Consider the following 54,797-nt stretch of genomic DNA (forward strand, 5'->3'; position numbering starts at 1 on the left):
CGCTCGGGCGCGCCGATCGACCGGATCAACGCCGTCCGAAAGCACGTCTCGGCGATAAAGGGCGGTCAGCTCGCGCGCGGACTCGCACCGGCGACGACCGTCGGCCTCGTCTTCAGCGACGTCAGCTCGGGAGACGTCTCGGTCGTTGCGAGCGGGCCGCTCTCGCCGGACCCGACGACCTATGCGGACGCACTCGGCGTCCTCGAAGAGTACGAGGTCGACGCTCCGGAGCCGGTCGTTCGGCACGTAGAACGCGGTGCGGCGGGCGGGTTCGACGACACGCCCAACGAGGACGACTCGGCCTTCGCGACTGTCTCGACGCACGTCGTCGCCGACAACTTCACGGCGCTCGGGGCCGCGCGAGAGGTGTGCGCCGACGCCGGTTTCGAGCCGCTCGTCCTCTCGTCGTCGGTGCGCGGAGAGGCCCGTGAGGCCGCGCTGACGCACGTCGCGATCGCCGAGGAGAGCGGTCGGACCGGCAATCCGGTCTCACCGCCCGCGGCGATCCTCTCTGGCGGCGAGACGACGGTGACGATTCGAGGCGACGGAGAGGGCGGGCCGAATCAGGAATTCGCCCTCAGCGCGGCGATCGAGCTTCCCGAAGGGACTGTGCTCTGTGCGGTCGATACCGACGGAATCGACGGGCCGACCGACGCAGCCGGCGCGCTGGTCGACTCGACGACCGTCGACGACCTCCAACTGGCGCGTGCGCGGTTGAACGACAACGATGTCTACGACTATCTAGACGAGCGCGATGCGCTCGTGTTCACCGGACAGACCGGCACCAACGTCAACGACCTGCGAGTCCTGCTCGTCACCGAGTGAGTGCGCCCGCGACGGATTCCGATCTCTCTGCTCTCACCCCATCCCTGCATCCCGAAGCGCAGAGTGGGAGAGTGGCTCGCCGTCGATTCCCGCTTCGGTGCAGGCCGCCACCATCTCGGCCATCCGGTTTCGCGTCTCGGTGCTCGCGCTGCCGATGTGCGGCGTGACCACGAGTCGTTCGGGAGCGTGCCGAACGAGCGGATGATCAGCCGGGAGGGGCTCGGGGTCCGTGACGTCCAGCCCGGCGCGGGCGATCTCTCCCGTCGCCAGCGCCGCATCGAGCGCGTCGGTATCGACGACCTCCCCGCGGCTGGTGTTGATCAGGATTGCATTCTCGGACATCCGACGAAGGGCCGACTCGTCGATGAGCCTCTCCGTCGCCTCGGTCAGCGGCACGTGCAGTGAGACGAAGTCGCTCTCGGCGAGCAGTTCCTCGCGCTCGACGTAGATCGCTTCGACACCGAACTCGGCGAGTTCGTCTTCTCGACCGGGCTTCCGCGATCGGCCGCTGTAGAGCACGTCCATCTCGAATCCGGCGGCCCGTCTGGCAGTGGCGGTCCCGATCTTTCCGAGACCGACGATCCCGAGCGTCGCGCCGTGGATATCTGGACCGGTGAGGAGCCTCGGGCCCCACGTTTCCCATTCGTCGGCGGCGACGTAGGCGTGCCCCTCGACGGTCCGACGCGCGCAGGTCATCAACAGCGCCCAAGTCAGGTCCGCAGTGGTCTCGGTGAGCACGCCGGGCGTGTGGCCGACTGCGATGCCGCGATCGGCGGCCCCTGCAAGGTCGATGTGGTCGTAGCCGACGGAGAACGTACTTACGACCGACAGATCGGTCGAGGCGTCCAGCACCGCCGCGTCGATCTCGTCGGAGAGTAAGCAGACGAGTCCCTCGGCGTCGAGTTCGGCGAGCCGCGAGACGACGTGTTCTTTCGTCGGTGGCAACTTCTGATCCCAGACGACGACCTCGTATCGCTCTCTGAGCCGGTCGAGTCCGACATCGGGGATCGCTCGGGTCACATAGACGGTCGGCGTGTCTGTCATTACCAATCGCTGGGCGTCGTGGATGCATATTGTTTGGCATCGCGTGGCGATCGGTGGCAGCGTTTCGTTTTGCGTCGGGTGGCGACCAGTAGCTTAATATGTCCGATCAGTCACCACGGAGATATGCACACGATCGAGCACGACGTGGAGCGACCGGACCGCGAAACCGTCGAGGCGTTCGAGGAGATACCGAGCACGATCGTCTCCGACGTCACCGGTAACGTCGGAATCACGATGGACGCGGGCATCAGGCCTGCATACGACGGCATCGATATGGCCGGGACGGCGATCACGGTCAAGGCCGCCCCCGGTGACAACCTGATCATTCACAAGGCGATCACGATGGCCGATCCCGGCGATGTCCTCGTCATCGACTGCAACGGGTACACCGACACCGGGCACATCGGCGAGCTGATGTGCGAGTCGTGCGAGGCCAACGGGCTCGCGGGGCTCGTCATCGACGGCGCGTACCGCGACAGCCGCGAGATCGGCGAGATGCAGTTCCCCGTCTACGGTCGCGGCGTGAACCCGCAGGGCCCGCTCAAACAGGACCCCGGATCGGTGAACGTGACGGTCTCCTGCGGTGGCGTGAGCGTCGATCCCGGCGACATCGTCGTCGGCGACGACGACGGGCTCGCGGTGATCCCCGGAGACGGTGCAGAGCGGGTGCTCGAACTCGCCCGGGCGAAACTCGACGCCGAGGAAACTACCCGCGAGGAGATCCAAGACGGAACGTACCTCTTCGAGCGCAACGGCTACGACGAGCTGTTCGAGAATCTAGACGTTGTCGGCCCCGAGGATTCGATCCAGTAGCAGGCAGTCGCGCAGCGAACTGAGACGGACGCGGCACGCTGAGACGGACGCGACGGGCGCGGCGGGCGCGGCTAGGTATCGTCGCCGGTATTGAATAGACTGCGATGCGGGACCCACGTTGATTCAATATTATTGGAACTACTCGCAGGGCTTAAGACCCCGGGTGCTGACGAGTGAATATGGGAAATCCGGACGAATCGGACGCACGCGGGCTGAAGAGTGTCGAACGGTCATTCGCCATCGTTGGATATCTCAAAGAGGCGAACGGGGCGACGCTCTCGGAGGCGGCCGACGATCTCGGGCTGGCGGTGAGTACGGCGCATATCCACCTCACGACCCTCGTCGAGACCGGGTACGTGGTCAAAGACGACGATGTCTACCGGTGCAGCTTCGAGTTTCTCCAGACGGGCGGACAGCGTCGCGACGATATGGCGCTGTATCAGGCGGCGAAACCGGAACTCGACGAACTGCAGGCACAGACCGGCGAGCATACCAACGTGATGATGATGGAGCGCGGGTACGCCGTCCAGCTGTACAAATCTGAGAACCCCGAATCGATCGACGACGACGCCTCACTCGGTGATCATTTCTACCTCCACCTCACAGCGACAGGGAAGGCGATGCTCGCGGAGTACTCGGACGAGCGCGTCGCCGAGATCCTCGAAGAGCACGGGATGCCCGCGCTGACCGAGGACACGATAACCGACGAGGAAGTCCTCTACGAGGAGCTGGCCACGATACGCGAGCGCGGGTACTCGATTAACCGCGGGGAACACTTCCCCGGCGTCTGTGCCATCGGCACGGCAATCGCCTCGGGCCCCGACGACGCGCTCGGCGCGATCAGCATCAGCGGTCCCCGGAGCCGGATCACGCCGGACCGGATCGACGAGGAGCTCGCCCCGGCGCTGTTGAACAAGAAGAACATCATCGAACTGAAGATCAGACAGCACGGGTAGTCTGCGCCCGGCAGGGCCGAATGCGCCGTTAGCGTCCGAGGGGGTTCATTCCGGTGGGCTGTCCCACTCGGAGCCGTTGTCCTGCGGTTCGTAACCGAGCACAGCTTGGGCGTGTTCGATATCGAACCACCGCGCGTCGTTCGCGCTGACCGCGTAGAACGCGTCGTAAGTGACGTCCTCGTCCTCGAGACAGCACTCCAAGAGATGCGCGAAGTCGCGCTGGGACGTCCACGAGGCCTTCAGCCGCTTGACCATCTTCTCGTACTCCTCGCTACCGCGCTCCCACGACCCGGTCTGCGATTGGTCCCACACCTCGTCTTCGTCGACGACGTGTTCGTCGCCGCGGTCGACACCGCGTTCGGCGTCGCCGTACGGGTGGTCGTACTTCGCGGTCCGAACGCTCGAAATACGTAGGGAGTACACCTGACTCGGCGCGCCCTCGCGGCGGGCGTGGGTTCGACAGATGTGTTCGCCGAACATCTTCGATGCGCCGTAGTAGCCGTCCGGTTTGGGGAGCGTCCGGTGGGTGAGTCGAAGCGGATCGAACTCGCTGGGGTAGTCTTCTTCGTACAGTTTGGGAGCGTGATCCTCCTCGTAGAGTCCCATCACGCGCTGCGAAGACGCGTAGATCAACTTCTCGACCCCCGCATCCCTCATCGCTTTGAGGACGTTGTAGGTACCGACGATGTTCGGCTCGATGATGTCCGTGAATTCCGCGCCCGCGTCCGACTGCGCAGCGAGGTGAATCACAGCGTCCTGTCCGTCGAACGCCGGTCGGATCGCCTCGTAGTCGGCGACGTCGGCGACGAACGTCTCGTACTCCGGGTGATCGCTCCGGTTCAGATACGTGAACTCGTATCGGTCGTCGTCCGCGAGGTGGTTCAAGATCGCCTCGCCGGCCTCGCCGAACGGACCCGTCACAAGAACGTTTTGTGCTGCCATCGATAATCGGTATTCGGACATACTGCTATTTAAATTTTTATTGACTGGCTATTTTCAGTGCCTCCGACTGACGAGATATAGCCACCGGTAGTTCCAATATTGTTGAAATTGTAGGCATTCGAGCATCCCCATTCATCACAAATGTACGAGTGTTATCAACAGATGGCGGACACAACGGTAACCCGTTGGGGGCAGTTCAGGAGAATTTCAGCATTGTGGGATTCATATATCTTGAGACACACCATCAAGTAATATAAGTGGATATTCAATAATATTATGGGACTTTTTAATTATTTATAGACTGTCATATTGGACTCAGATAATACATCACACAGTTAATGACGTAAGTTCGGGATATTTAAAATGCATTTGAAAATAGATATTTTCAAATAGAATTGAATATATACAAACTGTACTATCTTATTCTTGATAGTGTTTCTGAAGTCGGCGCGTCCCATACCCGCCCAGATCGACTCCCACACCGATGTCAAAAAGCATTTATCCTGCTGTAATTAGATATAATTACACGATGTCAGCCGAGTTCCCCGACTACCTCGACGTCGACTACACCGACGGCGAAGGCGAGACGCCCGCCGACTACCCGACGATCCAAGACAAGCTCGAGAAGGCCATCGAGGTCACGAAGCGCGGCCTCGAACAGTACGAGAACCCCGCCGTGATGTGGACTGGCGGCAAGGACTCGACGCTCACGCTGTACTTCATCAAGGAAGTCGCCGAGAAATACGATCTGGAGACGCCGCCGGCGGTCTTCATCGACCACTTCCAGCACTTCGACGAGATCCACGACTTCGTCGACCACTGGGCCGAGAAGTGGGACCTCGAAGTCATCTACGCGCGCAACGAGGACGTCGGCGCGTACGTCGAAGAGCACGACCTCGAACCCGGTGACGACATCAGCATCTCGGAGCTCTCCGAGCACAACCAACACCACGTTCGCGACCTGCTCGAGTACGAGGAGGACACCTTCCCCTTCCTGCTCGACACCTACGTCGGCAACCACCTGCTGAAGACGGTCGCGCTCAACGACGCCCTCGAAACCCACGATGTCGACGGCGTCATCTCCGGCGTCCGCTGGGACGAACAGGAAGCCCGCGCCGACGAGACGTTCTTCTCACCGCGGCACGATCCCGAGATCTACCCGCCGCACGACCGCATCCAGCCCATCCTCCAGTTCGACGAGGCGTCCGTCTGGGAGGCCTTCTGGAACTTCGTCGTCCCCGACACCGTCGAGGGCTACCCCGAGGACGGCTACGTCCCGCAGAGCGCCGAGGACCTGCCGAACGGCCTCACGATGGCGGACATCCCGGTGTCGCCGAAGTACTTCGCCGGCTTCCGCTCGCTCGGTAGCGAGGTCTCCACCGACAAGACGACAGAAGAGCCCGCGTGGCTGCAGGATATGGCGAACACGACCGAGCGCGCTGGGCGCGCCCAGGACAAGGAGGACCTGATGGAGCGCCTGCGCGACCTCGGCTATATGTAACGCGCGGCGACACCGACTTTCTTTGTACGAGAACGGTTTCCCGCGAACGCATCCGTAGCCTGAGAGCGTGGTACTCAGAGCGACGGAAATTGCTGTATGCCTGCCTCCCCACAACACTAAGGTATTACGAGAGGTATTACTACCTATGAGCAAATCCACGCGGGTCACGGAGAAGGGGCAGGCCACGATCCCGAAAGAACTCCGCGAGAAGTACGGTCTGAAGCCCGGCGACCAAGTCGTTTGGATGGACACCGATGAGGGAATCGTCGTGAAAAAGCGCACGCGTACCGGTGGCCGCGGGATGCTGCTTCCCGAAGACACCCCCGAAGAGAAGCGACAGGAGATCGCCGAAGAACTGGGAAAGCGCGTCCGCGATCGTCGCGAGCGCAACTATGAGGAAGGCTGATATGGCGGTGTACACCGCCGATGCTGTCGCTTTGTTGGTCTATCTCGTCGACGCACTTCCGCGAGAGGCTGATCAAGTGTTTGCCGAAGCCGAGGCCGGAGAAACAGTCATTCAGGCACCGAGTACAGCGCTCGCAGAGGTGATGTACTCCGTTTCTCGCGACAAAGACGTTCGAGGTGTTAGTCTCTCGGGAACGCCGGAGGACGCCCGCCGAGCGCTGATTGGAAACGGACCAATCTCGGTCGCGCCCGTCGATGACGCGGAGTTGGTCGAGTACGCACAGGTGGTCACCGAGTGCAGTATCCACGACGCGCTGATCGTCGCTAGTCACCGCGCGCGAGATACAGATGCCATTATCACGACCGACGGCGTAATCGACGAAGCCGACTATGCGACCGTCTGGGAGTAGACTCCGTATATATCGCTGACTCTCCGAGGACGTCTCTTCGGAGATTGTGAGTAACCGCATTCAGAAAACCCCAATATCGCGAGCGCGAGTCCTGCTACTGTGCCGGCGTGTCGGCGTCGGATCCCACCTCGACGCGCTCGTGGATGGGGCCCTCCCGGTCCTTGAGATGCCGCGGCGTCCGACCGTTCGAGACCGCGAGCACCTCCGCGACGATGCTGTGGGCGATCTGGAACGGCGACCCGCCGCCGAGATCCAGCCCGATCGGCGTGTACACTGACGCGAGCGCCTCCTCGCCCCACTCGCTGCCGTCGTCGTCGAAGGCGTCGAGCATTCGCTCGAAGCGCTCTCTCGGACCCATAATCCCGACGTACGGCACGCCGGCGTCCAGACACGCCTCGACGGTCAACTGATCGTCGATGAAGTTGTGCGTCATCACGACCGCGTAGGTCCCCTCGCCGAGTTCGAGGTCGTCGCCGACGCTCCCCGGCGACGTCGTCACCGTTCGGTCGGCGTCCGGAAACCTCTCACCGAGATCGACGGCCCCGCGGAACCCGACGACTGTCACGCGGAAGTCGTTCTCCGCCGCGAACGCGGTCACCGGCCGGACGTCGTGGCCGGTCCCGAAGACGACCAGTTCCGGCGGGGCGTCGAGCCCGTCGACGAAGAATTCGACCTCGTCGCCGGCGCGGTCGACGCGGACGGTGCTCGCGGTGCCGCGCGTCGCGAGTTCCGTCGCCGGCTCGGCCAGCGCATCGATCGGCCACTCGGTCGCGTCCGACCCGTCGGGCAGGTGTAGCGAGCCCGTGTCCGGGTAGTAGTACGCGCGGTCGCCCTGTTCGAATCGACCGCTCCCGTCGTCGAGGACGGTGACGACGGCGACATCGCGACCCGAGAAGAACGCCTCGACCGCCGGGCGGTACGTCTCGGTCAGGGGTTCGACGAGTACCTCGATGACACCGTTGCAGCCGACACCGAGGCCCCAGACGTCCTCCTCGTCGTCTTCCATCAGGTCGTAGGTGATGCGCTTCGGCCGCCCTCGTTCGCGGACCGCGTCACCGACGCGGAGGAGTTCGTCCTCGAGACATCCCGCCGTGATGCTGCCGACGCCGGTGCCGCCCGCTTCGAGGAGCATCTTCGCTCCCGGCCGCCGGTAGGCGTTCCCCTCGACGTCGACGATCGTCGTGAGGACGTCGGTGGTTTCGCTATCGAGTCGCTCGCGGATCTGCTGTACGATCTCCGTTTCGGGAACGCTCCAGTGTTGCTGTGTCATCTCTGAGTAGTCGGTGAAAACTCGTCAGTCGTCGCTCCGTCGGCTCCGTCGGCTCCGTCGGCTCCTGCTGCTTCGTCGCTCGAATCGAGTCGACCGCCGGGCGGGCGCTCGCCGAGCAGCAGTCCGGACTGGCTCTCGCGGGCGACGTCGTTCTCGCGGGCGACGTACACCTTCGTCAGCCCCGCGTCGTGGAGGTCGGTTCCGCACGCGCCCTCCCTGAGTGCGGTCCGAACGCCCGCCACGTCGGTCACCCTCGCCCCGGCGACGACGTCGACGCCCGCCGCGAACAGCGGTTCGGGGAGGAACGACGCGGTCGCGCCGATCACGACGACCGTCGCCGAGGTCGGTGCCGCCTCCAAGTACGCCTCGATACCGCCGTAAATGAACGTCGACCCCGTCACGAAGACGACCTCCGCGCCCGTCATCGCCGAGGCTGTGTCCGCGGGCGTGAACGTCCGGACCCGCACGCCCGCCGGATCGGGAACGTCATCGACCCGCTCGCGCTCGATCACGCGGACCTCGATGTCGTCGAACTTCCGGAACGCGGGCGTAAACAGGCCAACCGTCGCAATCCGACCGACGTCGTCGGACAGGAGCGCCATCGGATCCCCCCGCCGCCAGTCGACGAGCGGCGCGGAGAGCGCGTTCATCGTCGCGGTCCCGAGCGCGCGTTCGCTCCGCGCCGCGGCGTTTCCGTCCGCGGGGGTGGTTCTCTCACCACCGACGTCTGCCGTCACTCCCGCCAGCAGCGACTCGACGGTCCGGTTCGCCGTGTTCGGCGGCTCGCCGGGCGGCAGGTGCGCCAGTCCGGCCAGCGTCGTCTCGTCCGTCCGGAGTTCGACGAGCACCGCGCGATCGCCGACGGTGATTCGATCGACGCTCGCGCCGGTTCTCGTCGCCTGCGGACGAAGCCGCTCTCGCACGGCCGCCAACAACTCGGTCACGTCGAATCACTCCCGCTTGCAACCTCGAACTGCCGCGCGTCGTGCTCGTACCCGATCGCACCGCCCAGCCCGCGCTGTTCGATCTGCCGCGCGGCCTCGCCGAGATCGGCAGGCTCCGCGAACCCGAACAGGGCGTCGAGGTAGGGCAGCGCCGTCTCCATCCCGCGCGAGGTCGGCGCGAACGCCGACGAGACGGCCAGCGGGTTGAGCCAGACGACCGCGCTCGCCCGATCGGCGAGCCACGTGACGCCCGCCGCCAGCGTCTCCGGATCGCCCACGTCGAGGCCGTCGCTGACGACGACGACCACCGTTCGCCGGTCGACGGCGTAGGGGTGGTCCCGTCGGAGCGTCGCGAACGCCTCGCCGATCTTCGTCCCGCCGCCCCACTCGATCTCGGCCTCGCGCAGCGCTCTCGTCGGGTCGCCGTCGCCGCGCTCGAACTGCCGTGTCACCTCCACGAGGTCGGTATCGAACAGGAATACGCCGGCGTCGCGAGCGCTCGCGTGGAGTCGGTCGGCGAACGCCAGCAGGACGCGCCGGTCAATCGTGTCGAGGACCGAGCCGCTCACGTCGATCAGCAGACAGCACCGGAGCTCGCTCGGGATCGGCTTCGAGGACGGGAGTTTGATCGGCGCGCCCCCGGTCGCGAGGCTCGCGCGGAGCGCCCGTCTGGCCTCGACGTGATCGCCGGTCGAGGCGTGGCGGCGACGTCGACCCGGGAGCGTCGAGAGGGCGTCGACGAATCGATCGATGGCCGTGACTTCCGCGCGCGATAATTGCGCCGGGTCGACGTCCACGCGCTCGCGCTCGCCGACCGCGCTGTACCGGCGCGCGTCGCGCTCGCCGGTCGATTCCGGCCTCTCGCCCGTCGCGTGCCGCCGCTCGGTCGGGATCCGAACGGCGACGGGGCCGTCGCTCTCCTCGGCGTCGGTGAATTCGGGAGCCTCGGCGTCCGCCAATACGCCCGCCTCGTCGGCGTCCGAATCGGCCGATGCGGACGCGTCGGTCCCGTCGCGATCCCCCTCGTCTATGGGCGTGTCGTGCTCTGTCGCGACCGCGCTCAGTCCCGATCGGAGCCGGTGCCAGAACGTCGGGAACAGCGATTCGAAGGCGTCGGCGTCGGCCGGCTCCGAGAGCAGCGTCGCCCGGAGCGCGTCCGCGACGCGACTCCGGTCGTCGAGGCCGACGACCGAGAGCGCGCGGGCGGCAGCGAGCGTGTCGCTCGGGGGGACGGTGACGCCCTCCGATCTGAGCTTCGCCGCCAGTCGGAGCAGTTCGATCAGCGCGTGCCGTCGCGCCGCGCGGAAGTCCGGAACGCCGTCGCGCGTCGAGAACCGGTCGAAGTCGCGATCGGCACCGTCGACGCCGCGCTCCCCGTCAGTTGCCAACGGCTCGAAATCGATCGCGTTCTCCGCCGGATCGCCGTTGTCGAAATTCATGTGGGATCAGGCTTCGATGCGGTCGTCGGCCGCGGCGGCGGCCTCCCGAAGCTGTTCGAGCAGCTCCGTGTCGACCCGTGCGAAGTCCTCGGCCTCCTTGAGCAGGCAGCCGAGCGTGCGTTCGATCTCGGCCGTCGAGAGCGGTTCGTCCGAATCGTCGTGCCGGAGTTGCGCCACCGCGCGCGCCCAATCGAGTGTCTCGGCGACGCCCGGCTGCTTGAGAAACGCCTCCTCGCGCAGGCGCGCGACGATCGCGCACACCTCCGCGGCGACGGTCGCATCGAGTTCGGGTACCTTCCGGCGGAGGATCTCGTACTCGTCCTCGAACGACGGCGGTTCGACGTGGAGGTACAGACACCGGCGCTTCAGCGCGTCCGACAGTCCCCGCGTCCGGTTCGACGTGAGAATGACGATCGGCGGTTGCTCGGCTTTCACGGTGCCGTACTCCGGGATCGACACCTGAAAGTCCGAGAGCAGTTCGAGCAGGAACGCCTCGAACTCCGCGTCGGCGCGGTCGATCTCGTCGACCAACAGGACCGGCGGCACGTCGCCACCCGCCCTGAGCGCGCGGAGCAGCGGACGTTCGAGGAGGTACTCCTCGTCGAAAACCGACCGCTCGCGACCCCCGTGGTCGTCGTCCGAGGAGGTCCGGTGGCTGTCGTCCGAGGTGGTCCGGTGGCTGTCATCCGAGGTGGTCCGGTGGCTGTCATCCGAGGTGGTCCGGTGGCTGCCGCCCGAGGAGATACCGCCGGCGTCGGTTCCGCCCGCCACCGTGCCCTCGTCGGCTTGGACGGCCAGGAGTTGCTTCGTGTAGTTCCACTCGTAGAGCGCGTTCTCGGCGGTGAGCCCCTCGTAACACTGCAGGCGGATGAGCTCGGTATCGAAGCCGCTCGCCAGCACCTTCCCGAGCTCGGTCTTCCCGCTCCCGGGCGGACCCTCGACGAGCAGCGGCCGCCCGAGCGTCAGCGCGAGGTGGACGGTCGTGACCGTTCGGTCGTCGGCGACGTACGATTCCGCCGCGAAGCGGTCTTCGAGGTCCGACGGCGACAGCGACGCGAACGCGTTCGCCGTCATACTGACTCCGCGGGGGCGTCGAGGTACGACTCCGGATCCGCGCTGAACGACTCCGCACAGCCCTCACAACAGAAGTAGTACGTCTCCCCGTCGTGCTCGACCGAGGGAGCCGTCTCCGGGTCGGCGGTCATCCCGCAGACCGGGTCGGTGGCGAGTTCGGCCGTCCCGTCGTCGCCGTCGTCCGCGGCCGTGTCGGCGTCGTCGCGTTCGCCGGATGCGCCGGGTTCGATCTCGGCCGCGTTCGAACCTCCGCGCGATCGCGCGTCGACGACCTCGGCGAGAATGCTCACGGCGATCTCGGCGGGCGTGTACGCGGCAATGTCGACGCCCGCAGGGTTCGTGACGGCGTCTGCGATCTCCCCGGGGTCGGCGTCGAGCAGCGTCGCCGCCCGCTCTTTCACCTCGTCGCTTCGGGTGTCGCTGGCGACGAGACCGATATACGGCGCGCCGGCTCTGACCCCCGCGGCGACGCCGCGAGCGTCGTATTTCCCCATCGAGGCGACGACGACGAGCGGCGCGGGGCCGACCGCCTCGACGATGGCGTCGGGATCGGCCGTCTCGACGACTCTGTCGGCAGCCCCGTCGCCGCCGTCGGGGTCGACGCTCACGACGTCGACGGCCAGTTCGCCCGCGAGCCGCGAGAGCGACCGCGCGACCGGCGAGTCGCCGACGATCACCAACTCGGGCCGCGGGTTCACCGGCTCGATGAACAGTTCGAGGACGCCCTCGCTGTGACAGTGCATCGGGAAGGCAGCCAGCCCGGGGCGTTCGATCTCCTCGGGATCGGGCGCGATGCCGACGAACCGCGGCTCGCCGTCCTCCAGCGCGGCCAGCGCCTCGCTCGTCGCAGTCGTCTGCGCGCAGGCCGCACCCCCGATCCACCCGTGGAGTTCGCCGTCGGCCGTGACGACCGCCCGGTCGCCGACGTTCGCGGACACCGGGGGCTCGCGGCGGACGATCGTCACGCGGGCGTACGCCTCGCCGTTCTCCTCCAATCCCGCCTCTAGGGCGGCGATGTCGCCGTCGTTGATCTTCTCCCGGTGTGGGGGGTCGTTGCCTCCCGTGTGTGAGTCGTTCCCTGTCATATCGTGTATTCAGGTCGCCAGCGCCAATGGGGCTGTCGCCGTTCGGATTCCGTCGGTCGCTCGATCGTCGAACGTCCGTTCGGCCGTCGCCGTCCGCTCGGTCATCCACCGCTTTCGCGGCGACGATCGCCGTCGAAAACGGCGGTCACCGAACGCGGCAATCCTCGCAGTCGGCGGCCGCCGGACGCGGCGACCGCCGGCCGCGTTCAGTCGTCCGCCGGTTCCTCGCTCGCGTCGCCCGCGAACTCGAAGCTGACGTTCTGTCGCGGATCGAGCGCGAGGCCCGCTTCGTCGAGCGCCTCCCAGACGCGGTCCGACGTCATCGGCATCTCGACGTGCGTGATTCCCGCGTGCGCCATCGCGTCGACGACGGCGTTGACGATCGCGGGCGGCGAGCCGACCGTCGGCGACTCGCCGACGCCCTTCGCGCCGATCGGGTGGTGCGGCGACGGCGTGACGGTGTAGCCCGTCTCGAAGTTGGGGATCTCGTTGGCCGTCGGCAGCAGGTAGTTCATGAAGTCCCCGCCGGTGCAGTTGCCGTTCTCGTCGTAGGTGACGTGCTCCATCATCGCCGTGCCGATTCCCTGAGCGAGTCCGCCGTGGATCTGCCCCTCGATGACCATCGGGTTGATGCGGTTGCCGCAGTCGTCGACGGCGACGAACTTCTCGAAGTCGACTTCGCCGGTCTCGCGGTCGATCTCGACGACGACGATGTAAGAGCCGAACGGGTACGTCATCTCCGGCGGGTCGTAGTAGTTGACGGCCTCTAATCCGGGCTCCTCGGAGCCGGGGTGGTTCATGTACGCGCTGGCGGCGATCTCGGTGATCGTGATCGAGCGGTCGGGCGCGCCTGCGACGTGGAACTCGCCGGACTCGCGGTTCCACTCGATGTCCTCCTCGGCGGCCTCGAGTTCGTTTGCCGCGATGGATTTGGCCTTGTCACGCACCTTCCGCGCGGCGACGGCCGTCGCCGCGCCGGCGACCGGCGTCGAGCGCGAGCCGTACGTCCCCAGTCCGTACGGGTCGGTGTCGGTGTCGCCGTGCTCGACGGAGATATTCTCGACGTCCATTCCCAGCTCTTCGGCGACGATCTGCGCGAACGTCGTCTCGTGGCCCTGTCCCTGCGTCTGCACGCCGACACGGAGGACGGCGTTACCCGTCGGGTTCACGCGGATGTCCGCGGAGTCGAACATCTCGATGCCCGCGATGTCGCAGGATTTCCCCGGGCCCGCGCCGACGACTTCCGTGAAGGAGGAGATACCGATGCCGATGAGTTTGTCGGCGTCCTCCTCGAGACGGCGCTGTTGCTCCTCGCGGTAGTGGTCGTAGTCGGCCATATCGAGGGCCAGATCCAGCGCCTTCTCGTAGTCGCCGGAGTCGTAGTTCCAGCCCGTCGGGCTCTCGTAGGGGAACTGCTCGGGCTGGATGAAGTTCTTCCGCCGGATCTCGGCGGGGTCCATATCCAGCTCTTGGGCGAGCACTTTCACCATCCGTTCGATGAGGTAGACCGCTTCTGTCACCCGGAACGAACACCGATACGCGACGCCGCCGGGGGCGGTGTTGGTGAACGCCGCCGTCAGCGACCCGTACGCCGCCTCGATGTCGTAGGAGCCGGTGAAGATGTTGAAGAAGCCCGCCGGGAACTTCGACGGTTGGGCGACGGCGTTGTACGCGCCGTGGTTCGCCAGCACGTCCGTCCGGACGCCTTTGATGACGCCGTCTTTCGTGGCGGCGAGTTCGCCGGTCATGTCGTAGTCGCGGGCGAACCCGGTGGTCTGGATGTTCTCCGAGCGCTCCTCCATCCACTTCACGGGCTGTTCGAGCACGACCGATGCGGCCGCGGCGACGACGTAGCCCGGGTAGATGGGAACCTTGTTGCCGAAGCCGCCCCCGATGTCGGGGCTGACGATTCGAACCTTGTGCTCGGGGATCCCCGACACCATCGAGAACAGCGTTCGGTGGGCGTGGGGCGCTTGAGAAGTCAGGTGGACTGTGATCTTCTCTTTGCCCGGGTCCCAGTCGGCGACGCACCCGCACGTCTCGATCGGCGCGGGATGGAGCCGCTGGTACTCCATCTGCTCTTCGACGGTGACGTCGGCCTCGTCGAACACCTTGTCGGTCGCCTCCTTGTCGCCGACGTCCCAATCGAAGATGTGGTTGTCCTCCTGGTCTTCGAGTTCGTCGCGGATGAGCGGCGCGTCGGCTTCGAGCGCGTCCCGAGCGGTGACGACGGGATCGAGCACGTCGTAGTCGACCTCGACTTTCTCCGCGCCGTCCTTCGCGATGTAGCGGTCCGTCGCGATCACCGCGGCGACCTCTTGGGACTGGAACTTGACTTTCTCGTTGACGAGGACGTCTTGGGTGTCGTCCATCAGCGTCGGCATCGTCGCCAGTTCGTGTGCCGCCAAGTCTTCGGCGGTCAACACGGCGACGACGCCTTCGACGTCCAGCGCACGCGATTTGTCGATGTCCTCGATCCGAGCGTGCGCGTGGGGGCTCCGGACGATCTCACAGTGGAGCATCCCCGGCTTCTTGATGTCGTCGACGTAGTTACCGCGGCCGGTGATGAAGCGCTTGTCCTCCTTGCGCTTGACCGCCTCGCCCATCCCACCGCGGCCGTGGCCGTGGTGTTTCTCGGGATCGGGACCGCCGTCCTCGTCGTGTTGATACTCCGTCTCTGCAACCGGTATGTCCTCTGTTTCGCTGCTCATACGTTGTCACCGCCGGTGTGCTCGGCGTCGGTCGCGGGGCCGCCGCAGCAGTTCTCCGCGCCGCAGGTGAACTCGCCGTCGACCTCGTACCCCTCGAAGGGTTCGGGGCCGTCAGCGGCCGATCCGGCCGCTGCTGGGCCGGCATCGCCGTCGATGGCAACGGTGCCGCCGTCGGCCGCCGGCTGTGCGGCGAGCTTGTCGGCGGCGTACTCGATCGATTTCACGATGTTCTGATAGCCGGTGCACCGACAGAGGTTGCCGCTGATCGCCTCGCGGATCTCCGCCTCGTCGGGGTCGGGGTTCTCATCGAGGAGCGCCTTCCCCGCCATCAACATTCCGGGCGTGCAGTAGCCGCACTGCAGGCCGTGTTCCTCGTGGAATCCTTCCTGAAGGGGGTGCAGGCCGTCGGACTCGGGGAGATCCTCCATCCCCTCGACGGTCATCACCTCGCTGCCGTCGGCCTGCGCGGCGAACATCAGACAGGACTTGATCGGCTCGCCGTCGACGAGGACCGTGCAGGCCCCGCAGTTGCCGGTGTCACAGCCGATGTGTGTGCCCGTCAAATCCAGATCCTCACGGATCGCGTGGACGAGCAGCCGTCGTGGTTCGACCTCGGTGGATCGCTCGGTGCCGTTGACCGTCAGCGTGATTTCGCGTGTGTTTGTCACGGTGATACCCTCCGTTTGATGACGCCAGCACGTTCGGCGGCGTCGCCGAGCGCCCGCTGGGTCAGGACCTCGACCATCCGCTCCTTGTAGGACGCGTCGCCGTGTTCGTCGGATTCGGGGTTCGACTGCTCGGCGGCGAGTTCGCCCGCCTCCGCGAACAGCTCGGGATCGGGGCGCTCCCCTCCGAGCCGTTCCTCGGCGTCGCTCGCGCGGACGTTGGTGATATCGACGGCGGTCATTCCGATTCCCGCGTCCTCGATCCGACCGTCGTCGTCGAAGATCAACCGCGCGGCGACGCCGGCCATCGCGTAGTCACCGGTCTTGCGCTTCAGTTTGTGGTAGGCGCTTCCCTCCCGTTCGACCGGGATCGGGACGCGCGCCTCGGTGATCAGTTCGTCCTCGTCGAGCGAGGTGTCGTAGGGGAGCAAAAACAGCTCGTCGATGGGGACGGTTCGCTCCCCGTCGGGCCCCGTCGCGACGACCTCGCCGTCGTGGGCGATCAGCACCGATCCCCAGTCCCCCTTCGGGTCCGCTTGGGCGACCGAACCGACGATCGTCCCGCGGTTGCGGATCTGCGGGTCCGCGACGAGGGGAACCGTGTCGGCGAAGCTCCCGTACCGCTCCTCGATGAGTTCGGAGTCCTCCACGTCGGCGTGCCGCGCGAGCGCGCCGATCTTGAGATAACCGCCCTCCTCGTGGAGATAGTCGAGTTCGTCGATGCCGTTGATGTCGACGACCGTGTCCGGACGCGCGAGTCGGAACCGGAGCATCGGCACCAGACTCTGCCCACCAGAGAGGATCGTCGGCTCCTCGAGGCTCTCTAACAGGCTCACCGCCTTGCTGACGGAGGTGGGCTCGTGGTGTTCGAAGTTTGCTGCTTTCATAGCATCTTCCGTAATCTGTCGGTGACGCCGCCGCTCGCCTCCTCGTCGACGTCACTCATCTGCTTCTCGATATTTCCGAAGAAGTTGTTCACGATCTTGTTGGCGACGGGTTTGATCACTCGCGAACCGAGCTGGGCGATCCGCCCCGAGATGTCGGCCTCGGTCCACCACTCGATCCGGGAGCTCTCGCCGTCCTCGGTCGGATGGATCTGCATCCCCGACTCCATACTGAAGCTGCTGCCGGAGGCGTCGCCGCCGCCGGAGGCGACCATCCTGAAGTTCTCGCTGTCGCGCTCGTCGATGGTCACCGTCGTCTCGAACCGGGGTTTCACGCTGCCGACGCCGACCTGCATCAGCGCCGCGTACGTCTGTCCCTCGACGAACGCGCGGTCGGCGACGACCTCCGGGTCTGCCTCCGGCAGCATCTCGACGTCCTCTTCGGCCTCGTAGTCGTCGAAATTGAAATCGTCGTCCATCGGGGTGATGTACCGACACCCCTTCAGCGCGTCCCGCACCGCCATCGGGTCCGACAGCACGATCCACGCTTTCTCGGGCGGTACGCCGTCTAACTCGAACTCTCCTTCAAATTCCATATGTTCACGCTCTCCGTCGCTCCGGGTGCTCGTCCGCCGCACGCCGCCATCTTTTAAGTACCTCTACTATGTGCACACTATTATCACGCTTTATGATATCAGACAGATCCCAAATAAAAGTTTGTGTCGTTCAACGACAGTTCCCGAGCGGTGACTTATGAAGGATGACGCAGAACACACGGGTATGGACGCAGCGGGTCACGGCCACGACGACCTGATCGCGTGGGACGACGGGGCGGAACGCGTTGTGGACCTCCGCGGCCGGTGGTTCTCCTCTCTCGAAACCGAGCGCGTCGAGATCGATCACATCGCCGGGCGGACGCTCGCGGAACCGATTGACTCGCCGGTCGACGTCCCCGCGCAGAGCCACGCGACGATGGACGGCTACGCCTTCGACGCGACCGAGGAGTACCCGCTGACGGTCGTCGACGCCGACGTGTTCCCGGAGGACGAACCGCCCGAGTTAGGTAGTGGAGAAGCGATCCGCATCGCGACCGGCGCGCCGGTTCCGAGAGCCGCGAACGCGGTGCTCAAACGCGAGGAGGCGACCGTCGAAGGAGGTCACCTCACCGGGACGGAACTCGACCCCGGCACGTACGTCTACGAGCGCGGCAGCAACGTCGCTGCGGGCGAGCGGCTGTTCGAGGCCGGCGAGCGCTTGGGGCCGAAGGACGCGATACTGCTCGGCGACCTCGGCGTCGACGGCGTCGAGGTCCGACGGCGGCTGTCGGTCGGCCTGCTCGCGACGGGGACGGAGATCCACGAGGGCCGCCACCGCGACCTCGACTCGCCGATGCTCGCGGGACTGGTCCGCTCGTGGGGCCACGACGCGACCTACGAGGGGAGCGTCCCCGACGCCTACGAGCGCGTCGAATCCCGCATCTCGGAGCTGGCGCGCGAGCACGACGTCGTCGTGACGACCGGCGGAACGAGCGTGGGGAAGAAGGACTACGTGATTCGCGCGCTCGACTCCTTGGGGGAAGTGCTCTTTCACCGCGTTCGGCTCCGACCCGGCAAGCCGATCGCGGTCGCCGAGCTGCCCGACCACGACGCGGTCGCGCTCGCGATCCCGGGGAAGCCCGTCGGCGCGCACGCGGTGACGACGCTCGTCGCGCGCCCCTTTTTCACCGGCGACGCGTCGCTGCCGACGGTGCCCGCGCGGATGGCCCGCGACGTCGACATCGCCACCCCGGGGTTCGCCTACGCGATTCCGGTGACGTTCGAGGAGGGCGACGCGGACCGTGCGGATCCGGACGGCGCGGACGCGGTGGACGGCGGGACCGATCCCCCGACGGCGATGCCGCTCGGACACGTCGACTCCGACCTCGCCGTCTACGAGTCAGCATTCGACCCGAGCGTCCTCTCGTCGAGCACGCGCGCGACCCGCGCGAACGGGTTCGTGCTCACGGGCGAGGGCGTCGAGCGCGGACAGGCGGTCGACGTCGTCCCGTATTCGGTCGTCGAGTGATGCCGGACGACGAGAGCGGGCTGCCGCTCGTCTCGCCGCCCTTCGGCGAGCGAACGCGCGAGCGCTCCCACCGAGATCACACGCGGGGCGATCACCAGCGGCCACGCGTCGCGGGCGTGTTGCTCGCGGCGGGAACGAGCAGCCGCTTCGGCGACCGGAACAAGCTGCTGGCGACGCACGAGGGCGAGCCGATCGTCCGGCGCGCGGCGCGGACGCTCCTCGACGCCGGGCTGGATCCCGTCGTCGCCGTGGTCGGTCACGAGGCAGAGCGCGTCACCGACGCCCTCGACGGTCTCGACGTCCGGCTCGTCACCAACGACACATACGAAACGGGGCAGGCGTCGTCGGTACGGGCTGGGATACGGACGCTTGCGGAGTCCGGAGACTCGATCGACGCTGCGGTGATCGCGCTCGGCGATATGCCCTTCGTCTCCCCCGAGACGGTCGAGACGCTCGTCGCGGCCTACGAGGCCGAGGTCGGCGACGCGCTCGCCGCCGCCTACGAAGGCGTGCGCGGTAACCCGGTGCTCTTCGACCGGCGGTTCTTCGCGGACCTCGTCGACGTCGCCGGCGACGTCGGGGGACGAGAGATCCTCCTCGAAAGCGGCGCGAGCGCCTGTGTGGCGGTTTCAGATCCCGGCGTCCGTCGCGACGTGGACGAACTGGCGGATCTCGGGTAACGAACGGATGACCCGCAGATCTCGGGTAACGAACGGACGAACCGGCGGATATCAGGTACCGAAAGATGCGCGTCAGCGCGTCAGTCTCGAGTCCGGCTCACTCGTCGCTATCGAACTTCTCGACGATGATCCGACCGTCTTCGACGTGCCACTCGACGCGGTCGCCAGCGCCGACGTCGAGGAAGTTACGAACCGGTTTGGGGACCGTCGTCAGGTTCTTCTCGGAGATCTTCGTGTTCGTCAGCGTGCCCATAGGCTACGTATCCTCGTGGTATTTACATAGCTTGCGCTATGGATTTCCGACCGTTTCCCTACGGCTCACCCCGAGGAGTTCCAGCGGTGTGCGCCGCCGTCGGAGGCCTTCGTGAAGTCGAGGTCGAACCGATCGGAGTTCAAGAGCACCTCGCCGGGGAGATACCGGTCCTCGCCGACGGCGTTCAACACCCCGCGGTCGGCCATCTTCGCGAGGATGCTTCGAACCGTTCGCTCTCGGCCCGGGATGAGGTTCGCCTCCTCGATCACCCCGTCGGTCGTCACTTCCCCTTCGAGTAGCGCCAGCCGGATCGCCGCCACCCACGCCGGCTCTCGCTTCAACTCCCGACACATACCCTTCGACGGCGGCTACCACGCCGACCGAATTAGCGTTTGCGGAGTGAGTCGGCCGAGTGGAAGACGGACGTCAGACGAACGGGAGGGAACGGAGGCGGTACCGAGGTCGTCTCAGGGCGGATCGGCCCACTGTCTCAGGGCGGATCGGCCCGTCAGATCGACCCGTCGTCTCAGGCCAGATCGAACAGCTCCGCGGCCTGCTCCATATCCTTGTCGCCGCGGCCGCTGAGGTTCACGAGGATGGAGTCGTGCTCGTCGGCGAGATCCCTCGCGAGCGCGATCGCGTGGCTGGATTCGAGCGCGGGGATGATCCCCTCCTCCTCGGAGAGTTCCCGGAACGCGGCCTTCGCGGCCTCGTCGTCGACGGCTCGGTAGTCACAGCGGCCGACCGCGCGGAACATCGCGTGCTCGGGGCCGACGCCCGGGTAGTCCAGCCCGGCGGAGACGGAGTGTACCTCGACGTCGTCGTCGATGACGCGCGTTTTCATCCCGTGGATCGTCCCGTCCGCGCCGTCCGCCAGCGGGGCGGCGTGACGCTTCGAGCCCGCGCCCTCGCCGCCGCCCTCTGCCCCGTAAAACGCCACGTCGTCGTCGCGGAAGGCGTGGAACAGCCCCATCGCGTTGCTGCCGCCGCCGACGCAGGCGACCGCCGCGTCGGGGAGGGTTCCGGTTCGCTCTCGGAACTGCTCGCGCGCCTCCTCGCCGATGACGGCTTGGAAGTCTCTGACCATCCGCGGGAAGGGGTCGGGACCGACGACGGAGCCGACGAGGTAATGCGTGTCGTCGATGTTCTCCGCGAAGTCTTCGAGCGCGGCGTCGACGGCGTCCGACAGCCCCGATCCGCCGCGGGTCACCTCGTTGACCGTCGCACCCATCAGGCGCATCCTGAAGACGTTCATCTTCTGGCGCTCGACGTCCTTTTTGCCCATGTAGATCTCCGTGTCGAGATCGAGGAGCGCGCCGACCATCGCGGTCGCCGTGCCGTGCTGGCCCGCGCCCGTCTCGGCGATGAGCCGCGATTTTCCGGCCTTCTTCGCCAACAGCGCCTGCCCGAGCGCGTTGTTGATCTTGTGCGCGCCGCCGTGCAGGAGGTCCTCGCGCTTGAGGTAGATGTCTGCGCCGTAGCGCTCGCTCAGGCCCTCGGCGTGGTACAGCGACGTCGGTCGTCCGGCGTAGTCTTCGAGTAACTGCTCCAGTTCGGTCCGGAACTCCTCGGTCGCCTTGATGTCGTCGTAGGCGGTCGCCAACTGTTCGAGCGGTCCGCTGAGCGGTTCGGGGACGTGCCGTCCGCCGTACCCCTCGAAGTCTCCTTCGGACATACGTTCCGCACAATTCGCTCCCCCGATATAAACGGTACTCTGCGCCGAGAGCGTCACTCCGTCCCGCGCAAGCGACACTCCGCTCCGCGCAAGCGACACTCCGCTCCGCGCAAGCGACACTCCGCTCCGCGCAAGCGACACTCCGCTCCGCGCAAGCGACACTCCGCTCCGCGCAAGCGACACTCCGCTCCGCGCAAGCGCCACGCCGCCTCGCTGGCCAGCGGCTCGCCCCCGACATCTCTTTGTGGCCGCCCCGACAGAAACGATCTATGTCACCGCCCGCGATCCGCACCACCCACGTCGGAAGCCTGCCCCGTTCGGATCGACTGCGTTCGCTCTTGACCGACTCGGACGCCCGCGGGGAGGCGTTCGAGGCCGCGGTCGAGGAGTCGATCCGGGAAGTCGTGCGCCGGCAGGCTGACGTCGGCATCGACGTCGCCAACGACGGCGAACAGAGCCGCATCGCCTACTCGGTCGACGTCACCAACCGCCTCGCGGGCTTCGGCGAGGGAACCGTCGAGCGCGAGTGGCCCTCGGACCTCGACGACGTCCCCGACTACGGCGAGGAACTGCTCGGCACGACCGAGAACATCGGCGGCCCGGTCGCACGGGGGCCGATCGAGTACGTCGGCGAGGAAGATCTCGAACGCGATCTGGCCCGGTTCGACGACGCGGTCGCCGCCGAGGGCGTCGAGTTCCCCGCGCGCTTTCACACCGCACCCTCGCCGGGGGCTGTCCTCCGCTTTACGGAGACTGCGTACCACGACTCCGACGAGGAGTACCTCTTCGACCTCGCGGCGGCGCTCGCGACGGAGTACGAACTGATCGCCGAGACGGGGGCGATCCTCCAGATCGACGCGCCGGACCTGCTGGCGGGCTTTACGCTCACGTACAAGGACGACTCCGTCGACGACTTCCGCGACCGGGTGCGCACGCATATCGAAGCCCTGAACGAGGCCGTTTCGGGGGTCCCCTCCGAACAGATCCGCCTGCACGGCTGTTGGGGCAACTACGAGGGACCCCATCACCACGACGTCGCGCTCGACGCGGTGATCGACGCGTTCTACGAGGCCGACGTCGGCGGGCTGGTCGTCGAGGGCGCGAACCCGCGGCACCAACACGAGTACCGGACGTTCGAGGAGCATCCCCTCCCCGATGACTGGCGGCTGATCCCGGGCGTCATCGACGTGAAGACGAACGTCGTCGAACACCCCGAGGTCGTCGCCGACCGCATCGAGCGATTCGCCGACGCGGTGGGAGACCCCGACCGGATCGTCGCCGGTGCCGACTGCGGCTTCGAGACGGTCGTCGAGGGCGCGAACGCGGTGCATCCGAGCGTCGCGTGGAAGAAACTGGCGGCGCTGCGAGCGGGCGCTGATCTCGCCGCCGAGCGGTTGTCCTGATACCGACGGGGCTCCTTACGTCGACGCGCCACCGACGAACGAGGGCTCCGCGGAGCGAAACATCTTCGTCCCCGCCTCTCGACACTCCGATCGATGGTCCACCGTCCCGACTCCCTCCCCGACTTTCTTTCGGACGCCCTCCTTGGTTCTGTGTCCGACTTCCTCCGTCGGCCGCGCATCGGACGCTCCTCCACATCCGTTCGCGCGGTGCTCTTGTTCGCGATCCTCTGGGGTGCCGCCTCATACGAGCGAAACTTCAACCCCGACGTCCTCGGCTTGGGTTGGAGCCCCGGCAGCAACCTCGGTGCGAACATCCGGACGTACCGGTACGCGGCGAAACTGGCCCGCGAGGGGCAGTCGTTCTACGCGGTCGCCCCGCCGGAGTTGGGCGAGTGGGCGGTCTATCTCTACCCGCCGATCACGGTCAGCGCCTACTACCCGTTCACGTTCCTCGAGTGGATGGACGGCTACTGGGCGATCGTCGCGCTGAACGCCCTCGCGGGGGTGGCCGTCGCCGCCGCCATCGTCCGCTTCGTCGATCGGGTCAGTCACCGTCTCGGCTGGCTCGACGCGGCCCTGATCGTCGGCGTCGTGCTCCTCTCGCCGTTCACCTTCGGGACGATGTATTACGGGAACATCAACCTGCTCGTCGCGCTCGCCTTCGTCGCGGGCTTTCTCGCGCTCGACGGCGACCGGCCCGGGTGGGGCGGCGCGGCGTTCGGGCTCGCGGCGCTGTTCAAGCTCTTTCCGGCGGTCGTGGGCGCGTGGCTCCTCAGAACTCGGTCGTGGCGCTCGATCGCGAGCGCGACCGCAGTCGGTCTCGGTGGGGTCGCGGCCGGGGCCCTCGCCTACGGCTGGGGGCCGACGGTCACGTTCTTCACCGAGGTCGTCCCGAACCGCTCGGAGACGGCGGATTTCGTCGGCGGGTATCCGATCGACAGCACCTACTACGTGACGGTTCAGCGGCCGCTGTCGCACGTGCTCTGGGGACTCTTCCCGGACGCCCCCGCCGAGGCGTTGTTACCGCTCACGCTTTTTGTCTGCGCCGGCGTGCTCGCCGTCTTCTACCGCCGCGTGGAGACGCTGCAGGCGCGCCTGATCGCGATCTTCGCGACGCTCGTCGTGACCGTCACGGTCTTTCCGGCGCTGCAGTGGTATCTGGTCTTTCTCTTCTTCCCGATGATCCCGCTGTGGTACGTCTGGGAGGGTCCCGGACGACTCCTCTTTCTCGCGGGCGGGGCGGTGATGTTCGCCAACAGCCCCCCGGGCGCGATCGTCGACGAGGTGGCCGCCCTCGGCGTGCCGGACGTCGTCGAGGTCGTCGCCACAGCGGTCTTCACGTTCGCGACGGTGCAACTGTACGGGATCGCGATTATGCTGCTCGCGTGCGCGGCGTGGACGTACGGGTGGCATCCTGCGAGGATCGTGAGTCGGGTTGTGAGTGTCGTCCGGCGCTGAACGGGTTGTGAGTGTCACTCGGCGCTACGTCGGCGTCGTGCGTCGATTCGTGATAGTGTCCAACTCGCGCGACCGCTCAGCGGCGACACCAACCGTTTTATCGGCATCCCTCGTGGGTCACGCTACCGTGGTTCAGTCACGTCAGTATCGTCGCGGCGGACCTTGAGGAGTCGACCGACTTCTACGAGTCGGTCTTCGGGATGGAGCGGATTCCGACGCCGGCGTTCGCGGAACCGGCCCAGTGGCTCAAGGCCGGCGAACTGCAGCTTCACCTCGTTGAGCGCGACGACATCGACCCGCCGGGACCGGGCGACGCGCCCGCGCCGATTTATATGGACGAGTGAGCGAGACGCCTCGATCGCACGAGAGCGTGCGATCGGATGAGCGGTCAGTTGCAAACGCGACTATATGCCCGGAGCCGCCGTACTCCTCGTTATGCGGACCTTCGAACTCCACGCCGACGACACCGGCACGATCGAACTCGTCTGTGAACGAACCGACGAGGAGGCTCCCGCTCCCCGCGTCCGCTCGTTCGCGGGGCGCGACGAGTTCGGACTGCTCGTCGACGATCTGACGCCCGGCGAGCGGGTCACGCTGTTCGTCGACGACGCCGTCGATTCGGCGTAGGTTCGAGATCGACCCGACGCGCCGGACGCCTTCGCAAGCGACTTCTACGCCGTCGCCGAAGCCCGGCGTATGACCGTGCTGCTCCACGAGGGACACGAGCACACCGAAACCGCGGCCGCGGCGATGTCGGGGGCGAACGCCGACCTGACCGTCGCGGCGGTCGTGGGTGCGCTGCTTCTCATCCCGCTTCTCGGCTACGCGATCACGCGATACCGAGACTGATCCGATCGGGGGTCACTCCATTCGCTCGATCACGAACGCGGTCGCCGGGGGGACGGCGCGAGCGTAGAGTTCGGCCCACGCGAGGTCACCCTGCGCGCGGGCCGCGTCGACGTAGCCGTCCTCGATGTATTCGGGGAGGTACTCGAACGTCTCGAGCGCGGGGCGGGCGAGTCGAGCCGCCAATCGCACGTCGTCGCTCTCGTCGATGGCGTCGATCGCGTCTCTGGCCCGGTCGGCGGTTTCCCGCACAGACTCGACCGACACCGGGTCCTGATAGCCGTCGCCGCGGATCCCTTCGATCGCCGCCCGGAGCGCCTCGACGGCGGCCAGCGCCTGTCCGGCCTCGATCACGGCGGTCGCGTAGTCGCCGTCGTCCCGGCGCTCTTCGTACTCGTCGGCCGAGGCGCTGACCTGCCCGCTGGCCCGCCGAAAGAGCGCTGTGGCCGGCGTTCCGTCGAGGTCGGCCTCGAACGGCGGCTCGTAGACGTCGAGGAAGTCGCGGACGGTCGAGCGGGCGCGGGAGACCGCCAGTCCGAGGCGGTCCGAGGCGTCGATCAGCGCCGTCCACCGCGAGGGCGGGTCGTCGCGCTCGGTCAGATAGACCGACCGTACGCGTGCGGCGTCCGCGAGCGTCGCGCGAGCGAGTTCGACGCGTCCGACGGCGTCACCGGCGCGGAAGGGATGGGCGACCGGGTCGTCAGGGTACGCCGGGTTCGGACGCGTTCGACCGCGGCAGTCCGCGAGCAGCGCCTCGATCGGTTCGTGCGCGAGCACCGCCTCCAGCGGCGACGACGCGCGGTACTCGTGGTCGGCCGCGAGCGACCCGAACGCGTCGCGTACGCTCCGGCGCTGTGTCTCGACCTCTTCCGCGTCGTCCTCGCCGGTCGCCGCGCGGTACGCGCCGAGGACGGTCGCGGCCTCGTGTCGCCGCCCCCGCCACGTTTCGAGTCTGTCGGTCGGCCACGGGTCGTCCGCCGCCTCGTCGAGTCGCTCGGCGGTACGTTCGCGGTCGGTTCGGAGCTCCTCGGCGATCGCGCCGTTGGGCACCGACGGGTCGGTCGGCACACTCGCGAGCAACGTCTCGGCGCGCTCGCGGTGAGAATCCGCGAGCGTCGGCGGGACCGCGACGGGGAACGGCGAATCGGGCCACTCGATCGATCCGGCGGCGTCGCGCGGGAGCTCCACGTACTCGCGCTCGTCGTCGCCCTCGACGAACGGCAGGCCCGAACAGCCGGCCAGTCCGGCGACGCCGACGCTCGCGAGCCCGGCGAGGAACCGGCGACGGGAGGTCACTCTCCGGCACCTCCCTCGGCGGGCGTCACCGTCGGATCGAAGGGGTCGCCGCGCCGCGTCGGCCCGCAGGAGCTCGACATCCCGCTCCCGCTTCCGGACGATTCCTCGGCCGCCACGGGGAGTCGGATCGCGAACCCGGCTGTGTGGGTCTCGTCGGCCCCGCACTCGACGTCGGCGGGGCGGGTGGTCCGACAGAAGTCCGCGTGCGGGTGGAGGTCGTCGGACTCCAACTCGTCCCACTCTACGCTCGCCGACCGGAGGCGGAGCTCGTAGCAGGCCTCCACGGGCATCGCGAAGAGGTAGATCGACGCCGACTCGAAGTCGGTCTCGGCGGCGAACCCGCGGAGGCGTTCGGCCTCGGGGACGTCGTTGAAGGTGAGCGCTTCGAGGTCCTCGTCGCTGACGACGACGCTGCGGGCGGACCGGGCGTACCGGCTCCGCTCGTCGTCGGTCACCGTCGGGAGCTCCTCGCGCCGGCTGAACAGCACGTCTCCGTTCTCGTTGCGCACGTGTCGCGCCTCGTAGTCGTCGAGCGTTTCGTCGTCTCTGGGAGGGTCGATGGTCGGGCGGTCGCTTTCGCCGGAACAGCCGGCCAGTGCGGCGACCCCCGACGCGGCCGCGAGGAGGGCTCGGCGGCGGGTCAGATCGGGCATCCTCTCGGCTTTCGTGGAGGGGTGAAAAACGTCTTGTGGAGCGATTGTCGGTGATGGGCGCGGCGTCGGGTCGCCGTCGAGGAGGCGGGCGGCTTCACGGGCTTACGCGAGACCGCGACGAAGACGAACTCGCTGGTGGATCGACTGAAGGCGATAACGCTGCCCGATCCCGACGACGTCGCCGACGATCTCGCGCGCTACGTGCAGGGATGAGGAAATCGATATCGTCGAGAACGCGGTGGGCGAGGAGTGAAGCGGGAGACGCCAGCACCTTGCGCCGGGGTGTCAGCGGCGACTGTAACCAAATATGGCTCGATATTTCCAAGTAATTAATAACTGTAGTTAAGACCCTGCCGCGCGTTCCAGTGTACACTATGTCTGATGGGTCAGATTGTGCTGAAGACGTCGATGTCGGTGCCGAACCGACGGACTACGCACGGGGGAGAGGACCCCCGCCGGAGCGGGTTTTCGGATTGGATCACGTGTACGAGGCGCTCGCGCACCCGCGGCGTCGCTACCTCTGCTATACGCTGTTGGAGGACACCGAGTGGTCGCTGACCGCGCTGGCGACGAAGGTCGCGGCGTGGGAGGCCGAGACCGCCGAGCGCGCGGTCGACGATCACGAGTGCGATCGGGTGTACGTCGCGCTGTATCACGCGCACGTCCCCAAGTTGGTCGACGAGGGGATCATCGCGTTCGACGAGGCGACCGGGACGATCACGGCCGCCGAGAACGCCGGGCAGGTCCTCGCGGCGCTCGAGGGAATGGGCGCGAGCCTCGACGCCGCCCAAGAGACGCACGCCCGGCGTGAGATGGACCGCGGCGAGACGACTGAACGGGAAGAAATCGATGACGAAACACACTGACAGCGGAGCCGAATCCACCGACGACACGAACGCCACGCCGACGATGCGCTGGCGGCAGATCACCCAGCGACACTACGACTCCGAACGAGACGGCGAGCTCACGACCGCGATCGTCTACGCGATCGCGGAGGCGATGGACGTCGAACCGAAGGCGGTGGAGTCGCCGACGCTGTACGAGACTATCGATGTCGCGGCGATCGAGCGCACCCTCTTCAACCCCGGGACGACCACCGGCTCCGAAGAGGGATCCGGCAGTGTCGAGTTCCGATACGACGAGTACCGCGTCACCGTCCGCAGCGACGGCTGGGTGCGAGTCGACGAGACGACCGAGGCGGGACTGTAACCGATCTCCCCTATGTGTCGACGTTTCCAGTTCAGAAATCCTCGCTATCCGAAGGAGCCTCCTGAGGTGAAATAACTGTCCGGCCTTGGACGCCACAACGGTCGCAGCCGTTACGCCGTCTGTGGACTGTTGATGAAGGAGATGCGATATGGACTCGACGGATTTGAACCCGGAACCAGACGGTCGCTCGCTCCGCTCGGCGCTGCGCTGGTAGGGCTTCAAACCCACGGCCTCACGGCGTTCGGCCTCGACTCGCTATTCACTCGCTTCGTAAAGCTCCGCTCGTTTATGCACTCGGTGGGAGTCCCGCGAGCGAGTGCAACGAGCGAGGGGGACTACGCCGAGGACACGAGCGACTGAGGGAGCGAAGTGACCGAAGAAAGCGAGTGGACTCGGCGGGATTTGAACCCGCGGCCTCTCCCATGCCAAGGGAGTGATCTACCCCTGATCTACGAGCCCTCGTTCGCAATCTGCAGTATTCCGCTTTCGGTCTTAAGGGCTTCGACTTGCCGAATGTCGCCTGCAGGTCGGAATCCTTTTGTCGACCACGCGGATGGGTACAGACGGGAACAGCACGGCCGCAAATCTGACTCGCCGCGCTCGCGCGGCTTGGGATTGCGGAAGTGCGATGTCGCCGACACGCTCGGCTGCATCACATCGCGTATTCTGCGGTCTGTGCCGTTCCAATCTGATACCAATGGCACGAATGCACACCCGCCGCCGCGGCTCGTCCGGTTCGGACAAGCCGGTGGCAGACGAACCCCCGGAGTGGAGTGACGTCGAAGCAGACGATATCGAAGCGCGCGTCGTCGAGCTCGCAGAGCAGGGCTACGACCCGAGCCAGATCGGCCTGAAGCTGCGCGACGAGGGCGTCAAGGGAGTTCCCGTCCCCGACGTCAAGCTCGCGACCGGCAAGAAGGTCACCGCGATCCTCGACGAGAACGACGCGGCCCCGGAGATCCCCGAAGACCTCCGGAACCTGATGGAGCGCGCCGTGCGCCTCCGCCGCCACGTCAACGAGAACGGGCAGGACATGCAGAACAAGCGCGCCCTGCAGAACACCGAGTCGAAGATCCGTCGCCTCGCGGACTACTACCGGGGCGACGAGCTCGACGAGGACTTCACGTACACCTTCGACGTCGCGGTCAAACTCCTCGAAGCGTAACTCCCACACGCACAGATGGCATCCCGATCCGACACCGCCGCGGACGCGAACGCCCCCACCGAGAGCGCAGCGGACGCGCTCGCGAGGGCCTCGTTCGTCCGCGTCGTCTCAGCGGCCGACGGCGATTCGCTTTCGGCCGCGGGGCTGCTCGCACGGGGGCTCCGGAGCGTCGACGTGCCGTTTCACGTGCGCGTCGCCTCGCTCGGGGCCGACGCGCCCGCTGCCGACGACGGCGTCTTGGCGGCGGTCGGATCGACGCTCCCGAACGCGGACGTGACAATCGCACCCGACGGCGAGCCCGCGAGTCTCCGCGCGTACGAAATCGCGCGGACGCTCGGTCGCGACGTCCCGAACGATATCGGTGATCCGAGCCCCGGTCTCGACGTCGACCCGACGCTCGCGCTCGCAGGCGTCGTCGCCGCGGGCGACCACCCGGCGTCGACTGCCGGCGCGCTCGTCGAGTCGGCAGTCGACTCGGGCGCGCTCGTTCGACGCTCCGGCGTCGCAGTTCCCGTCGACGACGTCGTCGACGGGCTAACGCACTCGACGCTCGTGCACGCGCCGTTCTCCGGCGACGGAGACGCCGTTGCGGCCGAACTAGCGGCGGTGTTTGACGGCGTCGACGACGAGAGCGCTCACGACGAGGAGACGCGGCGATCGATCGCCTCGCTCGTCGCGCTCGCTGTCGCCGGCGACGACGCCGCCACGCCGCGCGCCGCGACCGCGGTCGAACGGGTGCTGCGCCCGTACGCGACACCCGAGGCCCCGACGGCGACGCTCGGCGGCTTCGCCGACGTGCTGAACGCCGTTGCGGGGGAGCGCCCCGGCGTCGGCGTCGCGCTCGCGATCGGACACCGCGGCCGCGACGCCGCCGTCGACGCGTGGCGCACGCACGGGACGGCGGTCCACCGGGCGCTCCACGACGCGCACATCGCCCGCTACGACGGTGTCTTCGCCGTTCGGAGCGACGTCCGGGCCGAATCCGAGAGTGCGTCCGACAGCGCGGTCGCCGCCCGCCTGCAGACGGTCGCTCGGCTCGCTCGCGATTTCCGCTCGCCGGAGCCGCTCGTCGTCGCCCTCGGCGACGGCGTCGCGGCGGTCTCGGCGATCGACTCGGGCGCGGCCGCGGCCGCCAGCGCGCTCGCGTCCGAATTCGGAAGCGACGCCGCAGACTGGACGGGCAACGGGACGCGTGCGATCGCGCGCTTCGATCCCGCTGCGGAGGAGGCAGACGTCATCGCTGCGATCAGGGAGGCGGTTCGATGACCGACGGCACAGACACACAGACGACTGCGGACGCGACCCGCGAGTGCGGGTCGCGGACCGCCCGCCTGCGGACGACTCACGCCGACGCCGAGACGGTGGCGGCGGCGCTCCGTCCGGACAACACCGACTCGATGCGGATGCGCGTCGAGGGCGACACGCTCCTCACGCGCATCGAACGCGAGACGACCGGCGGGCTCCAGTCCACGGTGGACGACACCGTGGTCAACCTGACGGTGGCCGACGCCATCGTCGACACGACACACAAACTATGAGTGAACGATCAGTTTCGAAGCAGAAGCGCGGAAAGCGATGGTACACGCTCATCGCACCGGAACAGTTCGACCGAACCGAACTCGGCTCGACCTTCGCGGACGAGCCCGAGAAGGTCGACGGCCGTACCGTCGAGGTCACCCTCGGCGACATCACCGGCGACCAGGGCGAGAACAACACGAAGCTCACCTTCAAGGTGAACGAGGTCACCAGCGACGCGGCCTACACCGAGTTCGTCAAGCACGAGCTCGCGCGCGACTACGTGCGCAGCCTCGTCCGCCGCGGGGCCTCGAAAGTCGACGTCGCGATCACGGTGCTGACGACTGACGATTACCGCGTCCAGCTCCAGCCCGTCGCGTTCACGACTAAGAAGGCCGACCGCAGTCAGGAAAAGGCGATCCGACGCGTGATGATCGACCTCGTCGAGGAGGCCGCCGCCGAGCGGACCTTCGACGAGCTCGTCGACAGCGTCATCGAGGGACGGCTCTCCTCGGCGATCTACGGCGAAGCGAAGACGATCTACCCGCTCCGCCGCGTCGAGGTCCAGAAGCTCACCCTCGAAGCGCGACCCGAGGAGGTCGCCGCCGAGGAAGAAGCCGCCGTCGACGTCGACGAGGAAGACGTCGCGGTCGACGACGCCTGATTCGGTTCGCGAACGACCTGCAGACGCCCCGATTTTTCAGTCCTGTGACCGACGAGCCGCGGCTCGTCGACGTATCCGCCGTTCGGAAATCAGCCGCAGCTCCCATTCTCGACGACAATGCTCGCCTCTCCCTCGACGGCGATGGTGTCCGCCTACTCCTCGACGGCGATGGTGTCCGCCTACTCCTCGACGACGATCGTCCCGATCATTCCGCCCTGTTCGTGCGGGATGCAGAAGTACTCGTACTCGCCCGGAACCTCGAACGTGTGCGACCACGTCGCGCCGCTGTCGATCGAGCCGCCGAACTCCGATCGGAAGGCCTCTCTGGCCTCTTCGGTCGAGTTGTAGCCGCCCGTGGCGAAGAACTCGGCATCGTCCGGAATCCCGGAGTCGTAGGCCGTGACGGTGTGTCCGCGCGAACTCGTGTTCTGCCAGACGACCGTCTCGCCGACTTCGACCGTGAACTCCGACGGCGTGAACGCGGAGGCGGTCATCCCGATATCGTAGTCGTCGCTCTCGGCGCTCGAATCCGAACAACCCGCGAGTCCCGTCGTCGCCGCCGCGCCGAATCCACCGAGAAACCGGCGGCGTGAGACTCGTCCGTTCCCCGAGACTCGCTGCCCTGTCATACTCGGCGTTCGAAGGGCGAGGGCTAAATGTGACCCGGTCTACCGACCGCCGCGCTGAGTGTAGATTGACCCGCCCATCACCGACCCGGATGTAAAGAGGTAAACCCGTCCTCCGAGTGCGGCGTGATATGAAGCCGCGGTTCGTCGGTCGCGTCGGCCTCGCGGATGCGGTGACCGTCTCGAACGCCGCCCTCGGATTCGTCGCCGCCGTCGTCGCCACCGTCGATATCGAACTCGCCGCGCGAATTCTCCTCTTGGCCGCCATCGCGGACGCGCTCGACGGCGTCGTAGCGCGCAGGCGCGGCGGGACCGACGTCGGGCCGTACCTCGACTCCCTCGCCGACGTGGCCTCCTTCGGCGTCGCACCCGCGCTCTTGGTGGCGATGGCCGCCGCCGAGACGTGGGGGCTCACCGGAGCGTCGGGGGCCACCGCGATCGCGGGCGGGGCGCTCTTCGTCGCCGCCGCGGTGACCCGGCTCGGGCTCTATACCGCCTACGACAGCGACGCCGCCGAGACCGAGGGCGTCCAGACGACGCTCGCGGCGACGATCATCGGCGCGTCCGTGCTGGCGGGCTTCACGAGTCCGATCGTGTTGGTCCCGCTGGTGTATCTACTCACCGCACTGATGCTCGCCCCGATCACGTACCCCGATCTCCACGCCCAAGACGCGCTGGTGATGGGCGTCGTCCAAGCGGCGGCGATCCTCCTCGGCGGCCGGGTGGGCGAGCGACTCGTCGGGTCGATCGGCGAGGGCTTCGCCTTCGGGCTGCTGTTCCTATCGCTCGCGTACCTCGTTCTCGGACCGCGGTTCTACTGGCGGCGCGATTGAGCGACGTCCTCACAGGCGGGTTGGAACGCTGTCGCGGGCCGGCGGCGACGCTACTATACTGTAGTCCGCCCGGGACTACATCCCCATATCGGCGGCGACGTCCGGAATCGGCAGGTCGTGCGGGGAGACGCCGAGCAACTCCGCGGCGTGGTCGAGGGCCATATCGAATCCGTAGTAGCGTTCGAGTTCGTCGCCGTCGGCGCTCGGACGGACCTTCAGCATCGCGTAGCCGTCGACGTTCTGCGCGATCGCTGCCGTCTTGCCGTCGGTCTCGAACGTGAGCAGTCGCTCGGCGTCGGTCTCGCGGTACCGCGCGGTGATCCCGTTCGCGGTCGCCTCGTGGTCGGTCATACGCCGATTTCGAGATCAGGGAAGTCGAAGCTACCGATTCCGCGCTGCGGTTGGTGGGATATTCCACGTTGCGGTCGGCGGAACGAGCGATCGCGCGAGCGACGAAGCGAAAACGATGTCACAGCGCAGTCCAATCTTCGACCGATGTCGCAGTGGCTCCAGAGCGGTCGGCGACGGGACCTGTGCGCGCTGCTCTACGAGGCGGGGTCGCTCCGCGGGCAGAAGCTCAAGACGGCGCTCGAACGACACTACGGGGTGCGGATCGATCCGCAGTCGTTCTACGGGAGTCTCGATGCGCTCGTCGACCGCGGGCTCATTGCGTGTGAAACGGAGGGGATTCACGACGTCTACCGACTTACCGAGGTCGGCGTCGACGGCGTCGAATCGCACTACGCGTGGCTCACCGAGCGGTTGGACGGGCGCGAGCGGGACGACTGAGGGGACGGCACCCGACGATCGATGGTCACGAGGTCACCGATTGATGCGAGGCGTTGCCGACGGCGGGTGCGAGGCGTTGCCGACGATGATGGGCGAGAGTGTCGAGAGCGACGAGAGACGTTGCTGACGGGAGACAACCGTTTCGAGCAAGGGGGCGAACAGTCGGCACACGCGGGAGTGAGACGCCACTGCGCCGCGCTGAGCGGCAGACGACATCACTCGCTCACCCGCGTCGACGTGCCGAGCAACTGCAACCCGACGCGGGGTTCTCGTTACGTCACGGGGGCGCTGGCCGCGTCTTCGGTTATAAATTCACGCACGGAGGCGTGACAGTGTGTACTCCATCGTCACCCCACGAAGCTTTTAATCCCGCCCTCCGTAAGCCCTGACACTCCGAATGTCTCAGCAGGATGAACGCCCCCGAGTCGATAAAGCCGACCTGGAGTGGTGTCACAAGTCGGTGCAAGGGGTCTCTCGCACCTTCGCGCTCACGGTGGACGTGCTCGACGAACCGATGTCCTCGTACATCTGTCTCGGATACCTCGTCTGCCGGATCGCGGACACCGTCGAAGACGCCTCGCACATCCCTCCCGAAGAACAGGCCGACCTCCTCCGAACCTACGACACCGTCCTCGCACCCGACGACGAGACGGACGCCGCGGAGTTCGTTTCCTCGGTCGAACCGTACCTCCCCGACGAGGAGGCGATGACCGAAGACTGGGCGGTCGTTCGCGACTCCCCCAGAGTGCTCCGAACGTTCGGGAGTCTCCCCGAGGACGTCCAGCAAGCCATCGTTCCGCCGGCCAGAGAGCTCGTGCAGGGGATGGCCGAGTTCGTCGAGCGCTACGAGGACGACGGCGGCCTCCGGATCCAGACTCGAGGAGAGTTAGAAGAGTACTGCTACTACGCCGCCGGAACGGTCGGTAATCTCATCACGAACCTCGTGACGCGACACGATGTCGCCGCCGACCGCCGCCGTCGGCTGTACGACACCGCCGAGGAGTTCGGACTGCTCCTTCAGCTCGTCAACATCTCGAAGGACGTCTACGACGACTACACCGCCGAGGACAACGTCTATCTCCCAGCCGAGTGGCTGCGGGACGCGGGCGTCCCGCAGGACGCGGTCATCGACGAGGAGCACGAAGACGAGGCCGCTTCGGTCGTCCGCCGCACCGCCGAATTCGCCGGGTCGTTCCTCGACGACGCCCAGACGTACTTGGAGACGGTACCGCTTCGGGACGGCAACACGCTCGAAGCGTGGGCGATTCCGTTCCTGCTCGCGGTCGGGACGCTCCGGGAACTGCTTTCGCGGCCGGAGGACGCCCTTTCTTCGACCGGCGTGAAGATCTCCCGCCAAGAGGTGTTCGCGGTCGTCTCCGAGATGAGCGCCAGCGGCAACCGCGAGTCTCTCGACGAACTGCGGCGCGCCATCGCGACGGGGCCGTATCACGCGTCGCTGTCGAACGCCGACTGACGCCGTCTTTCGACAGTGGGTCGCCGACTGACGCCACCGTCTACGGGCGCGGTCGGTGCCGTCGCCGGTCGCCGGTCGGGCGATCTCTCGATCGCCGACCGCGCGCGTCGGCCGCGCCGTTTGGGAGGCTTTTTAGTCGTCGGATCGAAACCCACGTCTATGGGTACCGAAGAAGCACACGACGACCACGGACACCACCTCCCCGCCGTGGAGGACTGGCCCCGTGGGTTCGGTGAGGCGAGTTGGTGGCCGTTCGTCACCGCCGCCGGCGCTGCGGGCATCTACATCGCCGCCGCGCTGTACATTCTCGGCCGCGGCGACAGCGCGATCGTTAGCTCCGTCGCCGGACCGGCAGCGCTGGTCGCGACGGTCGGACTGTTCCTCGTCGGGCTGTACGGCTGGGTGTATCACGCCTTCGTGATCAAGTTCTGGGAGCGCGACGCCGACGCCAAGAGCGCGAACAAGCTCCGCTGGGGGATGCTCGCGTTCCTCGGCTCCGAACTCGCGACGTTCGGCGCGCTGTTCGGCTACTACTTCTACATCCGCGCTGGCGAATGGGGATCGATGTTGACCGGCGTGCCGGACCTGACGACGTCGCTCGTCATCGGCAACACGCTCATCCTGATCATCTCGTCGATCACGCTGCACTACGCGCACGTCGGCATCCGCAACGACGACCGCGGGAAGTTCCTCGGCGGCCTCGCCGTGACGCTGCTCTTGGGCGTCATCTTCATCGGCGGGCAGGTCTACGAGTACTACGAGTTCATCGTCCACTACGACTTTACGCTCACTTCGGGCTTCTTCGCCTCGGCGTTCTTCGGCCTCACGGGCCTGCACGGACTGCACGTCAGCCTCGGCGCGGTGCTTCTCGGCATCGTCTTCGTCCGGGCGCTCTTGGGGCAGTACTCCGCCGAACGGCACGTCTCGGTCAGCACCGCCTCGATGTACTGGCACTTCGTCGACGTCGTCTGGGTGTTCCTCGTCGTCGTGCTGTACGTCGGCGCGGAAGTCGGTGCGTAACCGAGGCGAACCGATTCCGTTTCTCGCAGTGATTCGATGACAGCCGGAGACATAACCTCGCCCGCCGCGCGTCTCGCCGGACCGGTCGGAGCGATTTTCACGAGTTCGGCTATTCTGGCGGCGACGCTTCTCTCGCCGACCTTCTCGTGGACCGAGAGCGCCCTCTCGAACCTCGGCGTCGCGGCCGAGCCTTTCGTCGCGCTGCTGTTCAACGGCGGCCTCGTGGCCGGTGCCGTGATCGGCCTCGCCTACGCGCTCGCGCTTCGCCCGTACTCGCGAACGCTCGCGGTCGGTTACGTGCTGTCGCTTCTCGCGATGGCGCTCGTCGGCGTCTTCCCCGCCGGAACCGATCCGCACATCCCCGTCGCGATGGCCTTCTTCCTGCTCGCGACGGCGACGGTGACGCTCGACGGCTGGCGACGACGAACGTCGACGACCGGACGCGCTGGCCTCGCGCTCGCGGTGGTTCACCTCGCGGGGTGGATTCTCTGGTCGGCGGGGATCCGACCAGGCTCCGGGCTCGCACTGCCCGAACTCGGCGGCGTCGTGATGTTCGGCGCGTGGTTGCTCGTGCTCGCGCCGCCCTCGCGGCAGTGGTGGCGTCGTCGCAGTCGTCGGTGACCGCTCGTACCGACGCCGCGGAAACCGGATCAGTTTTCACACCTGTCGCGTGAGTGTCGCGTATGCCCGAGGAAGAGACGGACGACGAACCCACGGTTCCGATCGTCTGTGAGGTCTGCGAGACGACCTCGCGAGTCCCGCTGTCCGAACTTCGCGATTCGATCGACCAGCACAACGACCACCGGCACGACGGCGAGGAGATCGCGCAGGTGGATCCGATACTCGCCGACGCGCTGGCCGACGCCGTCGCCGACGATCTCGGTCTGTTCGACGACGAACCGCCAGAGCAGTAACCGACCCTCCTGACCCGCTTTCACGCCGCTTATACGCGTCCGCGACCCACCACGGCTATGCTCACCTTCATCGGCCTCGGCCTCTACGACGAGCGCTCGATCACCGTCGAGGGGCGGGAGGCGCTCGCCGACGCCGACCGCGCGTTCGCGGAAGTGTACACCAGCCACCTCGTCGGTGCGACCGTCGACGAACTCTCCGCGGCCCACGACATCGACATCGAGGTCCGCGACCGCGCGGGCGTCGAACAGCATCCCGAGGACATCCTCGACGCCGCCGAAGAGGCACACGTCGCCTTCCTCACCGCGGGCGATACGATGATCTCGACGACTCACGTCGACCTCCGCTTGCGCGCCATCGAGCGCGGCATCGACACCCGAGTCGTTCACGGCGTCACCGCCCAGACGGCCGCTAGCGGTCTGACGGGGCTCCAGAACTACCGCTTCGGAAAGGCGGTCACGCTCCCGTTCCCGTACGCCCACGGGGCCGACGGTGTCCCGGCGAGCGTCGTCGACTCGATCGAGGCAAACCGCGAGCGCGGCCTCCACACCGCCGTCTATCTCGACATCAAGGCCGACCGCGACGAGTATATGACCGCCGACGTCGCAAGCGAGATGCTCGCGGCGGGCTGGGAAGACGTCCTCGCTGTCGCCGTCGCGCGCGCCGGGAGCCCGGATCCGCTCGTCGCCGCCGACCGCCTCTCCGCGCTGGCCGAACGGGACTTCGGCGACCCGCTGCACCTGCTGGTTATCCCCGGCGACCTCCACCACGTCGAACGCGACGCGCTCGCGACGCTCGGGGGCGCGCCCGAGGACGTGCTCGCAGAGAACGAAGTCTAACTCGAACCGCGACCGACTTCTTCCCCCGAAGACACTTATCGTGTACACCGGACCAACGGTGTATGAACCGGCGGTCCGTCCTCAAGGTCCTCGGCAGCGGTGGACTCGTTGGGCTCGCGGGGTGCTCCGAGAACGACGGCCCCGGCACAACGTCGGGAGCCCCGGCCACACACACCGCGACGGAAACGTCGGGGGCCGTACTGAACTGCGAGTTGCCGAAAGATGGTGGTACGGGGAAGACGAATCCGCAGTTTCAGGGCTCGGCCGAACACACGGGACATATCGAGACGACCGGGCCGACAGGGGACGTCACGACGTACTGGCGACGAACGCCGTCTCGGTACGAACACTCCCAGCCGGTCGTCGTCGCCGATCAGGTGTTCGTCTCCTTCGCGGGCGACCTCGTTCGGCTGGACCGGTCCACGGGTGACCGTCACTGGACTACCGACGTCGGCCACAGCGGAGCCTCGACCCCGGCGATCTACGACGGGACTGCGTACGTGACCGTCTGGAACGGGGGTGAGAACGTCGACCGCGGACTCACGGCCGTCGACGCCGACAGCGGTGAGATCGAGTGGCGCGGCGTAACCGACGCGGATGTGACTACCTCACCAGCTACGACGGAAGACGGCGTGTTCGTCGGCGGGGGGTACGAGACGACGACCGTCGCGGCGTTCGATCACGACGAAACCGAGCGGTGGCGTCACGACCTCGACGAGTACGCTTCGACCCCGGCCGTGGCCGAGAGAATGGCTGTCTACGGTTCGGGCGGCGATTCCGTCGTTGCCTACGACGCCGTTTCCGGCGAGCGACGCTGGACCGTCGATACCGACGGCAACACGACCGCCGCACCGACTGTCGCGGACGGGCGGGTACTGATCGGAACTCGCGCTGGAACCCTCTACGCGCTCGATATCGAGGACGGCTCCGAAGAGTGGACGTTCGATCTGCCCGGTCCGGTTCGTCGATCGGTGGCCGTCGCCGACGGCAGAGTGGTCGTTTCGACCGAGGAGGGGTTCGTGAGCGTCGACAGTACTGGTTCCCACCGATGGACGGAGGCCGGAATCTCGGACGCGACTGACCCGATTATCGCCGGAAACACCGTGTATTTCGGCGACGGCCGAACGGTGCGAGCGCTGTCGTTGGACGACGGAGCGGAGCTGTGGTCGTTCCGAACTCGCGAACGGACGTATACCGACGTCGTGCTCCAAGGAATTCGGGCGGCACCAACTGTGACAAACGGCGTTGTCGTCGTCGCCACGCAGGCGGGAGACGTGTACGCACTCGGCGCGGAATGACTCGTGGCGCGCGGGTATCGACTCACGCGCCTGATAGCCGATCTACGCCCGCGACTGATCGAGTCCGAGATCCGACGCGAGATCGTACTCGTCGCCGGTGACGAGGAAGAGCACGTCTTCGATGATCGTCAGCAGCTCGGGCAGCTCGCGGACGACGAGGTAGGTGATCCCGATGAGGACGACGACCGCGAGCAGCTGGCTGATGATCCGATCGGAGATGAAAAACGAGACCATGTACGGGTCGGACGAGCCGAACAACAGCAGGATTTCGTCGACGAACCACTGCATGTACTGTTTCCCGAAGGCGATCGTGATGAACGTCGTCCGGAGCAGATTCAGCCCGTAGATGACCGGCACGGCGATCGCCAGCGCGCGGAGCTTCCGGCGCAGCGGGGCCTCGACGGCGGCGATGAGGCCGGCGAAGATGGCGATACTTCCCAGACCGGTACACGCGAGGACGACTTCGACCGTCAGGCGGTGGTCGCCGTCCCAAAAGACGAACGTGTTGTAGAAGCCTTCCTCGCTGTGGATCATCTCGGGGTGGTAACCGAGCGCGTTCACGAGGAACTCCGTCTGGGCGGCGACGACTTCCATCAGCACGCCGCGCGGGGCGGGGAGCGACAGGCCGAAGAGCGCGAACGCCGGAATGGTTTCGAAGGGAAGGTAGATGATCCCCATCGCCGCGACCGCCCGCGAGAGCACGAACAGGGAGTCGCGCCCGCCCCAGAGCAGGTAGCCGGTGTACAGCGACGCGGGGACCGCGGCGATCGAGAGGATCCCCTCGACGTAGCTCTTGTGGACGAACGCGAAGTGCGGGACCAACTGGAGCCAGAAGACCGCGAAGCCGACCCACGCGGCGACCGTGACGTACCGCGCGAACCGATCGTTTCGCTTCGCAGAGAGCGCTCCGACGGCGAACGTCAGGATGACGACCCACGCGAGCGCGTCGGAGAGCAGGCCGGGCATAGGAGGGAGAACGGAGTTGACGGATAAATCCCTTGTCGTTCCGGTTGCTCGGAGACGCAGATCCGCCGCACCCAATACTTACTCCGATTCGGGTGTGATACGATCTATGCACACTGCGGAGGCTCTCGATCGGCCGGATATCCGGTATCGGTCGGATGGGAGACCGGTCTCGCGGGACGCGGTACTGCCGCCGATCGATGTCACGGATAGAGTCGGGATCGTAACGGAGACCGGGACCGGTGGATTGGGCGCGGGCGCGTTCCTCCTGTCCTGCGTCACGGCGTTTTACGACCGTCTTCGCGAGACGGCGGAGGGTTTCTTCGAGTATCCGAACTACTACACGTTCCAGACCACCGCGGAACCGGCCGATTACGGAATGCTCGACGTCTACCCGTCGCACAAGAACGTGTCCGTCGAGGCGGACGCCGAGCGGCTCCTCAGAGCCATTACCGACCGCGCGGTCTCGATTCTCGTCGTGCCGGACGGGGAACCGCGGACGCCACCGTCCGCGATCGACGACGTCACCCGGCGGAGCGCGGAGCGCCGGATCGAGCACTGCTACGCCTACGCGCCGGACGGTGACCTCGACGACGCCGAATTCTCCATCCGGCATCCCCGACAGCCCGCAGAGGAGTGGTACCGAGCGGTCTTCGAGTCCGCAGGAGGAGGTTCGGCCGCGTATCGGACGCCGTCAACGACGTCAGGGGGCGAGGAGATAACGCAGGGCTTTCGACGCATCTCCGTCGAGCGCGCGCTCACGAGCCTCCCGGGCTGATCCCGGTCCCCGATCCGCCGCCGTCGGCTCGGCCGTTCGATCAGTTCGACGGTTCGAGTATCTCGATCTCGTGGCCGTCCTGATCCGTCGTGAAGGCGTAGCGGTCGTCACAGGACTCGGGATCGCGGTAGTCCTCGGCCTCGCGTTCCATCAGCGTCTCCCAGTAGTCGTGGAGGTCGTCGGCGCGGACGCAGAGGTGGCCCCACGAGTCGCCCAGCGTGTACGAGCGGCCGTCGTAGTTGTAGGTGAGTTCGACGGTCATCGCGGCCTCGGAGGCCCCGGCGGGCTTCATGAAGTAGTTCGCGAAACTGTCGGACTCCCAGCGACGGACGTAGTCGTACTCGAACTTCCGCGTCCAGAACCCGATCGCCTCGTCGGCGTCCTCGACGCGGATCATCGTGTGATCGAGTCCCCACGTGGGGAGTTCCGGGTCGCGCTGGACGATCTCGACCTCGTGGCCGTCGGGGTCCTTCACGAAGGCGTAGCGGCCACCGCAGGACTCGGGGTCGCGGTAGTCTTCGACGCCCTCGTCCAGCAGCTGCTGGTAGTGTTCTTCGAGCTCGCCCTCGGGGACGCGCACCGCGATGTGGCCCCACGCGTCGCCCATCTCGTAGGTCCGGTCGTCGTGGTTGTACGTGAGTTCGAGCATCGCGCCCTCCTCGTGGAGGTCCTCGGGGCCGAGGTAGACGTTGGTGAAGGTGTCGGCCTCCCAGCGACCCTTCTCCTCGTAGTTCAGATGCGTCGTGTACCAATCGAGCGACGCCTCGAGGTCTTCGACGCGGACCATCGTGTGATCGAGTACTCCGGACATACGCGAGGGCACGGTCGCGGGCGGAAAAAGGATGCCGGACCGCGGTTACTCGCGAACGCGTCAGATGGCTCGGGTGCGACGCCCGACTCGACTCTCGGCCCCGTCGCGATCGACGATGGAATCACTTCCTCGCGACGACGCGCAGGATGTCTTCGTCCCGCAGCTCGTGATCGCGGCCGACCTGCTGTTCGTCGTGTTTGGCGCTCGGGCCGGTCACGCGGGCGAAGCGGAACCGCTCGTCGAGCGTGCCGCCGAGTTTCCTGAGGGCGTCGTCGACGGTGTTCTCGCCTTCCATCAACACCAGCGGCTCCTCGTAGTCGACGCCGCGACCGGGTTTGTCCATATACACGCGAATGAGCCCAAGCGTCTCCCAGAGCTTCTCTTTGAGGGCGTCTAAGCCCTTCTCCGCCTCGGCGCTGATGAAGACCGCCTCGTCGGGGTCGACGCCGACCTCGCGGAGGTTCTCCTCGACGGTCGGCAGGTAGTCGCGGTCGATCAGGTCGGCCTTGTTGACGGCGACCATCGAGGGCAGATAGACGCGGTTGTCCATGATGGCGTCGATGAGTTCGTCGATGGTGACGTCGCCGCGGACCGTCACGTCGGCGTTGACGTACCCGTGTTCGCGGAGCACGCTCGCGATGGTGTCGTCGTCGAGGTCGACGTCGTCGGCGGTCGTCACGTGGATCCCACCTTTGCCGCGCTTAGAGACGGTCACGCTGGGTGGCGACGTGTCGAGACGGATTTTGTTGTTGTACAACTCCTCCTGCAGCCGTTCGTAGCGCTCGATCTCGAACACCGAGAGCAGGTAGACGACCAGATCCGCGGTTCGAACGACCGAGAGGACTTCCTTGCCGCCCCCCCGGCCGCCCGCCGCACCTTCAATGAGTCCGGGGACGTCGAGAATCTGGATGTTCGCACCGTTGTACTGCAGCATTCCGGGGTTGACGTCGAGCGTCGTGAACTCGTATTCGCCGACCTCGCTGTCGGCGTTGGTGAGCGCGTTGATCAGCGTCGACTTGCCGACGCTGGGGAAGCCGACGAGCGCGACGGTCACGTCGCCGGTTTTCTCGACCGCGTAGCCGTGGCCACCGCCGCTGCCGGACTGGTTTTCGAGTTTCTCTTTCTTCTCCGCGAGTTTCGCCTTCAGCCGGCCGATGTGCGCCTCCGTCGACTTGTTGTACGGCGTCTCAGCGATCTCCTCGCGGATTTCCTCGATCTCTTCCTCCAGTCCCATCGTGTTACCGTTCGGCTATCTGCGTCGAAAAAGGTGTTCTTTCCGACCGCGCGGCGGCGCGACCACCGGGGGGGCGGTCCGGTACGTGAAACGCGGTCGCCGGCCACGCCCGGTCACCGGCCGAATCGAAGCCCTTTGTACCTCCGAGAACGTACCGCCGGTAATGGACGCAGAACCGGGACTCTCTGAACAGTATCGGATGGCGAGCCCGTGGCCGATTTTCATCGCGCTCGGAATTCCGATCGCGGAACTGGGGATCATCTTCGGGCTGCTCCCGCTTTCGGTCGGCGGCCTCCTCCTGTTCGGGGGCAGCGCCGCGGGGATGGCTTTCGAGTCCGGATACGCGAAGACGCCGTGGCGCGGGCTGTTCGGCGTCGCCCTCCCGCTCGCCGTCCTCGGCGTGGCGTTCGTGTACACGCGCATCAATCTCCCGAGTCGCGGCCTCTCCATCGTCGCCGCGGCCGTGATCCTCGCGGCTGCCGGTCTCGCCGGAACGGTGTTCACACCGGCGGAGGAGCCGGCGTACTGAACGCGGGTATCGTACCTGCCCTCCGACTTTCGCCACACTGCGTGTCGAGACTGGGTGTGAGAGACGAGACTCGCGACGACTCCCTGGCGCGAAACCAACAACCTATTTGATTCTCCACCGGAAGGGGCAGGTATGGCGAACAAGATCTTCGATCGGGACACCCTACTCGACCTCACAGTCAACGTCGTCCCGCTTTTCATCATCGCGTTCTTCGTCGTCGCCTTCGCGGTGGTCACGCCGTTCGGGATCGATCCGCTCGCGTCGGCGATCCAGTTCGGGCTGCTAGTCGTGCCGTTCGTGATGCTCGCGGTCTTGACGTACTTCTCGGGCAAGGCCATCGCCGGAGCCGAACTCCGGGACGAGGTCTACCTGCCCGGGCAGGCCGGCGTTCGGGGCGCAGAGCCGCTCGAAGAATCCGAAGGCGCGGCGACCGAACTCGACGACGAGTCACCGTCGGCCGTCGAGGGCGACGCTGAGAATGTCGAAGGCGACGCTGACGACGACGTTCAGACAGACGATGGCGACGCCGCGAGCGACGAGGTGTCCACGTCCGAAAGCGGTTCCACCGAAGACGAACGCGACGTCTGAAACCGGGCATCGCGCTCTCCCCGGCGCGCCCTCTGTGGGAGTCGACGCCGGTCTTTCGGTCGACGTTTTCCGATCGGCGATGAGTCTCTTGTATGCCGATTCCCGCCGCGCTGAGTCCGTCTACCGGATCCTCCGTGGCAGCGCCGTCCCGAACCTTTCATTACCTTTCGTTCCTCAGACTTTCCTATGGAGGTCAACGGACAGTTAGCACTGACGGTCCTTATGGGACTTTTCCTCGTGGCCGTCGCCGCGTGGCTCGCGCGGGTCGAAAACTGGCGCTCATACACCCCGGTCGCGGGCGGGGGCGCTTACGGGCAGAAGGAAAGCTACGGTTCCGAAGAGAAACCGTCCGGCGTCATTCGCTGGCTGACGACGGTCGACCACAAGGACATCGGCATTCTCTACGGCACCTACGGACTCATCGCGTTCGCCGTGGGCGGATTGATGGTCGTCGTGATGCGGATCGAGCTCATCGATCCCGCGGCGTCGATCATCTCGAACACGTTCTATAACTCGCTGATGACGAGTCACGGCATCACGATGCTGTTCCTCTTCGGGACGCCGATCATCGCGGCGTTCTCGAACTATCTGGTGCCGCTTCTCATCGGCGCGGACGATATGGCGTTCCCGCGGATCAACGCCATCGCGTTCTGGCTCCTTCCGCCCGCCGCGTTACTCATCTGGGCGGGCTTCTTCCCGCTACCGGAGATCATTCCGGCCCAGACCGCGTGGACGATGTACACCCCGCTCTCGGCGGGCGCGGGTGCCGGTAATCAGGCCAACGCCGGCGTCGACCTGATGCTTCTGGGACTGCACCTCTCGGGCGTGTCGGCGACGATGGGCGCGATCAACTTCATCGCGACCATCTTCACAGAGCGCGGCGACGACGTCTCGTGGGCGAACCTCGACATCTTCTCGTGGACGATCCTCACTCAGTCGGGGCTCATCCTGTTCGCGTTCCCGCTTCTGGGCAGCGCGATCGTGATGCTGCTCTTCGACCGCAACTTCGGCACGACGTTCTTCGCGGGGGAGGGCGGCGCGATCCTCTGGCAACACCTGTTTTGGTTCTTCGGCCACCCCGAGGTGTACATCCTCGTGTTGCCGCCGATGGGCATCGTCAGTTACGTCCTTCCGCGCTTCGCGGGCCGGCGGCTCTTCGGGTTCAAGTTCGTCGTCTACTCCACGCTCGCGATCGGCGTCCTCTCCTTCGGCGTCTGGGCGCACCACATGTTCGCGACGGGGATGGACCCGCGGCTTCGCGCGTCGTTCATGGCGGTCTCGCTCGCGATCGCGATTCCGAGCGCCGTGAAGACGTTCAACTGGATCACGACGATGTGGAACGGTCGGGTCCGGCTCACGACGCCGATGCTGTTCTGCGTCGGCTTCGTCTCGAACTTCGTCATCGGGGGCGTGACGGGCGTCTTCCTCGCGTCCATCCCGATCGACCTCGTGCTCCACGACACCTACTACGTCGTGGGTCACTTCCACTACATCGTGATGGGCGCGATCGCCTTCGCCGGCTTCGCGGGTCTGTACTACTGGTTCCCGCTGTACTCCGGTCGGATGTACCAGAAGACCCTCGGCAAAGCGCACTTCTGGCTGTCGATGGTCGGCACGAACGTCACGTTCTTCGCGATGATCCTGCTCGGCTACGGCGGGATGCCGCGCCGCTACGCGACGTACCTCCCGCAGTTCGCGACGCTGCACCAGCTCGCGACGGTCGGGGCGTTCCTGCTTCTCGTCGGCCAGATCATCTTCGTCTGGAACTTCGTCCAGTCGTGGCTCGAAGGCCCCGAGATCGAGGACGGCGACCCGTGGAACCTCCGCAATTCCGGGCTGTACACCGCCGAGTGGGACTGGTACGACAAGAAGCTGGAGACGGCGATCGCCGACGGCGGCGAGGCCGACGACACGGACGATCCGATGCTGCCCGACGGCGGCGAAACCGACGCCGACGCAGCGTCAGAAACGTAACGGTACTGTTTTCGCGGTCTCTTCCGGAAGAACCCCGATCGCGACGCGTTCGATTCTCGGGAGCGAAAGCGACGCTCGACTCAGACGAGTTCGCGCCGCGGTTTCGGCGCTGCCGGAACACCGATCTGCGATCCGAGACGGCGGAGTCGCGGCTGGACGGACGGCCCCGATCAGGTCGCGAGAAACAGGCCGGTCGCGAACATCAGAACCGCGATCGCCGCGAGGATGAGTGCGAGGAGGTCCGTATCGCGCATAGTCGACGTTGAGCGCACGCGGCCAAAGGTGCGTCGGTTCCGCGTCCGGACGCGGTGCGGACCTCCGACGTGTCGCGAACGGGTGGCTTTTCAGCCTCCGCACCACAGTCTCGACCGTGAACGACGACGAGGGCGCACTCGATGCCGACCCCCACAGTCACGGAGTCGACGGCGTCGGAAGCGGCGGAGATGTCGCCCGCCCGCCCGCCCGAGGGCACGACGGCCCGAGGCTCGTCGCGGGGCTCTACGCGGCTCTGGTTTGCGTCGCCACGGCCGCCGGGTTCCTGACGGGGGCGTTCGTCGACGGCCTCGACGCTCCGCGCTTTCTCTTCGTGATTCCGTTTCCCGCCTCACCGCTCGGATTCGCCGCCTACGGCGGCCTGACCATCGCACTGGTCCTCGGCGTGCCGCTGGCGCTGGTGATCTACGTGTCACAGCGGATCGACGATGAGGCGTCGTAACCGAGCGAAATCCACCATAGTCGATCGAATGTGTTGTAGCCGGCCGAACAGGGCCGACACCAGCGACCCTTTTTATCCCATGCGGCTCTACTACCGCTGAAGATGGACGTAGACGAACACGCCGAGGAGCTCGCCTCCGCCCTCGGAGTAGACAAAGCGGAGGTCAAATCCGACTTGGAGAACCTGCTGTCGTACAGCGTGCCGATCGACGAGGCAAAACAGAGCGTCCGCCGCAAACACGGCGGCGACGGCGGCGGCGGTGACGCGACGCCGACGACGAAAGATATCGGTGACATCACGCCCGAGGACGGCAACGTCACCGTCACCGTTCGCGTGCTCTCGGTGGGCCGCCGGTCGATCCGCTACCAGGGCGACGAACAAGTGATCCGCGAGGGCGAGTTCGCCGACGCGACTGGCAAAATCTCCTACACCGCGTGGGAGGACTTCGGCTTCGAGCCCGGCGACTCGATCACCGTCGGCAACGCGGGCGTTCGCGAGTGGGACGGTCGCCCCGAACTGAACATCGGCCAGTCCTCGACGGTCGCCGTCGAGACGACGCCAGTCGAGGTCCCGTACGAGGTCGGCGGCGACACCGAGCTCGTCGACCTCCGCTCGGGGGACCGCGGCCGGAACGTCGAGGTGCGCGTCCTCGAATCCGAAGAGCGCGTCATCGACGGTCGCAACGGCGAGACGACGATCCGATCGGGCGTCGTCGCCGACGAGTCCGGGCGGCTTCCGTTCACCGACTGGAAGGCCCGCTCGGAGCTCCGTGAGGGCCACGACTTCCGCTTCGAGGACGTGTACGTCCGCGAGTTCCGCGGCGTCCCGCAGGTGAACCTCTCGGAGTTCACGACGGTCACGCCGCTGGCCCGCGAGGTCGAGGTCGACGACGAGGCCCCTCGGATGAAGCTCGTCGAGGCGGTCGCCTCCGGCGGCCTCTTCGACGTCGAACTCGTCGGTAACGTCCTCGAAGTCCGCGACGGCTCGGGGCTCATCGAGCGCTGCCCGGAGTGCGGGCGCGTGCTCCAGAACGGACAGTGCCGCAGTCACGGCGAGGTCGAGGGCGAGGACGATATGCGCGTGAAGGCGATCGTCGACGACGGCACCGGAACCGTGACCGCCGTTCTCGACCGCGAACTCACCGAGGAGCTCTACGGCGGCACGATGGAGGAGGCGATGACGGCCGCCCGCGAGGCGATGGACAAGGAGGTCGTCGCCGATACGATCCGCGAGCGGGTCGTCGGCCGCGAGTACCGCGTCCGGGGCAACCTCTCGGTCGACGACTACGGCGCGAACCTCGAAGCCGGCGAGTTCGAGCGCGCGGAGGACGATCCGGGGGCGCGTGCGAGCGCCCTCCTGACGGAGGTACGATCGTGAGCGACGCCGTCCAAGGCCGGGAGGTCGCTCGGCGGCTCTTCGCCGCGGAGTTCGACGACGCGACGCTGTCGTACTCTGAGGGCGACGACGAGCGCGCGCCGAACTACGTGGTGACGCCCACCGGCGCGCGCGTCAACCGGCTCTTCGCCGTCGGCGCGCTCACCGAGGTCGAACAGGTGAACGAGGAGATCGTCCGCGGTCGGGTCGCCGACCCGACGGGCGCGTTCGTCACCTACGCGGGCCAGTATCAACCTGACGCGATGGGCTTTCTCGACCGCGCGACCCCGCCGTGTATGGTCTCGCTGACGGGCAAAGCGCGCACCTACCAGCCCGACGACTCCGAGCGGATCTTCACCTCCGTCCGCCCGGAGAGCCTCAACGAGGTCGACGCCGACACCCGCGACCGCTGGGTCATCGCCGCCGCCGAGGCGACGCTCGACCGCGTCGCGACGATGGCCGCCGCCGTGAAATTGGACGTCCGCGGCGACGATCTCACCGCGGCGCTGGAAGCCCGCGGCGTCGAATCGGCGTTGGCGCAGGGCGTCGCGCTGGCGGTAGACCACTACGAGCCGACGGAACACTACCTCGAAGGGATCCGCCAAACGGCGGTGCAGGCGCTCGAACTCGTCGCGGGCGAGCGCGAGGCCGTCGACGCGCCGACCGCCGCCCCCGACGAGGAGGGACCGCGGACGCTCGGGTCGCTTCCGGACGTGGCCGCCGCGGCGGCCGCGCCGGACAACGCCGCGGCGGTTCCGACCGAGCCGTCCGGAGACTCCGACTCCGAGGTAGGGTCTGGAGACGACAGCGAGTCGGGATCGTCCGCTGAACCCGAGACTGACCCGACTGCTGAACCCGAGGCTGAACCGACCACTGCGTCCGAGGACGCTGCTCCCGTGACGGATGATGCGGAGGAATCCGGAACGCTCGGCGATTTCTCCCCAGAGAACGGCGACGAGATCGATGGGGGCGACGAGGCTGACACCGAGGCCGATGCCGAGGAGGACCTCGAAGCGGACGTCGACAGCGACGAGATGTACGAACTCGACGAGGAAGAGCGCGCCGAGATCGAGGCCGAGTACGGAACCGAGTTCTCGACCGGCAACGAGGTCGACGACCCGGGCGAGGCCGACATCGACGTGCCAGACGTCGACGAACTGGAGGACAAAGTCGACGAGGAAGCCGGTTCGGGGTCGAGCGAGGAAGCGTCGTCCGCGGATGCGGACGAACCGTCAGACTCCGACGAGGGCGAGACCGACGAAGCCCCGGCCGACGTCGACCTCGAAGACGCCGCGGTCTCGGTGATGGCCGACCTCGACGATGGCGACGGGGCCGACCGTGAAGCCGTCGTGGCGGCCGTCGTCGAAGAGTACGGCGCGGACCCCGACGACGTCGACGAGGCCATCCGAGAGGCGCTGATGGGCGGGAAGTGCTACGAGCCCGCGGAGGGGACGCTGAAGTCGATCTGAGCGTGGACCCGATCGATTTCGACGAGGGCACGGACGGTGCCGCCCGAGACGACTCGCGCGACCGCTCGGGAGCGTCGCTCGTCGAGCCGGTCCCGGGCGAACCGGCGGCGGTCGCGCGGGTCGGCGGCGAACGAGCGCTCGTCGTCGCCGACTACCACGCCGGTATCGAGCGCGGCCTCCGCTACGAGCGCGGGGTCGAACTCGAGAGCAACGCGGCCGTTCGCCGGGTTCGACTTCTCGGCCTGCTCGACCGCGTCGACCCCGACCGCCTCGTCGCGCTCGGCGATCTCGGCCACCGGATCGGCGGGGCCGACGGCGCGGAGGGCGACGAACTCGACGAACTGCTGGAGGCGGTTCTCGAACGCGTGCCCGTGACGCTCGTCGCGGGCAACCACGACGGCGGGATCGCCGAGCGGTTCGAGCCCGAATACCCGGATCGGTTCGTCGTCACCGGCCGGGACGGCGTCCGTCTGGGACGGATCGGGTTCGTCCACGGCCACACGTGGCCCGCGCGCGAGGTCGTCGAGAGCGACGTCGTCTGCGTCGGCCACGAGCATCCCGCCGTCCGGCTGGAAGACAGCGTCGGCGGCGGCCGCAAGGAGCGCGCGTGGCTCCGGGGGCCGCTGCGTCCGGAGCCGTTCGCCGAGCAGTTGGGAGTCGACGTCGCGGACCTCGACTGGCGCGATCCCGAAGTGGTGGTCTTCCCGGCGTTCAACGATCGCTCGGGCGGCACGTGGGTCAACGTCGAGGGACAGGGGTTTCTCGCGCCGTTCCTGCCGCAGGCGCTCGTCGAGGAGCGGGCCGACGCGTACCTGCTCGACGGCACCCGATTGGGACCGTATCGGTCGGTCTGAGCGCCTCCCTTTTCGGTCTCCAGCGAGAAACGTGTAGCATGCGGACCTCGAATCTGGTGATCCTGCTCGGCGTCCTGTTGTTCGTGCTCCCGATACCGGGAACCTTCATCGGCGGCGGACTCGTCATCGCTATCGGCGTCGCGATCCGGCTGCTTGTGGAGTAACCGAACGCGGAACCGCCGACTCCGAGCGCCACTCGAACGCTGTGCTTATTCCGCTCGCGCCGCTACTGCTGTCGATGCCACCCGGCGCGTCGCAGGGGATGGACGCGTTCACGGCGCTCGGGAGCGACGTGCGGTCGGCACTCTCCGATCGCGGCTTCGAGACGCCGACTGAGCCGCAGCGCCGCGCTATCCCGCCGCTTTCGACCGGGAAGAACGCCCTCGTCATCGCGCCGACCGGGACCGGGAAGACCGAGACGGCGATGCTGCCCGTCTTCGACGCGATCGTCCGCGCCGACGACGAAGAGCGCGAGGGGCTCTCGGCGCTCTACATCACGCCGCTGCGCGCGCTCAACCGCGATATGCGCGAGCGACTGGAGTGGTGGGGCGAGACCTTAGACGTCGATATCGACGTCCGCCACGGCGACACGACGCAGTACCAGCGGGGCAAGCAGGCAGACGACCCGCCGGACGTGTTGGTGACGACGCCAGAGACGCTGCAGGCGATGCTCACGGGCAAGAAGCTCCGGCGCGCGCTCTCGGACGTCCGGCACGTCGTCGTCGACGAGGTCCACGAGCTCGCCTCCGCGAAGCGCGGCGCGCAGTTGACGGTCGCCCTAGAGCGACTGCGGGCGCTCTCGGGGCCGTTCCAGCGGATCGGGCTCTCGGCGACGGTCGGCTCGCCCGCCGAAGTCGGGAAGTTCCTCACCGGCGACAGGGAATTCGAGATCGTCGAGGTCGACGTCGGCAGCGACGTCTCCTTCACCGTCACCCGCCCGGAGATCACGCGAGAGGACGAGCTGCTGGCCGGGAAGCTCGCCACCGACGACGAGATCGCGAGTCACGTCCGGGCGATCCGCGACATCGTCCACGAGCACGAGTCGACGCTCGTGTTCGTCAACACCCGGCAGACCGCGGAGGCGCTCGGTTCGCGGTTCAAAGCGCTCGATGAACCGATCGAGGTCCACCACGGCTCGCTCTCGAAGGACGTCCGCATCGACGTCGAGGATCGGTTCAAGGCGGGCGAACTCGACGCCTTGGTCTGCACGTCGTCGATGGAACTCGGCATCGACGTCGGCCGCGTCGATCACGTCGTGCAGTACGGCAGTCCCAGAGAGGTCGCGCGGCTCCTCCAGCGGGTCGGTCGCGCCGGACACCGCCGCGACGAAGTTTCGCGCGGGACGCTCGTCACCTCCTCGACCGACGACACGCTCGAAGCGCTCGCGATCGCCCGGCGCGCGGAGGCGGGCGAGGTCGAACCGGCGCGGATCCACCACGCCAGCCTCGACACCGTTGCCAACCAGATCGTCGGCGTCGTGATGGACGAAGGCGACGTGTCCGCTCGGCGCGCGTACGACCTCGTGAGCGCGGCGTATCCGTTCTCGGAGTTGGAGGAAGAGGCCTTCCGCGAGGTCGTCCGCGAGCTCTCGAAGAACCGCCTGCTCTGGCTCGAGGAGGACGCCGACCGCTTGGAGAAATCGGGCGGCACGTGGCAGTATTTTTATGCTAACCTCTCGATGATCCCCGACGAGGAGACCTACGAGGTCCACGACATCTCCTCGCGCGGGCGGATCGGCACCCTCGACGAGCGCTTCGTCGTCAACTTCGCCGAACCCGGCGCGGCGTTCGTCCAGCGCGGCGAGATGTGGCGCATCAACGACATCGACGACGAGGAGTCGCGGGTGAACGTCACGCCGATCGAGGATCCGAGCGGCGAGGTCCCCTCGTGGACCGGCTCGGAGATTCCGGTGCCGGCCGCGGTCGCACGCGAGGCCGGTGAAATCCGCGAGGTCGCCGCCGAGCAGTTCGAGGCGGGCGCGACGCGCGAGGCCGTCGCCCGCGACCTCCGGAGCCGGTATCCGACCGACGCCGCGACGCTCGAAGCCGCGCTCGATCCGATCGAACGGCAGGTCGAGACGGGACACCCGATCCCGACGGCCGACCGACTGGTCGTCGAGGGGCAAGCCCGTAAGGTCGTCCTGAACAGCTGTCACGGCCACCGCGTCAACGAGACGCTCGGACGGCTGCTCGCCGCGCTCGTCGGCCAGCGCACCGGGACCTCCGTGGGAATGGAGATCAGCCCCTACCGGATCGAACTGGAGGTCGCCGCGGCCTCGTCGGTCCGCGACGTGATCGAGGTGCTGGAGACGACCGACCCCGCCCACGTCGAGGCGGTACTCGAACTGGCGCTCAAAAACTCGGACGCGCTGAAATTCACGCTCGCGCAGGTCGCCGCGAAGTTCGGCGCGCTCAAGCGGTATCAGGGCCGCGAGCGCTTCGGCGCGGACCGGTTGCTCGCGGCGCTCGAAGACACGCCCGTCTACGACGAGGCCGTCCGCGAGGTGTTCCACGTCGACCTCGCCGTCGAGGCGACCGCGGAGCTGCTCGGCCGGCTGCGGGACGACGACTCGTCCGTCTCGCTCGAAACCGCGCGGGAACGCACCCCGATCGGCGTCGACGGTCGCTCCAGCCGTCGCGAACTGCTCGTGCCCGAGAACGCCGACGCGAGCGTCATCGAGGCGATTCGAGAGCGGATCCGAAACGACCGCGTCCGACTGCTCTGTCTGCACTGCTCGGACTGGGAACACACGACGAAGGTTCGTCGCGTCCGCGAACAGCCTGAGTGCCCGCACTGCGGCGCGACTCGGATCGCCTGTCTGAACCCGTGGGACGAGGAGACGCCCGCTGCCGTTCGCGCCGATCCTGACGAACGCGACGACGAGGAGGAGCGCCGCGTCGAGCGCGGCTACCGCTCGGCCAGCTTGGTCCAGAGCCACGGCAAACAGGCGGTCATCGCGCTCGCCGGGCGCGGGGTCGGTCCGCAGACGGCCGTGCGCATCATCGGGAAACTCCGCGAGGACGAGGCCGACTTCTACCGCGACATCCTCGAACAGGAGCGGCAGTACGCGCGGACGCAGTCCTTTTGGGACTGAGTCGCGACGTTCGGTTCACCGTCCCGCTTCCGACGGCCCGACCGCCTCCAGCGCCGCCTCGAAGTCTGCCGCCGAGACGAGCACCTCGTCGGCGTGCTCGTTGGCGGCCTCGCCCTCGTACGCGCTCGCGACCCGCTCGATCGCGCGCACCGAGGCGTCGCGGACGACCGCGGCGAGATCGGCTCCCGAATAGCCCTGCGTCGCCGCCGCGAGTTCCTCGCGGTCGACGTCGTCGGCCAGCGGCTTCTCGTCGAGGTGGACGTCGAGAATCTCTCGGCGGGCGGCCTCGTCGGGAGCGGGCACTTCGACGTGCGACTCCAAGCGTCCGGGCCGCAGGAGCGCCGGATCGAGCGCCCCCCGTCGATTGGTCGCCGCGAGGACGACGAGGTTCGGATGGTCCGCCAGCCGATCGAGTTCCGTGAGGAGCTGGGAGACGACGCGCTCGCCGACCCCGGAATCGCCGCCCGCCGCGTCGCGGTCGGTCGCGACGGCGTCGATCTCGTCAAAGAAGACGATCGCCGGGGCGGCCTGTCGGGCGCGCTCGAACACCTCTCTCACTGCCTTCTCGGACTCGCCGACGTAGCGGTCCAAGAGTTCCGGTCCGGCCACCTGCACGAAGTTGACGCCGCTCTCGCCGGCGATCGCGCGAGCGAGGAGCGTCTTCCCCGTTCCGGGCGGGCCGTAGAGGAGGACGCCGGTCGGCGGCTCCGTCCTCGCGGCGTCGAACAGCGGCCCGTACGTCAGCGGCCACGTCACCGCGCGTTCGAGCGTCCG

58 protein-coding genes, 1 tRNA gene and 3 pseudogenes (2 of these 62 cut by a window edge) are annotated in these 54,797 nt (G+C 67.0%); 39 read left to right on the forward strand and 23 right to left on the reverse strand.

The annotated features are described in order from the left end of the window. A protein-coding gene (locus tag U5919_RS03970) for a glycerate kinase type-2 family protein (protein WP_336022293.1) crosses the window boundary here: on the forward strand, positions 1 to 825 show its 3' portion. 498 nt of this gene lie to the left of the window's left edge; only the last 825 of its 1,323 coding nucleotides appear in the window; its start codon lies beyond the left edge, outside the window; it ends in the stop codon at positions 823 to 825. A 33-nt stretch (positions 826 to 858) separates the two neighbouring features. Here the strand turns inward: U5919_RS03970 and U5919_RS03975 are convergent, their stop codons facing one another. After that, a complete protein-coding gene (locus U5919_RS03975) occupies positions 859 to 1,869 on the reverse strand; it encodes a 2-hydroxyacid dehydrogenase (RefSeq protein ID WP_336022296.1) in 1,011 nt (336 codons plus the stop codon). Positions 1,870 to 1,992: 123 nt separating this feature from the next. Here U5919_RS03975 and U5919_RS03980 point away from each other — a divergent pair, with 123 nt between their 5' ends. Together U5919_RS03980 and U5919_RS03985 are read left to right on the forward strand one after the other, a co-directional pair. Next, positions 1,993 to 2,682 carry a 4-carboxy-4-hydroxy-2-oxoadipate aldolase/oxaloacetate decarboxylase gene (locus tag U5919_RS03980; protein ID WP_336022298.1) on the forward strand — a complete coding sequence of 230 codons (690 nt, stop codon included), beginning with the start codon at positions 1,993 to 1,995 and terminating at the stop codon, positions 2,680 to 2,682. A 179-nt stretch (positions 2,683 to 2,861) separates the two neighbouring features. Next, entirely contained in the window at positions 2,862 to 3,638 is a 777-nt protein-coding gene (locus U5919_RS03985) for an IclR family transcriptional regulator (protein ID WP_336022300.1), read from the forward strand. 45 nt (positions 3,639 to 3,683) lie between these two features. Here U5919_RS03985 and U5919_RS03990 read toward each other — a convergent pair whose 3' ends face one another. After that, entirely contained in the window at positions 3,684 to 4,580 is an 897-nt protein-coding gene (locus U5919_RS03990) for an NAD-dependent epimerase/dehydratase family protein (protein WP_336022302.1), read from the reverse strand. 529 nt (positions 4,581 to 5,109) lie between these two features. Here U5919_RS03990 and U5919_RS03995 point away from each other — a divergent pair. The 3 genes from U5919_RS03995 (at position 5,110) to U5919_RS04005 (ending at position 6,896) form a co-directional block, all read left to right on the forward strand. Continuing rightward, positions 5,110 to 6,081: a phosphoadenosine phosphosulfate reductase family protein gene (locus tag U5919_RS03995; RefSeq protein WP_336022304.1), complete on the forward strand. Its 972-nt coding sequence runs from the start codon at positions 5,110 to 5,112 to the stop codon at positions 6,079 to 6,081. Between the two features lie 145 nt (positions 6,082 to 6,226). Next, on the forward strand, positions 6,227 to 6,487 hold the full coding sequence (locus U5919_RS04000) for an AbrB/MazE/SpoVT family DNA-binding domain-containing protein (RefSeq protein WP_336022307.1): 261 nt from the start codon (positions 6,227 to 6,229) through the stop codon (positions 6,485 to 6,487). Between the two features lies 1 nt (position 6,488). After that, positions 6,489 to 6,896 (forward strand): hypothetical protein, encoded by a 408-nt coding sequence (locus tag U5919_RS04005; protein ID WP_336022308.1) that lies wholly within the window; start codon positions 6,489 to 6,491, stop codon positions 6,894 to 6,896. A gap of 94 nt (positions 6,897 to 6,990) precedes the next feature. Here the strand turns inward: U5919_RS04005 and U5919_RS04010 are convergent, their stop codons facing one another. The 9 genes from U5919_RS04010 to U5919_RS04055 all read right to left on the reverse strand — a co-directional run bounded on the left by U5919_RS04010 (position 6,991) and on the right by U5919_RS04055 (position 17,564). After that, a complete protein-coding gene (locus U5919_RS04010; RefSeq protein ID WP_336022309.1) occupies positions 6,991 to 8,166 on the reverse strand; it encodes an XdhC family protein in 1,176 nt (391 codons plus the stop codon). Then, positions 8,163 to 9,110, reverse strand: coding sequence for a Rossmann-like domain-containing protein (locus U5919_RS04015; RefSeq protein ID WP_336022311.1), 948 nt, complete (start codon positions 9,108 to 9,110; stop codon positions 8,163 to 8,165). Before U5919_RS04015 ends, U5919_RS04010 begins: the two co-directional genes overlap by 4 nt. Continuing rightward, on the reverse strand, positions 9,107 to 10,549 hold the full coding sequence (locus U5919_RS04020) for a VWA domain-containing protein (protein ID WP_336022312.1): 1,443 nt from the start codon (positions 10,547 to 10,549) through the stop codon (positions 9,107 to 9,109). Before U5919_RS04020 ends, U5919_RS04015 begins: the two co-directional genes overlap by 4 nt. Before the next feature lie 6 nt (positions 10,550 to 10,555). Next, positions 10,556 to 11,623: an AAA family ATPase gene (locus U5919_RS04025; RefSeq protein ID WP_336022313.1), complete on the reverse strand. Its 1,068-nt coding sequence runs from the start codon at positions 11,621 to 11,623 to the stop codon at positions 10,556 to 10,558. Further along, a complete protein-coding gene (locus U5919_RS04035; RefSeq protein WP_345786325.1) occupies positions 11,620 to 12,708 on the reverse strand; it encodes an XdhC family protein in 1,089 nt (362 codons plus the stop codon). Before U5919_RS04035 ends, U5919_RS04025 begins: the two co-directional genes overlap by 4 nt. A 206-nt stretch (positions 12,709 to 12,914) precedes the next feature. Continuing rightward, positions 12,915 to 15,419, reverse strand: coding sequence for an aerobic carbon-monoxide dehydrogenase large subunit (locus U5919_RS04040; RefSeq protein WP_336022315.1), 2,505 nt, complete (start codon positions 15,417 to 15,419; stop codon positions 12,915 to 12,917). Next, a complete protein-coding gene (locus U5919_RS04045) occupies positions 15,416 to 16,087 on the reverse strand; it encodes a (2Fe-2S)-binding protein (RefSeq protein WP_336022317.1) in 672 nt (223 codons plus the stop codon). Before U5919_RS04045 ends, U5919_RS04040 begins: the two co-directional genes overlap by 4 nt. Next, positions 16,084 to 16,971, reverse strand: coding sequence for an FAD binding domain-containing protein (locus tag U5919_RS04050; protein ID WP_336022318.1), 888 nt, complete (start codon positions 16,969 to 16,971; stop codon positions 16,084 to 16,086). The genes U5919_RS04045 and U5919_RS04050 overlap by 4 nt, the downstream gene beginning before the upstream one ends. Then, positions 16,968 to 17,564: an SRPBCC family protein gene (locus tag U5919_RS04055; RefSeq protein ID WP_336022319.1), complete on the reverse strand. Its 597-nt coding sequence runs from the start codon at positions 17,562 to 17,564 to the stop codon at positions 16,968 to 16,970. Before U5919_RS04055 ends, U5919_RS04050 begins: the two co-directional genes overlap by 4 nt. A gap of 184 nt (positions 17,565 to 17,748) precedes the next feature. Here U5919_RS04055 and U5919_RS04060 point away from each other — a divergent pair, with 184 nt between their 5' ends. Beyond that, on the forward strand, positions 17,749 to 19,032 hold the full coding sequence (locus U5919_RS04060) for a molybdopterin molybdotransferase MoeA (protein ID WP_336022320.1): 1,284 nt from the start codon (positions 17,749 to 17,751) through the stop codon (positions 19,030 to 19,032). After that, positions 19,032 to 19,712: a nucleotidyltransferase family protein gene (locus U5919_RS04065; RefSeq protein WP_336022321.1), complete on the forward strand. Its 681-nt coding sequence runs from the start codon at positions 19,032 to 19,034 to the stop codon at positions 19,710 to 19,712. Before U5919_RS04060 ends, U5919_RS04065 begins: the two co-directional genes overlap by 1 nt. Positions 19,713 to 19,809: 97 nt before the next feature. Here the strand turns inward: U5919_RS04065 and U5919_RS04070 are convergent, their stop codons facing one another. The 3 genes from U5919_RS04070 to trpB all read right to left on the reverse strand — a co-directional run bounded on the left by U5919_RS04070 (position 19,810) and on the right by trpB (position 21,640). Then, entirely contained in the window at positions 19,810 to 19,965 is a 156-nt protein-coding gene (locus tag U5919_RS04070; RefSeq protein WP_336022322.1) for an AbrB/MazE/SpoVT family DNA-binding domain-containing protein, read from the reverse strand. A 65-nt stretch (positions 19,966 to 20,030) separates the two neighbouring features. Beyond that, positions 20,031 to 20,318, reverse strand: coding sequence for a hypothetical protein (locus U5919_RS04075; protein ID WP_336022323.1), 288 nt, complete (start codon positions 20,316 to 20,318; stop codon positions 20,031 to 20,033). A 173-nt stretch (positions 20,319 to 20,491) separates the two neighbouring features. After that, on the reverse strand, positions 20,492 to 21,640 hold the full coding sequence (trpB, locus tag U5919_RS04080; protein ID WP_336022324.1) for a tryptophan synthase subunit beta: 1,149 nt from the start codon (positions 21,638 to 21,640) through the stop codon (positions 20,492 to 20,494). Between the two features lie 269 nt (positions 21,641 to 21,909). On the opposite strand from trpB, the gene U5919_RS04085 reads away from it, so the two are divergent. The 5 genes and pseudogenes from U5919_RS04085 (at position 21,910) to U5919_RS04105 (ending at position 25,350) form a co-directional block, all read left to right on the forward strand. Further along, positions 21,910 to 23,043, forward strand: a complete 1,134-nt coding sequence (locus tag U5919_RS04085; RefSeq protein WP_336022325.1) for a cobalamin-independent methionine synthase II family protein — start codon at positions 21,910 to 21,912, stop codon at positions 23,041 to 23,043. A 93-nt stretch (positions 23,044 to 23,136) separates the two neighbouring features. Continuing rightward, a complete protein-coding gene (locus tag U5919_RS04090) occupies positions 23,137 to 24,501 on the forward strand; it encodes a glycosyltransferase family 87 protein (RefSeq protein ID WP_336022326.1) in 1,365 nt (454 codons plus the stop codon). Between the two features lie 143 nt (positions 24,502 to 24,644). Then, positions 24,645 to 24,845: pseudogene (locus tag U5919_RS04095) on the forward strand (VOC family protein); the annotation flags it as partial. 91 nt (positions 24,846 to 24,936) lie between these two features. Continuing rightward, complete coding sequence (locus U5919_RS04100) at positions 24,937 to 25,128, forward strand: hypothetical protein (protein ID WP_336022327.1); 192 nt, start codon at positions 24,937 to 24,939, stop codon at positions 25,126 to 25,128. 69 nt (positions 25,129 to 25,197) lie between these two features. Next, positions 25,198 to 25,350, forward strand: coding sequence for a hypothetical protein (locus U5919_RS04105; protein WP_336022328.1), 153 nt, complete (start codon positions 25,198 to 25,200; stop codon positions 25,348 to 25,350). Between the two features lie 12 nt (positions 25,351 to 25,362). Here U5919_RS04105 and U5919_RS04110 read toward each other — a convergent pair whose 3' ends face one another. Further along, entirely contained in the window at positions 25,363 to 26,643 is a 1,281-nt protein-coding gene (locus U5919_RS04110; RefSeq protein ID WP_336022329.1) for a hypothetical protein, read from the reverse strand. Further along, entirely contained in the window at positions 26,640 to 27,296 is a 657-nt protein-coding gene (locus U5919_RS04115; RefSeq protein WP_336022331.1) for a hypothetical protein, read from the reverse strand. The genes U5919_RS04110 and U5919_RS04115 overlap by 4 nt, the downstream gene beginning before the upstream one ends. A 69-nt stretch (positions 27,297 to 27,365) precedes the next feature. Between U5919_RS04115 and U5919_RS15865 the strand changes: the two are divergent. From U5919_RS15865 to U5919_RS04130, 4 genes and pseudogenes are all read left to right on the forward strand, one after another. After that, a pseudogene (locus tag U5919_RS15865) lies at positions 27,366 to 27,503 on the forward strand (restriction endonuclease); the annotation flags it as partial. Between the two features lie 167 nt (positions 27,504 to 27,670). Then, positions 27,671 to 28,162: a DUF7344 domain-containing protein gene (locus U5919_RS04120; protein WP_336022332.1), complete on the forward strand. Its 492-nt coding sequence runs from the start codon at positions 27,671 to 27,673 to the stop codon at positions 28,160 to 28,162. Further along, positions 28,146 to 28,505 (forward strand): HalOD1 output domain-containing protein, encoded by a 360-nt coding sequence (locus U5919_RS04125; protein WP_336022334.1) that lies wholly within the window; start codon positions 28,146 to 28,148, stop codon positions 28,503 to 28,505. Before U5919_RS04120 ends, U5919_RS04125 begins: the two co-directional genes overlap by 17 nt. 132 nt (positions 28,506 to 28,637) lie before the next feature. After that, entirely contained in the window at positions 28,638 to 28,865 is a 228-nt protein-coding gene (locus U5919_RS04130; RefSeq protein ID WP_336022336.1) for a hypothetical protein, read from the forward strand. A 27-nt stretch (positions 28,866 to 28,892) separates the two neighbouring features. Here the strand turns inward: U5919_RS04130 and U5919_RS04135 are convergent. Continuing rightward, positions 28,893 to 28,964, reverse strand: a tRNA-Ala gene (locus tag U5919_RS04135). A 238-nt stretch (positions 28,965 to 29,202) separates the two neighbouring features. Here U5919_RS04135 and U5919_RS04140 point away from each other — a divergent pair. From U5919_RS04140 to U5919_RS04155, 4 genes are read left to right on the forward strand one after another with little or no spacing between them, the layout of a single operon-like run. Then, positions 29,203 to 29,670, forward strand: coding sequence for a 30S ribosomal protein S15 (locus tag U5919_RS04140; protein WP_336022338.1), 468 nt, complete (start codon positions 29,203 to 29,205; stop codon positions 29,668 to 29,670). Positions 29,671 to 29,685: 15 nt separating this feature from the next. After that, positions 29,686 to 30,936 carry a hypothetical protein gene (locus U5919_RS04145; protein WP_336022339.1) on the forward strand — a complete coding sequence of 417 codons (1,251 nt, stop codon included), beginning with the start codon at positions 29,686 to 29,688 and terminating at the stop codon, positions 30,934 to 30,936. After that, entirely contained in the window at positions 30,933 to 31,208 is a 276-nt protein-coding gene (locus U5919_RS04150; RefSeq protein ID WP_336022341.1) for a KEOPS complex subunit Pcc1, read from the forward strand. The genes U5919_RS04145 and U5919_RS04150 overlap by 4 nt, the downstream gene beginning before the upstream one ends. Beyond that, on the forward strand, positions 31,205 to 31,849 hold the full coding sequence (locus tag U5919_RS04155) for a 30S ribosomal protein S3ae (RefSeq protein ID WP_144901332.1): 645 nt from the start codon (positions 31,205 to 31,207) through the stop codon (positions 31,847 to 31,849). The genes U5919_RS04150 and U5919_RS04155 overlap by 4 nt, the downstream gene beginning before the upstream one ends. A gap of 179 nt (positions 31,850 to 32,028) precedes the next feature. Here U5919_RS04155 and U5919_RS04160 read toward each other — a convergent pair whose 3' ends face one another. Further along, entirely contained in the window at positions 32,029 to 32,478 is a 450-nt protein-coding gene (locus U5919_RS04160; protein WP_336022342.1) for a cupredoxin domain-containing protein, read from the reverse strand. Positions 32,479 to 32,606: 128 nt separating this feature from the next. Here U5919_RS04160 and U5919_RS04165 point away from each other — a divergent pair, with 128 nt between their 5' ends. After that, complete coding sequence (locus U5919_RS04165) at positions 32,607 to 33,308, forward strand: protein sorting system archaetidylserine synthase (protein ID WP_336022344.1); 702 nt, start codon at positions 32,607 to 32,609, stop codon at positions 33,306 to 33,308. Positions 33,309 to 33,383: 75 nt separating this feature from the next. Here U5919_RS04165 and U5919_RS04170 read toward each other — a convergent pair whose 3' ends face one another. Next, positions 33,384 to 33,659, reverse strand: a complete 276-nt coding sequence (locus U5919_RS04170; protein WP_336022346.1) for a DUF7111 family protein — start codon at positions 33,657 to 33,659, stop codon at positions 33,384 to 33,386. 144 nt (positions 33,660 to 33,803) lie between these two features. Here U5919_RS04170 and U5919_RS04175 point away from each other — a divergent pair, with 144 nt between their 5' ends. The 7 genes from U5919_RS04175 to U5919_RS04205 all read left to right on the forward strand — a co-directional run bounded on the left by U5919_RS04175 (position 33,804) and on the right by U5919_RS04205 (position 39,640). Further along, positions 33,804 to 34,097, forward strand: a complete 294-nt coding sequence (locus tag U5919_RS04175) for a DNA-binding protein (protein ID WP_336022348.1) — start codon at positions 33,804 to 33,806, stop codon at positions 34,095 to 34,097. Between the two features lie 397 nt (positions 34,098 to 34,494). Next, positions 34,495 to 35,571 carry a phytoene/squalene synthase family protein gene (locus U5919_RS04180; RefSeq protein WP_336022350.1) on the forward strand — a complete coding sequence of 359 codons (1,077 nt, stop codon included), beginning with the start codon at positions 34,495 to 34,497 and terminating at the stop codon, positions 35,569 to 35,571. A 159-nt stretch (positions 35,572 to 35,730) separates the two neighbouring features. Continuing rightward, positions 35,731 to 36,591, forward strand: a complete 861-nt coding sequence (locus U5919_RS04185) for a cytochrome c oxidase subunit 3 (protein ID WP_336022352.1) — start codon at positions 35,731 to 35,733, stop codon at positions 36,589 to 36,591. Between the two features lie 36 nt (positions 36,592 to 36,627). After that, positions 36,628 to 37,212, forward strand: coding sequence for a DUF998 domain-containing protein (locus U5919_RS04190; RefSeq protein ID WP_336022354.1), 585 nt, complete (start codon positions 36,628 to 36,630; stop codon positions 37,210 to 37,212). 62 nt (positions 37,213 to 37,274) lie between these two features. Continuing rightward, positions 37,275 to 37,505, forward strand: a complete 231-nt coding sequence (locus U5919_RS04195; RefSeq protein WP_336022355.1) for a DUF8149 family protein — start codon at positions 37,275 to 37,277, stop codon at positions 37,503 to 37,505. Between the two features lie 57 nt (positions 37,506 to 37,562). After that, positions 37,563 to 38,342 carry a diphthine synthase gene (gene dph5, locus U5919_RS04200; protein WP_336022356.1) on the forward strand — a complete coding sequence of 260 codons (780 nt, stop codon included), beginning with the start codon at positions 37,563 to 37,565 and terminating at the stop codon, positions 38,340 to 38,342. A gap of 62 nt (positions 38,343 to 38,404) precedes the next feature. Then, positions 38,405 to 39,640, forward strand: a complete 1,236-nt coding sequence (locus tag U5919_RS04205; RefSeq protein ID WP_336022357.1) for an outer membrane protein assembly factor BamB family protein — start codon at positions 38,405 to 38,407, stop codon at positions 39,638 to 39,640. A 42-nt stretch (positions 39,641 to 39,682) separates the two neighbouring features. On the opposite strand, the gene artA is transcribed toward U5919_RS04205, so the two are convergent. Further along, the gene (gene artA / locus U5919_RS04210; protein WP_336022359.1) at positions 39,683 to 40,606 is read right to left on the reverse strand and encodes an archaeosortase A; all 924 of its coding nucleotides are present in this window, start codon (positions 40,604 to 40,606) and stop codon (positions 39,683 to 39,685) included. 106 nt (positions 40,607 to 40,712) lie between these two features. On the opposite strand from artA, the gene U5919_RS04215 reads away from it, so the two are divergent. Then, positions 40,713 to 41,381: a hypothetical protein gene (locus tag U5919_RS04215; protein ID WP_336022360.1), complete on the forward strand. Its 669-nt coding sequence runs from the start codon at positions 40,713 to 40,715 to the stop codon at positions 41,379 to 41,381. 40 nt (positions 41,382 to 41,421) lie between these two features. Here U5919_RS04215 and U5919_RS04220 read toward each other — a convergent pair whose 3' ends face one another. Both U5919_RS04220 and U5919_RS04225 read right to left on the reverse strand, forming a co-directional pair. After that, positions 41,422 to 42,192, reverse strand: a complete 771-nt coding sequence (locus tag U5919_RS04220; RefSeq protein ID WP_336022361.1) for a VOC family protein — start codon at positions 42,190 to 42,192, stop codon at positions 41,422 to 41,424. A gap of 121 nt (positions 42,193 to 42,313) precedes the next feature. Next, positions 42,314 to 43,426, reverse strand: a complete 1,113-nt coding sequence (locus tag U5919_RS04225) for an OBG GTPase family GTP-binding protein (protein ID WP_336022362.1) — start codon at positions 43,424 to 43,426, stop codon at positions 42,314 to 42,316. A gap of 163 nt (positions 43,427 to 43,589) precedes the next feature. Between U5919_RS04225 and U5919_RS04230 the strand changes: the two genes are divergently transcribed. The 9 genes and pseudogenes from U5919_RS04230 to U5919_RS04270 all read left to right on the forward strand — a co-directional run bounded on the left by U5919_RS04230 (position 43,590) and on the right by U5919_RS04270 (position 54,023). Continuing rightward, positions 43,590 to 43,955: a DUF7541 family protein gene (locus tag U5919_RS04230; protein WP_336022364.1), complete on the forward strand. Its 366-nt coding sequence runs from the start codon at positions 43,590 to 43,592 to the stop codon at positions 43,953 to 43,955. 132 nt (positions 43,956 to 44,087) lie between these two features. Continuing rightward, positions 44,088 to 44,543 (forward strand): DUF6684 family protein, encoded by a 456-nt coding sequence (locus tag U5919_RS04235; RefSeq protein WP_336022366.1) that lies wholly within the window; start codon positions 44,088 to 44,090, stop codon positions 44,541 to 44,543. 186 nt (positions 44,544 to 44,729) lie between these two features. Beyond that, on the forward strand, positions 44,730 to 46,517 hold the full coding sequence (locus tag U5919_RS04240; protein WP_336022368.1) for a cbb3-type cytochrome c oxidase subunit I: 1,788 nt from the start codon (positions 44,730 to 44,732) through the stop codon (positions 46,515 to 46,517). A gap of 475 nt (positions 46,518 to 46,992) precedes the next feature. Then, positions 46,993 to 47,232, forward strand: a pseudogene (locus tag U5919_RS04245) (DUF7520 family protein); the annotation flags it as partial. 102 nt (positions 47,233 to 47,334) lie between these two features. Continuing rightward, on the forward strand, positions 47,335 to 48,609 hold the full coding sequence (locus U5919_RS04250) for a Single-stranded DNA binding protein (protein ID WP_336022369.1): 1,275 nt from the start codon (positions 47,335 to 47,337) through the stop codon (positions 48,607 to 48,609). After that, positions 48,606 to 50,075: an RPA family protein gene (locus tag U5919_RS04255; RefSeq protein ID WP_336022371.1), complete on the forward strand. Its 1,470-nt coding sequence runs from the start codon at positions 48,606 to 48,608 to the stop codon at positions 50,073 to 50,075. The genes U5919_RS04250 and U5919_RS04255 overlap by 4 nt, the downstream gene beginning before the upstream one ends. Before the next feature lie 2 nt (positions 50,076 to 50,077). Next, complete coding sequence (locus U5919_RS04260; protein WP_336022372.1) at positions 50,078 to 50,929, forward strand: metallophosphoesterase; 852 nt, start codon at positions 50,078 to 50,080, stop codon at positions 50,927 to 50,929. 38 nt (positions 50,930 to 50,967) lie between these two features. Continuing rightward, positions 50,968 to 51,093 (forward strand): hypothetical protein, encoded by a 126-nt coding sequence (locus U5919_RS04265; RefSeq protein WP_336022374.1) that lies wholly within the window; start codon positions 50,968 to 50,970, stop codon positions 51,091 to 51,093. A gap of 74 nt (positions 51,094 to 51,167) precedes the next feature. Next, positions 51,168 to 54,023 carry a DEAD/DEAH box helicase gene (locus U5919_RS04270; RefSeq protein WP_336022376.1) on the forward strand — a complete coding sequence of 952 codons (2,856 nt, stop codon included), beginning with the start codon at positions 51,168 to 51,170 and terminating at the stop codon, positions 54,021 to 54,023. A gap of 15 nt (positions 54,024 to 54,038) precedes the next feature. Here the strand turns inward: U5919_RS04270 and U5919_RS04275 are convergent, their stop codons facing one another. Continuing rightward, positions 54,039 to 54,797, reverse strand: the 3' portion of a protein-coding gene (locus U5919_RS04275; protein ID WP_336022377.1) for an AAA family ATPase. Its footprint extends 1,452 nt past the window's final position; 759 of the gene's 2,211 nt are visible here — the last part of the coding sequence; its start codon lies off the right edge, out of view; the stop codon is at positions 54,039 to 54,041.

It is taken from the genome of Halobellus sp. LT62, from assembly GCF_037031285.1.
GTDB lineage: Archaea > Halobacteriota > Halobacteria > Halobacteriales > Haloferacaceae > Haloquadratum > Haloquadratum salinisoli.

Coding starts and splice junctions, on each gene's coding strand:
- U5919_RS03975 (WP_336022296.1), bottom strand. CDS start 1,869: ATGACAGACACGCCGACCGTCTATGTGACCCGAGCGATCCCCGATGTC.
- U5919_RS03980 (WP_336022298.1), top strand. CDS start 1,993: ATGCACACGATCGAGCACGACGTGGAGCGACCGGACCGCGAAACCGTC.
- U5919_RS03985 (WP_336022300.1), top strand. CDS start 2,862: ATGGGAAATCCGGACGAATCGGACGCACGCGGGCTGAAGAGTGTCGAA.
- U5919_RS03990 (WP_336022302.1), bottom strand. CDS start 4,580: ATGGCAGCACAAAACGTTCTTGTGACGGGTCCGTTCGGCGAGGCCGGC.
- U5919_RS03995 (WP_336022304.1), top strand. CDS start 5,110: ATGTCAGCCGAGTTCCCCGACTACCTCGACGTCGACTACACCGACGGC.
- U5919_RS04000 (WP_336022307.1), top strand. CDS start 6,227: ATGAGCAAATCCACGCGGGTCACGGAGAAGGGGCAGGCCACGATCCCG.
- U5919_RS04005 (WP_336022308.1), top strand. CDS start 6,489: ATGGCGGTGTACACCGCCGATGCTGTCGCTTTGTTGGTCTATCTCGTC.
- U5919_RS04010 (WP_336022309.1), bottom strand. CDS start 8,166: ATGACACAGCAACACTGGAGCGTTCCCGAAACGGAGATCGTACAGCAG.
- U5919_RS04020 (WP_336022312.1), bottom strand. CDS start 10,549: ATGAATTTCGACAACGGCGATCCGGCGGAGAACGCGATCGATTTCGAG.
- U5919_RS04025 (WP_336022313.1), bottom strand. CDS start 11,623: ATGACGGCGAACGCGTTCGCGTCGCTGTCGCCGTCGGACCTCGAAGAC.
- U5919_RS04035 (WP_345786325.1), bottom strand. CDS start 12,708: ATGACAGGGAACGACTCACACACGGGAGGCAACGACCCCCCACACCGG.
- U5919_RS04040 (WP_336022315.1), bottom strand. CDS start 15,419: ATGAGCAGCGAAACAGAGGACATACCGGTTGCAGAGACGGAGTATCAA.
- U5919_RS04050 (WP_336022318.1), bottom strand. CDS start 16,971: ATGAAAGCAGCAAACTTCGAACACCACGAGCCCACCTCCGTCAGCAAG.
- U5919_RS04055 (WP_336022319.1), bottom strand. CDS start 17,564: ATGGAATTTGAAGGAGAGTTCGAGTTAGACGGCGTACCGCCCGAGAAA.
- U5919_RS04060 (WP_336022320.1), top strand. CDS start 17,749: ATGGACGCAGCGGGTCACGGCCACGACGACCTGATCGCGTGGGACGAC.
- U5919_RS04065 (WP_336022321.1), top strand. CDS start 19,032: ATGCCGGACGACGAGAGCGGGCTGCCGCTCGTCTCGCCGCCCTTCGGC.
- U5919_RS04070 (WP_336022322.1), bottom strand. CDS start 19,965: ATGGGCACGCTGACGAACACGAAGATCTCCGAGAAGAACCTGACGACG.
- U5919_RS04075 (WP_336022323.1), bottom strand. CDS start 20,318: ATGTGTCGGGAGTTGAAGCGAGAGCCGGCGTGGGTGGCGGCGATCCGG.
- trpB (WP_336022324.1), bottom strand. CDS start 21,640: ATGTCCGAAGGAGACTTCGAGGGGTACGGCGGACGGCACGTCCCCGAA.
- U5919_RS04085 (WP_336022325.1), top strand. CDS start 21,910: ATGTCACCGCCCGCGATCCGCACCACCCACGTCGGAAGCCTGCCCCGT.
- U5919_RS04090 (WP_336022326.1), top strand. CDS start 23,137: ATGGTCCACCGTCCCGACTCCCTCCCCGACTTTCTTTCGGACGCCCTC.
- U5919_RS04100 (WP_336022327.1), top strand. CDS start 24,937: ATGCGGACCTTCGAACTCCACGCCGACGACACCGGCACGATCGAACTC.
- U5919_RS04105 (WP_336022328.1), top strand. CDS start 25,198: ATGACCGTGCTGCTCCACGAGGGACACGAGCACACCGAAACCGCGGCC.
- U5919_RS04115 (WP_336022331.1), bottom strand. CDS start 27,296: ATGCCCGATCTGACCCGCCGCCGAGCCCTCCTCGCGGCCGCGTCGGGG.
- U5919_RS04120 (WP_336022332.1), top strand. CDS start 27,671: ATGTCTGATGGGTCAGATTGTGCTGAAGACGTCGATGTCGGTGCCGAA.
- U5919_RS04125 (WP_336022334.1), top strand. CDS start 28,146: ATGACGAAACACACTGACAGCGGAGCCGAATCCACCGACGACACGAAC.
- U5919_RS04130 (WP_336022336.1), top strand. CDS start 28,638: ATGAAGGAGATGCGATATGGACTCGACGGATTTGAACCCGGAACCAGA.
- U5919_RS04140 (WP_336022338.1), top strand. CDS start 29,203: ATGGCACGAATGCACACCCGCCGCCGCGGCTCGTCCGGTTCGGACAAG.
- U5919_RS04145 (WP_336022339.1), top strand. CDS start 29,686: ATGGCATCCCGATCCGACACCGCCGCGGACGCGAACGCCCCCACCGAG.
- U5919_RS04150 (WP_336022341.1), top strand. CDS start 30,933: ATGACCGACGGCACAGACACACAGACGACTGCGGACGCGACCCGCGAG.
- U5919_RS04155 (WP_144901332.1), top strand. CDS start 31,205: ATGAGTGAACGATCAGTTTCGAAGCAGAAGCGCGGAAAGCGATGGTAC.
- U5919_RS04160 (WP_336022342.1), bottom strand. CDS start 32,478: ATGACAGGGCAGCGAGTCTCGGGGAACGGACGAGTCTCACGCCGCCGG.
- U5919_RS04165 (WP_336022344.1), top strand. CDS start 32,607: ATGAAGCCGCGGTTCGTCGGTCGCGTCGGCCTCGCGGATGCGGTGACC.
- U5919_RS04170 (WP_336022346.1), bottom strand. CDS start 33,659: ATGACCGACCACGAGGCGACCGCGAACGGGATCACCGCGCGGTACCGC.
- U5919_RS04175 (WP_336022348.1), top strand. CDS start 33,804: ATGTCGCAGTGGCTCCAGAGCGGTCGGCGACGGGACCTGTGCGCGCTG.
- U5919_RS04180 (WP_336022350.1), top strand. CDS start 34,495: ATGTCTCAGCAGGATGAACGCCCCCGAGTCGATAAAGCCGACCTGGAG.
- U5919_RS04185 (WP_336022352.1), top strand. CDS start 35,731: ATGGGTACCGAAGAAGCACACGACGACCACGGACACCACCTCCCCGCC.
- U5919_RS04190 (WP_336022354.1), top strand. CDS start 36,628: ATGACAGCCGGAGACATAACCTCGCCCGCCGCGCGTCTCGCCGGACCG.
- U5919_RS04195 (WP_336022355.1), top strand. CDS start 37,275: ATGCCCGAGGAAGAGACGGACGACGAACCCACGGTTCCGATCGTCTGT.
- dph5 (WP_336022356.1), top strand. CDS start 37,563: ATGCTCACCTTCATCGGCCTCGGCCTCTACGACGAGCGCTCGATCACC.
- U5919_RS04205 (WP_336022357.1), top strand. CDS start 38,405: ATGAACCGGCGGTCCGTCCTCAAGGTCCTCGGCAGCGGTGGACTCGTT.
- artA (WP_336022359.1), bottom strand. CDS start 40,606: ATGCCCGGCCTGCTCTCCGACGCGCTCGCGTGGGTCGTCATCCTGACG.
- U5919_RS04215 (WP_336022360.1), top strand. CDS start 40,713: ATGCACACTGCGGAGGCTCTCGATCGGCCGGATATCCGGTATCGGTCG.
- U5919_RS04220 (WP_336022361.1), bottom strand. CDS start 42,192: ATGTCCGGAGTACTCGATCACACGATGGTCCGCGTCGAAGACCTCGAG.
- U5919_RS04225 (WP_336022362.1), bottom strand. CDS start 43,426: ATGGGACTGGAGGAAGAGATCGAGGAAATCCGCGAGGAGATCGCTGAG.
- U5919_RS04230 (WP_336022364.1), top strand. CDS start 43,590: ATGGACGCAGAACCGGGACTCTCTGAACAGTATCGGATGGCGAGCCCG.
- U5919_RS04235 (WP_336022366.1), top strand. CDS start 44,088: ATGGCGAACAAGATCTTCGATCGGGACACCCTACTCGACCTCACAGTC.
- U5919_RS04240 (WP_336022368.1), top strand. CDS start 44,730: ATGGAGGTCAACGGACAGTTAGCACTGACGGTCCTTATGGGACTTTTC.
- U5919_RS04250 (WP_336022369.1), top strand. CDS start 47,335: ATGGACGTAGACGAACACGCCGAGGAGCTCGCCTCCGCCCTCGGAGTA.
- U5919_RS04265 (WP_336022374.1), top strand. CDS start 50,968: ATGCGGACCTCGAATCTGGTGATCCTGCTCGGCGTCCTGTTGTTCGTG.
- U5919_RS04270 (WP_336022376.1), top strand. CDS start 51,168: ATGCCACCCGGCGCGTCGCAGGGGATGGACGCGTTCACGGCGCTCGGG.